We start from the raw sequence: 55,277 nt of genomic DNA on the forward strand, positions 1-55,277 counted from the left end.
CCGATTCGGGACTGGTGGGGCGGTTCGATGCCGATCTTTGACCTGACTGTGGCCGTTGCGCCGTTCAGTTCAGCGAAATGACGTCGGCCGCGTCGAGCGGCGCCATCAGGTCGAGGTACTCCGGGTTGGCCTCGACGAATCGCTGGACGTAGGTGCAGACGGGCCGGACCTTCCAGCCGTAGTCGCGGGCCCGGTCGAGCGCGCGACGCACCAAGACGGCGGCGAGACCGCGATGGCCGAAGTCCTCGACGACGACGGTGTGCATGAAGGAGACGACCGGCGTGGACTTCCCCGCGCCACGACGCCGGACCGGCGAGGTGTCGTAGTAGCCGACGATCCCCACCAGGTCCCCGTTGAGCCACAGCTCGAAGCGGTTCTGGTCGGCGTTGTCGGTCACGTCGGCACGGGGCGAATCGGCGAACACGACACCTCCTCGGGACGCTCTCATGACATCAATGTGATCCACGCCACTATTAGTACAGGCGCCCAGGCCACCTGTCAGGCATTTGACCGAATGCTCTGGATTCAATTTCCGCCGCGAGCGAACGCGGCGACGGGACGGTTCGCGGCAGCGCACCTTTCGCACCAGGAACTCGAACAACCGATCTTTCAAAAACCGGTCACCCGGTAGGAACATATGTGTAACGATCCGTACACACACACACAGCCAGAACGGACTTTCGGACCCCGGACGGGGAACCCCGGCAGCTTCGAGCCGACACGGTCGTGGCAGCCGACTCACCCCGACAATGCAGCGTCACCGCGCGTCGGAACCCGCCGCGCGATGCCCGCACCGCCACAGAACAGCTCGGGACGGCACAGCCACCTTCGCGCGAATCCACCTGAACGAGTTGACGATCCGTAGGGGAAAGTACATGCGCAAATCCATAACCCGCTCATCCGTCCTCGCCGCGACGGCAGCCCTCGCTCTTGTCTGCAGCGGTGTCGCCACCGCCGAAGGCAGCCTCGCCAGTAGCGGCAGCTCAGGCAGTTCGGGCAGCACCGGCTCGTCGACCGGTTCGTCGGCACCGGGACCGCAGGAGCCGTTCGCCTTCACCGGTTGGGACATTTGCCCGCTGGATGACCTGCTGAACAAGGATCCCGAGACCGGCGAGCCCGTTCCCACACCCGGCGGATGCCAGACCGTGATCGTCAAGACCGGCACCATGAAGCTGGGCAACCTCACCGTCGACCTGGACCCGGACAGCATGATGATCGCCGGCGGCAATCGCATCGACTTCGGACCCCCGATGAGCTGGGACTTCTTCCCCAAGAACGGCGGCGTCTACGCCAATCCGATCCAGGTGCCCGGCGGGGCACTGGGTGTCGGCTCGGCCGAGGACTTCGGACTCACCCGCATCGTCGCGTCCGTCGAACAGGTCGGTACACCGACGTTCGACCTCCCGAGCCCCGACAACATGTCAGTCAAGCTGCCCATCCGGATCAAGCTCGCCAATCCGATACTCGGCGACAACTGCTACATCGGCACCAGCCAGAATCCCGTCGCCCTCGACCTGAAGGTCGACCCGACTACGGGTGACGGGGCCGGCCCCATCCCGTCCGGCGAGGTCGGCACCCACTTCTCCAATTACACGGCCACGGCCACCGACTTCGCCGTCCCCGGCGCCACGGGCTGCGGCCCCCTCGGCTCCCTTGACTGGGCGGCCAACCTCCGCGCCGGACTCCCCGCAGCAACCGGCAATTCGCTGACGACGACGGTGGACATGTACACCGCCAGTCCCTGGTTGGTCTACCAGAGCCAGCAGAACCAGTAGATACGCTCGACACCCTCGAACCCCGGATCGACGTACCCCATGGCCCGATCCGAAACTTGGCCGCCCACAACTCGACTCACCCCGATGCTGTGCGGTCGAGCCCGATTCCATCCGGTGTGCGCGCCCGATATCGACTCCGACGGAAACCATCTCGCGAATGCCAGTCCGAGACCATTCGAAACAAGATGGCGGACAAGAGAATCAGTAGGGAGTATTCCATGCGAAAGAACACCACCCGCTCCACCGTCCTGGCCGCCGTCACTGCGCTGGTCCTGGTCGGCGGCGGCGTCGCGAACGCGGCCGGCTCCGCCGAAGGCAGCTCCGGCAGCAGTGGCAGCCTGTCCAGCTCCGAAGACAGCAGCGGCTCGTCCGGCAGCAGCGGCTCCTCGGCCGCACCCGGCACGCCGTTCGAGTTCCAGAACTGGGACACCTGTCAGCTCGATCTGGTCTACGACGACGCGATCGGCGGTACCTGTATGACGGTGATCATCCGGGACGGCAACATGAGCATCGGCAACCTCGACGTCGCAGTCCCCGACGGCAGCCTGATGATCGCCGGTGGCGTGACAGGCGAGCAAGTCTTCGTCCCCGCAGCCGACGACGGCAAGTTCGGTGTGTACGCCAACCCGATCACCGTTCCCGGCGGCGCATTCGGCGCCGCCTCGGCGGAGAACTTCGGCCCTACCGCCATCCAGGCGACCGTGGAGGCCGTCGCCCTGCCCGACGTCGATCCCTACAACCTCGCCGTGCAGCTTCCGGTGCGGCTCAAGCTCTCCAATCCACTCCTGGGCGACAACTGCTACATCGGCTCCGCCGCCACACCCATCAATCTGTCCCTCGCACTCGTGGACAGCGCCGGGCCGGCCGAATGGATCTCGACCAACGGACCCGATGTGCCCGGCGGCGTCTGGCCCCAGGCACCCCACACCGCAACCGACTTCGCCGTCCCCGGTGCCACCGGCTGCGGACCGCTCGGATCCCTGAACTGGGCCGTCAACCTGCGGGCGGGCCTGCCCTCCGCGGGCGCCGGTAATTCTCTGTCCACCACCAGCGCCGTCTACAACGTCGCGGGCTGGGAGCTGGCCGAGCTCTGATACACCCGCATCCCCTGATCCACCGTTGACCTCGTCCCGGTGCCGGTATCCCTCCGGTACCGGGACGAGTCGCGTTTCACGTGCCCCCGCACCCAAGTCCGGTACGCACGCCTCGCACCACCGTCCGGCGCACCCGGTCGCATGGGTAGGCTCGAGGCCGTGAACTACCTGCCCCTGACGCCGACCGGTCAGACCCCGATCCGCGCCCTCACCATCGCCGGCACCGACTCCGGCGGCGGCGCCGGCATCCAGGCCGATTCGCGCACCATGGCGATGTGTGGGGTACACGCGTGCGTCGCGGTCGCCGCAGTGACGGTGCAGAACTCGGTGGGCGTCAGCGGATTTCACGAGATCCCGCCCGAGACGGTGGCCGCGCAGGTGCGCTGCGTGGTCGAGGACATCGGCGTCTCCGCCGCCAAGACCGGCATGCTCGCGTCCACCGCGATCATCGAGGCCGTCGCGCAGGTGTGCACCGAGGTAGGCATCGGCCGCGACGGCTCCATCCCGCTGGTGGTGGACCCGGTGTGCGCGTCCATGCACGGCGATCCGCTGCTGCACGCCGAGGCGCTCGACGCTGTCCGCAACACGCTCATCCCCATCGCCTCGCTCGTGACACCGAACCTCGACGAGGTGCGCCTCATCACCGGCATCGAGGTGGTCGACGACGCCAGCGCCCGCCGCGCCGCCGAGGCCCTGCATGCACTGGGCGCGCAGTGGTCGTTGGTCAAGGGCGGGCACCTGCGCTCATCGACGTCGAGCACCGACCTGCTGTTCGACGGCGACACCTTCCACGAGTTCACCAGCCCGCGGATCGACACCGGCAACGATCACGGCGGCGGCGACACCCTGGCCGCGGCGGTCGCATGCGCGCTCGCCAACGGATACGCGATGCCCGACGCGGTTGCGTTCGGCAAGGAGTGGGTCACCAAGTGCCTCGAGGCGTCGTACGACCTCGGCGCCGGGCACGGCCCGGTTTCGCCGCTGTGGCGACTGGATCCGAAGAACGCCTGATCAGCGCGAATAGTCGCGCAGCGTCATGACGAAACCGACGGCCACCACCGGCACCGCGACGATGTAGACGGCGACGCGGAACCAGGTGGGCCCGTAGTAGCTCACCGCAGTCGCCGCCGCCAGCGCCGCGATGATCATCAGCACCCCGTAGAAGGGGGTGCGTTGTGGATGCTCGGACTGGGCCACGTCCTCAGTGTGCGCGCCGGACCGCAGGGCGGCAACCGCTTCCCGAACTCGCCGGAATGGTCCGCTGGGACGTCATCGGGGTGGCGGCGCCGGGCGCAGGAAGTAGATCCGCAAGTCCTCCGGGACCCCGCGCTGCGGGGCCGCCAGCAGTCCCCGCCGGTACCGTTTGGCGGCCAGCCCCAGCTCCGCGAGTCGTTCGACGCCGATCGCGTCGTGCGTGTTGCCGGACATCACGACGTGGCCGTTGCCACCGAGCTCCATCATCCGTGCGGCGACGTTGACGTCGACACCGAACCAGTCCGCCCCGACGGGCTGCGGCGCCCCGGTGTGCAGGCCGACGCGCATGCGGGGGCGGTAGCCGTCGTGGTCGAGGGTCGCGAGCGCCGTACGTGCCGCGAACACCGCCTCGACGGCCTTGTCGGGATGGTCGAACACCACCATCAACCCGTCGCCGAGCCGCTTGACCACCTGCCCGCCGCGTTCGATCATCGGCGGCTCGACCGTTGCCGCGACCTCCCGCAGCAATCCGAGGGTCGGGCCGTCGCCCACCTGCAGCGACCAGCTCGAGAAGCCCACCAGATCGGTGAAGACGATCGTGACCTCGCCGTTCGCGGGCGTCCCCCAGGCTTTCTCGAAGACTGCCTGCAATACCTGCAACGCCGCCATGCTCACCTCGCGGGAGGCACCCGAACCGGTGTCGATCATCCGCGCCGCGGCCCGCGCCCCGCCGGGGCCGGCGGTCGACAGCGGGTCACCGAACGCCGGGTCCCCCGGCAGCGCCCGGCGGATACGCCGGACCGCGTCCACGAGCTGCGGCTGCTGGTCCGCGTCACGCATCCACTTCGCGACCGATCCTGCGACCTTGGCGTGCCCACTGGCGGCGCCGGAATCCGCCGAAGGCAGTTCCGGTGTGGCGCCGTCGCCCCGCGGGTCGTCACTCACGTCGGCAAGAGTAATCGCGGGTGCGGCATCTCGCAGAAGTGCCGCGTGACGTCGCTGGCGACGTCTACTTGGGGGCGCCGGAGCGGGCCGTCGTCCGAGCCTCGCCTGCCGCCGGCACCCCGTTCGGTCCATCCGTCGATTGCGCGTAATGCCCGATGCCGTAGCCGATGGCCTCGGCGTTCAAGGCCAGCGCCGCGCGGTCCACATTCGCCAGCGTGTCCTGGGCGGTGTGGTAGTTCGGATCGAAAGCCGCACCTGCCTCCCCACCCCACCCAGCGGCCTGAACTGGTGTTTTGACGTCTTCGGCGCCGGTGAACAACCCGCCGGCCGGAATTCCCGCCGCAATGAAGGGGCCGTAGTCGGAACGCCCGTCGAAGTCCGTTCCGTCCGGAGTGAACCCCAGTTGCAACAGGATCGCATCGAATGTGCGCTCGATTCCCGCCGAGCCCTCCGGCCCGGGCCCCGCGCCGACGCGGTCCGAATCATCGCCGTCGTAGACGAAGTACCCCGCGTTGTGCGAGCCGACCATGTCGAAGTTCAGATACATCGCAATGTCGGCGCGGGCCGCATCGTCGAGGCCGTCCACGTACGCGCGCGAGCCGTCGAGCCCCACCTCCTCGGCACCCCAGAACGCGAACCGAACCGCGTTGGCGACGTTCGGCCGCACCCCGAGTTGCCGGGCCGTCTCGAGCAGCGTCCCGACGCCCGAGCCGTCGTCGTTGACGCCCGGCCCCGCCGGCACCGAGTCCAGGTGCGCGCCGACCATCACCACGTTGTCCGACGCTCCGGTCCGCGTCTGCGCAATCACGTTGCGGGACTTGGCTGATTCGACGGTCGTTGCGAGCACGAGCGTCACGTCACCGCCCCGCCGCAGCGCTGCTCCGTCGGCCTTGCCGACGAAGCCGGTGGGAATCCGGGCGTCGTCCTTGCTGCCCAACGTGCCGCCGGTCGGGTCCCCGTCCTGGTTGTTCGCGACGAGGAGGGCCGCGGCTCCGTGTTCGGCCGCCACCTGCTGCTTCTGCGTGAACGTGCAGGCACCACGATCGACCAGAACCACCGCTCCGGTCACGTCCAGACCGTCGTAGTCGGTGGCCTCGCAGCCTGGGGTGTCGTCCGGCGGCACCGGCACCAACTTCGCAGTCAGCCCACCCGCCGGGGTGGGCGGCGAGAACGTCAGGGCCGCCACCGGCACGTCGCGCCCCGACACCTGCAGCGTCTGCGTCGTCGCGTGGAAGAGGTCGACGTCGAATTCCGGTGTGTCGACGTCGAATCCGGCCTGCTCGAGCTGATCGACGACGTAGTCGACGCTGGCGTCGTAGCCGGGCGTGCCGACCGCACGGGTGCCGTCGTTGTCGTTCGCGATGCGCTCGAGCTGCTCGAGGTCGCCGATCACCGCGTCGGCATCGATCGCCGCAGCCAGGCCAGGGCCGTCCACCGGCGGGCCGAGGTCGTCGGGATCGCTGCATCCCGACAGCACCAGCGCTCCGGCCAACGCGGCGACGAACCCCACCGTCCTGCGCATGGCCGAAGCCTAACCGATCACGGACCCCCAGCCGCAGTACGAGAATCGCTGTCCGGACCGAACAGAGACGAAACGCCCGGCCGGAAATCCCGGCCGGGCGTTTCGTGTGCGTCGTCTACGGTCAGGCGTCGCGCTTGTTCACCGCGAACAGAGCAGCGCCGAACACGATCGCGACGAACGCCGCGAAGTAGAGCAGCGAACCCCACGGGCCCCAGCGGAAGTCGAAGGCTCCGCTGTTGCCGAGGAAGTGGTTCACGTTGTTGAACGGGCCGAACTCGCCGATGTATTTGCCCACCTTGGGGATCATCGTGGCGAGGCTCTCGATCACCAGCGGCCACAGCAGCAGCAGCGAGATCGCGCCCGCGGACTGGCGGATCAGCGTGCCCACACCGACAGCGAGCACCGCCAGCAGCGCGAAGTAGATCGGGATGCCGAACAGTTCACGCGCGTTGCTGCCGTCACCGATCGACAGCGACTCCCCCGAAATCCCCTGTGCCACGAAGAAGGACGCCAGTGCGATGACCAGACCGAGAACGGCCGCGATGCCGGCGAGCAACAGCGCCTTGCCACCGATCACCTGGGAACGATTCGGGATCGCCTGGAACGTGGTGCGGATGACGCCGAACCGGTACTCGGTGGTCACCGCCAGCGCCGACATGATCATCACCAGCATGGCGCCGAACTGGGCGGCGCCGGCCTGGGTGTAGGCGACCGTGAACTCGCCCATCGCGTTGTCGCCCGACGACACCAACGACTTGTATGCCGCGCCCATGATAGCGGCGAAACCGATGCTCACGACCACCGCGATGAGGCTGCACCACATCGGCGACTTGGTGGACGTCAGCTTGATGCGCTCTGCATTCAACACGCTCATCGGAGCGCACCTCCCATGTTCTGCCCGGCCTGCCCGCCGATCTGCGCGTGATACTGGACGTCGTCGCCCGTGAGCTTCATGAACGCGTCCTCGAGCGAACCACGCTGAGACGACAACTCGTGCAGCACGATTCCGTTCGCCCCCGCCAGCGCACCGACATCATCGGTCCTCACGCCCGACACCACCAACGCCTGCTGATGATCATCGCCCGCATCGTCACGAACCGCGAAACCCTGCCCGGTCAGGACCGTCCGCAACGCGTCGAGCTGGGGACTACGCACCCGCACCGACGAATCCGACGCCCGATCGACGAAGTCCTTCACACTCGTATCCGCGATCAACCGGCCACGACCGATCACGATGAGATGCTCCGCCGTCAACGACATCTCCGACAGCAGATGACTCGACACCAGAACCGTGCGCCCCTCCGCCGCCAGCGACTGCATGAACTTGCGGATCCACACGATGCCCTCGGGATCGAGACCGTTGACCGGCTCGTCGAACAACAGCACCTTCGGATCACCCAGCAACGCGCCCGCCAGACCCAGCCGCTGCGACATACCCAACGAGAAACCGCCGGCCTTCTTGCCCGCGACCTCGGTCAGCCCGACCAGACGCAGCACCTCGTCCACCCGCGACATCGGCAGCGAGTTGGCCGCCGCCATCCACTGCAGGTGCGCCTTGGCCGACCGGTTCGGGTGCACCCACTTGGCGTCGAGCAGCGCACCGACGGTCCGCAGCGGCTGCTTCAGCTGGTGATACGGCACACCCTCGATCAGTGCGGTACCCGACGTCGGCGCATCGAGGCCGAGGATCATCCGCATGGTCGTCGACTTGCCGGCACCATTCGGGCCGAGGAAGCCGGTGACGATACCCGGCTTCACGGAGAACGTGAGATCGTCCACCGCTCTCGTCGACCCGTAGGTCTTCGTCAGTCCCCTCACTTCAATCATGAGGACCACTCTGCCCGAAACGTCCCTACCTGCGCATCGGTCTCGGGTCTACAACCGAGTCATACCCAGGGATGACGTGCACCCCGAGACGGTGTCGGGGGTCACCCCGATCAGGCGCGGACGACGCCGTCCGGCATGGTCACGTCGGTCAGGTCGGCGCCGCTGACGTCGGTGGTGGAGAGCACCGCGCCCGTCAGGTCGGCGTGCGCGAGGTACGCGCCGGCCAACCGAGCCCCGGTCAGATCGGCATCCTCGAGGTGTGCGCCGGTCATGTAGGCGCCCGACAGGTCGGCCCCGGCGAGGTTCGCGTGCGCCAGATACGTCGACGTCAGGAACGACAGCGTGAGCACCGCGCCGGTCATCTTCGCGTTCGTCAGATATGCCTTGGTGAAGTCGGCGTCCGCCGCGACGGCCCCGGACAGATTGGCCCCGGTCATGTCGGCCCCACCGAATTCGGCCGCGGTGAGGTCCGCGCCCGAGAGGTCGGTCCCGACCAGATTGGCGCCGGTGAGGTTGGCCCCGGCGAGGTCCGCGCCCGACAGGTCCAGACCGTGAAGGTCTGGCGCATCAGGCAATTCGTCTCGTCGTGCGTTCCACGCCACGACGTCTGAGCGGAGGAGCCGGAGAAGATCTGCGTTCAACATCGTCGACATGGCATGTCCTATCGCAGCAGCGAAACCGACCTGGCCTCACCCAGCCTAGGGTGCAACGTCCGGACCACCGGGATTTTCGATCATTCCGTTATCGGCGTGGCGCGCTTCCGACCTCCCGTAACGGTCCGCGCCCCGGTCGCGACACAGGGGCAACCCCGCCGGCCCCAGTGAACCGGTGGCCGACGTAGGGATCCCGTATGAGAAGACTCGTCACCGCTGCGGCATTCGCGGTCGTGCTCGCCTCCGCCGCCGCGCCGGTCGCCGGCGCCGAGGAGGTTGGCCCGCAACCGGTCCCACCGAGCTCGATCGGCAGTGGATCCGGCTCGGTCACCGCCCCCGGACTGCGGGCCGCGTTCGACAGCGGCGCAACGATCGTCGAGGCGGTGCGCGACTACACCCACTACGACACCACTCGCGGTGTCGTGTACCGGGTGGTGCACGACCCGGCCCAACTGGCGTCGCCCACGCTGAAGTTCGTCGTCGTCGGAGCGCTGCCCGCCGACGAGTTCATCGGGGTCACCTATCCGCCGCAGTCGTTCGCACGGATCTACCGCGTGCCGACGTCCCACTACGAGGGCAACTCCCCGCTCGGCGGGCACTTCGTCACCACCCCGCCGATCCTCGACGTCGGCGTCGCGTTCGTCACGCCGTAGCGGTCGTCACATCGGCGACGACGCCTGCGCCCAGAACCGCTTGGGGATTCGTCCGGCGTGACGGGCCTCGTAGCCGGCCGTGACCGCACCGCGCATCGCCGACGCCATGAGCGCCGGATCCTTGGCGCGGGTGACAGCCGTCGCGAGCAACACCGCGTCGCAGCCCAATTCCATCGCAAGCGTCGCATCGCTCGCGGTGCCGATGCCGGCGTCGAGGATGACGGGCACGTTCGCAGCGTCGACGATCATCTCGATGTTGTGCGGGTTCGAGATGCCCAGACCGGTTCCGATCGGCGAGCCCAGCGGCATCACCGCGGCGCAGCCGACGTCCTCGAGACGCTTGGCGAGCACCGGGTCGTCGGTGGTGTACGGCAGCACGGTGAACCCGTCGTCCACCAACTGCTCTGCGGCGCTGACCAGTTCGATCGCGTCGGGCAGCAGCGTGCGCTCGTCCGCGATGACCTCGAGCTTGACCCAGTCGGTCTCGAGCGCCTCCCGCGCGAGCTGCGCCGTGAGGACGGCCTCCGCGGCACCGCGGCACCCGGCAGTGTTCGGCAGCGGCGCGATGTCCAGTCGACGCAGCAGGTCCAGCACACCGGTGCCACCCGCCGCGTCGACCCGGCGCATCGCGACGGTGGTCAGTTCGGTGCCGGACGCCACCAGCGCCTCCTCGAGCACGGCGAGGTTGGCGGCGCCACCGGTGCCCATGATCAGGCGCGAGCCGAAGGTACGGTCGGCGATCGTCAGCTTGCCCATCTCAGCCACCCTGCACCGCCGTGAGGATATCGATTTCCCAACCGCGACCGACGGATTCGGACCATCGCCCGCGCGGGAACACCGCACCGTCGACCGCGACGGCGATGCCGCGCTGCGGCAGATCCAGCCGCTCGAGCAGCTGCGTCACCGTCAGCGGCCCGTCGAACTCACGTTCCTCACCGTTGACGGTGATGCCGATCAACTCACTCATCCAAACCTCGCTCGTCATGCCTTTGCAGGTGAAAATCGTTCGGCGGTGGCACTTTCCGCCTCCGACAGTGGTGACCCATCGAGGATCGCGACCGTCGCGTCCGCCGTCACCGGGGTCATCAGGACGCCGTTGCGGCCGTGGCCCGTCGCGAGCACCACCCGGTCAGACACGCGTCCGATGATCGGCAGGTTGTCCGGACTCATCGGACGCAGACCGGCTTTCGCCTCGTACAGCTCGTATTCGCCGATCGCCGGCATCAGCGCCTCCGCGTCGGCGATCAGGTCCCGCACGCCGGCCACCGTCACCTGGGTGTCGTGGCCCGACTCGTACTGCGTCGCGCCCACCACGATGCCGTCGGCCCGCGGAACAAGATACGACGGGCGCCCGTGCACGCTGCCGCGGATGGTGCGTCGCGGTGCGGGCGTCACGCCGGGCCGGGCCCGCAGGCGCAGGATCTCGCCCTTGACGGGCCGCACCGGCAGGTCCGGCCACAACTGCGCCGAGTTCGATCCCGCGGCCAGCACCACCTGGTCGGTGGTGAGGTCGTCGAGGTCGGTCACTGCCTGCTCGATCAGCTCGACCCCGGCCGAGGCCGCCGCGGTCCGCAACGCGCGCACCAGCAGTCGGTTGTCGACGGCCAGCTCGGTAGGGGCCTGCAGCGCCAGCCGGATCCCGCGGCCGAGCGACGGCTCGAGCTCACGGATCTGCGCGCGGTTCAGGATTCGCAGCTCGTGGCCCTGCTCGGCCACCCAGTCGGCGATGGTGTGCAGGTCGGCGGCGTCGGCGGCGTCCAGTGCGACGGTCAACGAGTCGTCCGAAGTGAAGAGGGTCACCCCGGCGATGCGCTCGAGTTCGGCGCCGAAATCGGGCCACCGCTGCAGCGAGGCGGCCCCGAGCTCGAGGGCCTTCTCCTCACCGGGCCAGCCCTCCGACAGCGGCGCCAGCATGCCACCCGCAACCCACGACGCCCCCGAACCGGGCGCCGGGTCGTACAACCGAACCGCCCAGCCGCGCTGCGCCGCGCGCCACGCCACCGACAGGCCGATGACACCGCCTCCGACGACGGAAACCGATCGGGTCAACTTTCTCCACCTCGCTCCCTGCGCCGGCATGATCCGGGTCAGGTATGACGGTCGGGGCCGGCAGGCCCCCTCTCAGCCCCGCGTTCCTCGGGACTCCCGTGTTGATTCGTCCGCACTAGAGACTACCGTTCCAAGTGTGCACGCCTCCCAAACCGTCAAGCACCCCACTCCGCGTGAACGTCTCGCCGACGCGCGCCTCTATCTCTGCACCGACGCCCGCCGGGACAAGGGCGATCTGGCTCACTTCGTCGAGGCCGCACTGGCCGGCGGCGTCGACATCGTCCAGCTCCGCGACAAGGGCTCGGCCGGCGAGCGGGAGCTGGGGCCGATGGAGATCAAGGAGGAGCTGGCCGCACTCGCGGTGATCGGCGCCGCAGCGCGACGCCACGGCGCGCTGCTCGCCGTCAACGACCGGGCCGACGTCGCGCTCGCCGCCGGCGCCGACGTCCTGCACCTGGGCCAGAACGACCTGCCGGTGCACTACGCCCGCCGGATCGTCGGCCCCGACGTCGTGATCGGCCGCTCGACGAACAACCGCGCGCAGGCCAGCCTCGCGGGGATCGAGGAGGACGTCGACTACTTCTGCACCGGTCCGGTGTGGGCCACGCCCACCAAGCCGGGGCGGACCGCGTCCGGCATCGAGCTGGTCCGCAGCACCGCCGAGGCGGCTCCGACGCGCCCGTGGTTCGCGATCGGCGGCGTCGACCAGGAGCGGCTGCCGCAGATCCTCGAGGCCGGCGCCACCCGCATCGTCGTCGTGCGCGCGATCACCGACGCCGACGATCCGGAGGCCGCCGCGCGAGCACTGTCGGACGCGCTGCGCGGCTGACCTCGCAGATCAGCAGGTGCCGGCGACGCCCGCGTGGACGGACTTCTCGATCATGTCGCGGCTGTCCGCTGGCATGTCCTCCCACGTCGCGGTCGCGGGGTCCAACGCCGGCTGTCCCGACGCCTCGGCCTGCGCGTTGTAGGCGCCCACCCACGCGCCGGAGTTCGCCTCGAGCAGCCCCAGGAACTCCTCGCCCTTGGCGGCGCGGTCGAACGGCTGCCCGGCCGCCTGGGCGGCCTGCTCGGAGGAGTCGATGAAGGCCGCCACCTGGCTGCACATCTCCTTGACGGCGGCGTCGACGACGTCGGCCGCGACGGTGGTGGTCTCGTTCGAGGACGATGCGGCGGGTTCCGCATCGCTGTCGCTGCAGCCGGTGAGGACGAGCAGTGCGACGGGGACGGCGGCGATCAGGTGTCGAATTTTCATGCCGGAATGGTGACAGCCTGCCCGGTTCACGCGACCACTGGGTGCTGACCAGCGGATTTCCCGTTACGTCGGAATGCGACCACGCCGGCACCGACCAGGACGGCCGCATACAGCAGCAGGTAGATGTTCATCAGGACATCGGCGACGGGCCACTGCGGGGGGTACAGGAACAGACCGATCACGACGAAGTGCTCGTTCCACCAGTACGGCCACGCCCCGGCACCGAGGTAGATCACCGCGGCGGCGAGCCACCAGCGAGGGTCCGTCAACGCCCGGTGGACGATGTAGACGAGCAGCGGCACAAACCACACCCAGTGGTGGCTCCACGAGAACGGGGACACCGCGGCGGCACTCAGACCCGTCACCGTCACCGCGAGCAGATGCTCGCCGGCGCGGTGCAGTCGCGCCACGATCCACATGCTCACCGCCACGACGAGTGCCGCAAGCACGAACCACAGCGCGACCGGCGTCGCATGTCCCGTCAGGTGTGCGATCACGCCGCGGATCGACTGGTTCGACGGGTGCCGGTCCTCCGCGATTCGCGTGGACGCGAAGAAGGTCTCGGTCCAGTACTGCCGCGAATCACCCGGTAGCACCAGCCAACTCAACCCGATCGTGGCCGCAATGGTCCCGACCGCGACCGCCGCCGCGCGCCACTGGCGAAGGACCAGGTAGTAGAGCACGAAGTACGCGGGGGTGAGCTTGATGCCGGCCGCGATCCCCACACCGACACCCCTGATCCGGCTCCGCTCGTCGCGGGAGACGTCCCACAGCACCAGTGCCATCAGCACCAGATTGATCTGCCCGTAGAACAGCGTCGTGCGGACCGGTTCGAGGAACGTGCACGCGATCGCCAGCAGCGTCGAAACTCCCACGACGCGTGGCGAGATCCGGTAGCCGAGCATCCGCCAGCACAGCGCCACGATCCCGACCAGGAGGGCCAGGTTGACCGCCATCCAGATGTACTTGTCGTAGCCGAGGGGCAACAGTCCGAACGGGACGAACACCAGCGTGGAGAACGGCGTGTACGTGTAGAGCAGACCGTGGACGACCGGTTGGGTGTAGAGGGGCAGATCCTCCATGATGTGGCGCGCACCGTCGCGGTAGACGTCGAGGTCGGCGCCCCCGGCGAAGATACCGATCTCGGGCATCCAGGGACGCACCGTGGTGAGGACCAGAACAACGGAGGTCACGGCCCACAGTCCGAGCACGACGAGGTGTCCTGTCCGGCGGGGCATTTCGCGTCCACCTACCGCACTTCGCCAGAACACCTGCCAGCCCCCTCGTCGATCGTCCCCGGCCAGATCTACATACCTAGCCTAAGCAAGGAATGTGTCTTTTCATCGGCCACCCCGATACGGTCCCCGTCCACGAGTTCGCCTCCCGACCCTACGGCGTTACCCACCGCGCAACACGGCGACAGTCCGCTTACCGGGATTGCCTCGATCCGATCGCTACACTGCACCTCGAATCGACCAACCGGTTCGGTTCCATCAGCCGACGAGGCTCACCTGAAGGGCCGGAACATGATTCGCTTTCTCATTCGGTCCGCGATCTTCCTCGGATCGGCCGCACTGGGGATTCTCGCCGCCGTGTGGCTGATTCCGGACGTGTCCGTCAGCGCCTCAGGGTTCATCATCGCCGTCGTCCTGTTCGCCATTGCGCAGGTCGTGCTGTCCCCGTTCATCACCCGTCTCGCCGAGCGGAATGCACCCGCGTTCCTCGGCGGCATCGGACTGGTGTCCACCTTCGTCGCCCTCGCCATCGCATCCGCGTTCGGCGGGCTGTCGATCTCCGGTTGGCGCAGCTGGATCCTCGCTACCCTCGTGGTGTGGCTCGTCACCGCACTCGCCACCTTCCTGCTTCCGTTCGTCGTGCTCCGCAACCGCGCCGAGGAGCGGAAGGCCAACAAGAATTCCGGCGCCTGATCGTCGCGCAACCCGTTGCTGTGCAGTGGTTCTCACATGCAACGCAGCTCACATCCCGATCCCCTGGCACTCGGAAACGTGAAGGGGCAGAGTCGGAGGTGAACACTCGCCGACGATCGGAGGAGACATGCCGGACCGGACCACCCTCGTCACCGCGCTCACCGAGCAGGAGGCGCTGGACCTTCTGGCCACCGAACGGCTCGGCCGACTCATCCTCGTCACCGGCGACCAACCCGACGTCTACCCCGTCAACTATGTGGTGCACGACGGCAAGCTCTACTTCCGAAGCGCCGAGGGCGACAAGCTCACCGAGATGAAGCTCAAGCCGATGGTCACCTTCCAGGTCGACCGCGCCGACGCCACGTCCGCGTGGAGCATCCTGGTCCGCGGTATCGCACGCACCCTCGTCCGCTTCGACGAGATCAACGCGGCCGAGGAACTCGACCTGCGGTCGTGGGTGCCGACCGAGAAGTACAACTTCGTGGAGATCCGGCCCACCGAGACGACCGGTCGCCGCTTTCTCATCGAACGCGGCTGACCCAGCGGCTCAGTCCAGCCAGCCCAGCACCGTCGACGGCGACAGCGTCAGGACCGACCCCGGCAGCCGTCCCCGCAACCCGCGGTCGGCGGTCACGACCGCGGTGAGGGCACCGTCGCTCATGGCCAGCCGGGCCACCTCGTCGTCACCGCTGCCGGACGCGATGTGCACGGAGACCCGCGCGTCGACGTGGCCGGCGCCGCGGGCCACGCCCTCGAGTATCGCCTCGATGCGCGGCAACCAGCCGAAACCGCCGCCGGGCAGTTCGATGGTCCGCGGCAGCACCTGCGCGAGCCGGTCCAGCAACTCCGTCGTCGCGCCGGCACGATCGCGCCACCACCCATTGGGCCGTGAACCGACCACGTTGGCGGTGTCGAGCAGCACTCGCATCTCGGTGGTCCGCAGAGTCGGCCACGCGAGTGCGAACCCCGGATGCAGCGGCATGCGCTCCACCTCGAACTCCGGCACCCAGCGAAGTTCGGTGCTCTCCCCGTTCGGGACCAGGGCCAGCGGCTTCTCCGCGTCGGCGACGACCGTCGTGTAGGTCCAGCCACCGGCGACGCTGGCCGTGACCCGCTCGGTCCGCACGTGCACCGAGGCGCCGTCGATACCGGTCTCCTCCTGCGCCTCACGGACCGCTGCGTGAACCGTCGTCTCGTGGCTGTCCCGCGCGCCGCCGGGCAGCGCCCACGTGCCGCCCTGATGGCTCCACGCCGCCCGATGCTGCAGCAGGACCGCGGCCGAGCCGTCCGCCAGTGGGGCGCGCAGCAACAAACCCGCCGCACCGTGCCGGCCCCAATGCCGTACGCCTTCGGGGGTCGTCGCCCAACCGTCTCCGTCACCGCGCATGGAGTGTCTCTCACCTGCCCTGTCCGCCGAGCCGCTCGCCTGTCCCCACAGTATTCCCCGCGGCATCACGAATCGGAGGAACAACCTGCCGGTGCGGCTTATGCTCGCAGTACGGGGGCCTCGAACCACACGGACGGCGAACCGAGGACATGCCGTGGCAGTGCCGGAAACCAAGGCGTCGGAGAGCAAAAAGACGCCCACGCCGAAGCAGACCAGCTGGGGGTTCGTGACGATCTACGGCGCCGATCGCGCGCGCCAGATCGCCCCTCGTGACCTGCTTCGATCGACACCTGCTCGGCTGCTCGCGGTCGGCGTCGCGCTGCTCCTGGGCACGCTGGCCGCGGGGCTGATCACCTCGGTGGTCGCGGGAGACCGCAAGCACGAGATCGACGTGCTGCTGTCCACGACCGAACCGCTCGCGCGGTCGGCGCAGAACCTGTACTCGTCGCTGTCCGTCGCCGATGCGGCCGCCGCCACCGCGTTCCTGTCGGGTGGCGTCGAACCGAGCGCGGCCCGGGACCAGTACACGCAGGCGATCGGCACCGCAGCCGCCGAGCTCGTCGCGAACTCCGACGGATTGCCCGGTGACAAAGAGGCGCGAAGCCTCATCACCGAGATCGCGACGCAACTGCCGGTGTACACGGGACTGGTGGAGACGGCCCGCGCCAACAACCGCAGCGGCAACCCCGTCGGCACCGCCTACCTCGCCGAGGCGTCGTCGCTGATGCAGTCGGAGCTGTTGCCGCGAGCGCAGGCCCTGCACACCGAGCGGGCCGCGGCATCGCTGGCCCCGCAGTCGAAGTTCGCCCGGCCACCGTGGCTCGCCATCGGACTGCTCGTTGCGCTGCTTGTCGTGCTCGTCGCGACGCAGGTGGTGATGTCCAGGCGGACCCGTCGCGCATTCAACGCCGGCCTCCTGTTCACGACCGCCGCGATGACCGCGTTGCTCGTGTGGATGCTGGTGGCCGGCATCGTGTCCGCGGCGTCGGCACACAGCGCGGTTCGGCAGGGGTCGACGCCGCTGTCGACGTTCGCGTCGGCGCGAATCCTCGCGCAGCAGGCACGTACGCAGGAGATCATGCAGCTGGTCCGTCGTGACGAGAAGGAACGCCACGCGCAGATCTTCGCCGACGACACCGACCAACTACGCGCGTTGCTCGCCGACTACTCGGAGTCCGACGGCGCGGACGACATACACAAGGCTGCGGGGGCCCTGGACGCGTGGACAGCGTCGCACCAGCGGATGACCGACGCCCTCGAGGTGGGTGACTGGGCGACGGCCGCGACGACAGCTGTGGGCTCCGGTCCCGATTCGAGCGCAGCGGAGTTCGGCGTAGTCGACGGCGCGCTGTCCGACGGTGCCGACACTGCCCGCGCGGAGTTGCGCGACGACGTCGCCCGCTCGTCGCGGGTGCTGTCGGCGCTGGGGCCCGGCGCGGTGGTGATCACGATCGTGGCGGCCGTCGGCATCCCGCTTGGGCTGTGGCCCCGGCTTCGGGAGTATCAGTGATCGGACGCCGATGGCTCGCGACGGCCGCGGTGGCCGTCGGGGTCACCGGCACGGCCGCGGCGGGATGCTCGGCACCACCGGACCCGTACACGCTCCCGCCGAGCGAGACGTACAGCGTGGCACCGCTGCCCGCGGGCGCGTCGGTGGTGACGTCGGCCCCCGCTCCCACGACGGCGGACTGCGGTGATCCGACCGCCAGCCTGCGTCCCTTCCCGCCGGGCGAGGAACCGGCGGGTCCGTCGCTCGACACGATCCGTGCCCGCGGTCAACTGATCGTGGGGTTGGACACGGGCAGCAACCTCATGAGCTTCCGGAACCCGGCCACCGGCGGCATCGAGGGCTTCGACGTCGACATCGCCCGGGAGGTCGCACGCGATGTGCTGGGCAGTCCCGACAAGGTGGAGTTCCGGCTCCTCACCGCGGACGACCGCCAGCAGGCGCTCGAGGAGTCGAAGGTCGACATCGTCGCGCACACCATGAGCATCACGTGCGAACGGGGACAGCACGTGGACTTCTCCACCGAGTACTACGAGGCGCACCAGCGGATCCTGGTCATGGCCGGGTCCCCCGTCTCCGGCGTCGACGACCTCGCCGGGAAACGGGTGTGCCTGACGAAGGGGACACACTCCATCGACCGTATTCGTGCCCTCGCACCCGACGCCACGATGATCGCGGTGCCCACGTGGTCGGACTGCCTGGTGATGCTGCAGCAGCGTCAGGTCGACGCGGTCAGCACCGACGACACCCTGCTCGCCGGGATGACCACACAGGACCCCTACCTGCGGATGGTCGGTCCCAGTCTGGGACCCGAACCGTACGGAATCGGGATGACGAAGGGCAACGACGATCTGGTGCGGTTCGTGAACGGCACGCTCGAACGGATCCGCCGGGACGGTACGTGGGAGAGAATCTATGCCCGATGGCTCTCCGCCTTGGGCCCCTCCCCCGGACCGCCGCCTGCGACGTACCGGGACTGATCGGTGGGACGAACGGAGGATGCATGGCGAGAGAGGGAGCAGAAGAACACGACACGGGCGATTCCGGTGACCTCGCGCAGACCCGCGCCGCCACCGCGGAGGACGATCCGATGGCCACGGCGGCGGTGGAGGTCACCCCCACGACCGGTCGCCGCGCGCGCACCCAGCGCATCCGCACCCGCCGGGTGCTCGGCGGTGGACTGGTCGAGGTTCCGCCGGTTCCCGTGCGCGAACCGCAGTCGGTCATCCTCACCGATCCACACGTCCCGGAGCGCAAGCGGTTCTGCTGGAAGTGCGGCAGGCCGGTCGGCCGTTCCTCCGACGACGGCCCTGGGGCCACGTCCGGGTTCTGCCCCCACTGTGGGGCCCGGTTCCAGTTCGCGCCGTTGCTCTCCCCCGGCATGGTGATCGCGGGCCAGTACGAGGTGCAGGGGTGCATCGCGCACGGCGGCCTGGGTTGGATCTACCTGGCGATCGACCGCAACGTCGACAACCGCTGGGTCGTCCTCAAGGGCCTGCTCCAACTCGGCGACGCCGAGGCGCACGCGGTAGCGGCCGCCGAGCGTCAGTTCCTCGCCGAGGTGCGACACCCGAGCATCGTGGAGATCTACAACTTCGTCGAGTTCCAGAAGGAAGGCTCGCCATCGGCCGGCTACCTGGTGATGGAGTACGTGGGCGGAAACTCGCTGCGCGACATCCTCGCCACATACAAGCGTCCCGAGCGCCTGCCCGTGGAGCAGGCCATCGCCTACATCCTCGAGATCCTCCCCGCCCTGGAATACCTCCATTCGATCGGTCTGGCCTACAACGACCTCAAGCCCGAGAACGTGATGGTCACCGACGAGCAACTCAAGCTCATCGATCTGGGCGCGGTGGCACCGCTCGAGAGCTACGGCTACCTGTACGGCACTCCGGGCTTCCAGGCGCCGGAGATCACCGAGACCGGACCCACCGTTGCGTCCGACATCTACACCGTCGGAAGAACTCTCGCGGTCCTGACCCTCGACCTGCCGACCGAGCACGGACACTACGCCGACAGGCTGCCGTCCCCGACGCACGCACCGCTGCTCGCCCGCTACGACTCCTACCGGCGGCTGCTGCTGCGGGCCACCGCGTCCGACCCGAAGCGGCGGTTCCGGTCCGCCGAGGAAATGTCGGGTCAGCTCAGTGGTGTGCTGCGCGAGATCGTCTCACTCCAGACCGACGAGGAACACCCGATACTCTCGACCGTCTTCACCCGCCAGCGGGCGATGTTCGGGGCGGACGAGATCGTCGAGCAGACCGACGTCTTCGCCGACGGCATCGAACGCGACCGGACCCTGAACCCGCAGAAGGTGGCCCAGTCCCTCGCGGTGCCGCTGGTCGATCCCGACGATCCCGGCGCGCCCCTGGTGAACGCGGCCGCGCACAGCGATCCCCGACTGATGCTCGATCTGCTCGACCGCGCCCGCGAGAACCGCGACCGGGAAACCCCGGAATCGCTGGAACTGCTTCTCGCCGAGGTACGGGCGCATCTCGATCTCGGTGACGCGGACGGTGCGCGGCAACTGCTGCGCCCGTTGGCACTGACCCATCCGAACGACTGGCGCATCGACTGGTATCGGGGCATCGCCGCCCTCACTGTGAACGAATTGGCTTCCGCCTACATGTCGTTCGACAACGTCCACAGCGCGCTCCCGGGTGAGGTGTCCCCGCAACTGGCGATGGCCGCCACCGCCGAACTCCTCCTCGAGCACAGCACCGAGCCCGGAATCGACCGTTGGCGACTGCCGGCGCTCGAGTTCTACCGACGGGTGTGGCGGATGGACCGGAATATCGTGAGCGCCGCGTTCGGCCTGGCCCGACGGCTCGCCGCGGACGGCGACGTCCACGGCGCCGTCGCCGCCCTGGACCAGGTCCCGGTCGGTTCCCGCAGCCACGCCGTGGCACGGATGACAGGGGTCCTGACGTACCTGTCGGTGCGGCCGATCGGCGACATAAGCGAGGAGACGCTGCGCGAGTGCGCCCGGCGAGTGGAAACGCTGCCCCGTACCGAGATTCGCGGTCCGCAGATGCGGACTGTGGTTCTCGGCACTGCCCTGCAGTGGCTACTCGCCGGGCACACCCCGGAAACCGCACGCGAGCCGCTGCTCGGTGTCCCCTTCACCGAGCGCGGCCTGCGTGCGGGCACCGAGGCCGCCCTACGCGCGATGGCACGCGGTGCGCCTACCGCGACTCACCGCTACACACTCGTCGATCTCGCGAACGCGGTGCGCCCCCGGAGCCTGTTCTGAGCGTCGCGTCGAGACGACTTCCGCTGCCGGACTCCTGGATTCGCGCTCCCAGCCAGGCCAGGGCCGCGAGGATCGACACGACGGCAACCGGGATCGGCAGTACCAGCGGTGTCGCCAGCGTCAGAGCCACGGTGAGCAGGGGCACGAGCATCCGCCCCGGCTCGGGACGAAGGTCCGTCCTCGGGGAGCGCTCGATCCAGTCGCGGTACCGCGTGCCGTCGTCCATCGTCAGACCTTCGTTTCCTGCTTCAGCTCCACGACCTTGTCGTCGCGGTGTCCGAGGCCCACGTGCGCCTCTTCGCGCATCCGCTCGACCATGTGCGGGTAGTGCAGCTCGAATGCCGGTCGTTCCGAACGGATCCGGGGCAGCTCCGTGAAGTTGTGCCGCGGCGGCGGGCAGCTGGTGGCCCACTCGAGCGAGTTGCCGTAACCCCACGGGTCGTCGACCGTCACGATCTGTCCGTAGCGGTAGCTCTTGAAGACGTTCCACAGGAAGGGCAGCGTCGACGCACCGAGCAGGAACGAGCCGACCGTGGAGATCGTGTTCAGCGTGGTGAACCCGTCGGTGGGCAGGTAGTCGGCGTAACGACGGGGCATGCCCGACGCACCGAGCCAGTGCTGGACGAGGAACGTCATGTGGAAGCCGACCAACGTGGTCCAGAAGTGCCACCGTGCCAGGCGCTCGTCCATCATGCGGCCAGTCATCTTCGGGAACCAGAAGTAGATACCCGCGTAGGTGGCGAACACGATGGTGCCGAAGAGCACGTAGTGGAAGTGCGCCACCACGAAATACGTGTCGGTGACGTGGAAGTCGAGCGGCGGGCTGGCCAGCAGCACACCGGACAGGCCACCGAAGAGGAACGTCACCAGGAAGCCGACCGCGAACAGCATCGGTGATTCGAACGTCAGCTGACCGCGCCACATGGTGCCGATCCAGTTGAAGAACTTCACACCGGTCGGGACCGCGATGAGGAACGTCATGAACGAGAAGAACGGCAGAAGCACGGCGCCGGTGGCGTACATGTGGTGCGCCCACACGGCGATCGACAGCGCCGCGATGCCCATGGTGGCGTACACCAGGCCGCTGTAGCCGAAGATCGGCTTACGCGAGAAGACCGGGAAGATCTCCGACACGATGCCGAAGAAGGGCAGCGCGATGACGTACACCTCCGGGTGGCCGAAGAACCAGAACAGGTGCTGCCACAACATGACTCCGCCGGTCGCGGGATCGAACAGGTGGGCACCGAGATGCCGGTCCACCCACAGGCCGATCAGGGCGGCAGCGAGCAGCGGGAACACCAACAGGATCAGCAGAGACGTGATGAGGATGTTCCACGTGAAGATCGGCATCCGGAACATGGTCATGCCGGGCGCGCGCAGGCACACAATGGTGGTGATGAAGTTGACCGCACCGAGGATCGTGCCGACGCCGCCGAGTGCCAGGCCGATGATCCAGAGGTCGGCGCCCATGCCCGGAGCGTGCACGCTGTTCGACAACGGCACGTAGGCGGTCCACCCGAAGTCGGCGGCACCACCGGGGGTGATGAAGCCGGCCGTCGCGATGAGGCCGCCGAACAGGTACATCCAGTAGCTCAGCGAGTTCAGCCGCGGGAAGCTGACGTCCGGCGCGCCGATCTGTAGAGGTACCAGGAAGTTCGCGAAGCCGAACACGACCGGGGTCGCGTACAGCAGCAGCATGATCGTGCCGTGCATCGTGAACAGCTGGTTGAACTGCTCGTTCGACAGGAACTGCAGTCCCGGGATCGCCAACTCGGTCCGCATCAGCAGCGCCATGAGGCCACCGATGAGGAAGAACGCGAACGCGGTGACCAGGTACATCACCCCGAGCACCTTGGGGTCGGTGGTCGTGATCATCTTGTAGATGAACGACCCCTTGACGCCGCGGCGAGCCGGGGCCGGCCGCGACGGTGTCAGCATTCGTGGTGGAGCGAGATCGATCTCGGGGTTGGCAACCATACCCGGAATAGTCGGACTTCCGAGGGTTCCGCGACGAGGGCCTAAGGTCCCGATCCTCCGCGCCGAGTGACACCTCTTTGCGAATCAGACCAGCGCGATCGCTTTGCGTGCTATCGCGAGCTCCTCGTTGGTGGGCACCACCAGGACCTCCACCGTGGAGTCGTCCGCGCTGATCCGCCGCTCTCCGGTCTCCGCGGACGCATTCCGCTCGTCGTCGATCACGATACCCAGACGGCCCAATCCGGCAAGGACATCGCGGCGCAGGTCCGCATCGTGTTCGCCGACGCCGGCCGTGAAGGTGATGACGTCCACGCCCCCCAACTCCACGAGGTACGCGCCGACGTAGCGACGCACCCGGTGCACGTAGATGTCGTACGCGAGCTTGGCCGCCGCATCCCCGTCGGCGACCATCTGCTTGACTGCCCGGAAGTCGTTCTCGCCGCACAACCCCTTCAGGCCGGAGTGCCGGTTGAGAAGGTCGTCGAGGTCGTCGCCCTTCATGCCCGCGTTGCGGTTCAGGTGCAGGATCACGCCGGGATCCAGGTCTCCGCTGCGGGTGCCCATCACCAGCCCCTCGAGCGGTGTCATGCCCATCGACGTGTCGACGGCACGTCCACCGCGGATCGCCGCGGCCGACGCCCCGTTCCCCAGGTGGAGGACGATCTGGTCCAGCTCGCCGTAGTCGCGGCTCAGGAAGGCCGCTGCGCGTCCGCTGACGTACTCATGCGACGTGCCGTGGAAACCGTAGCGGCGCACCCCGTTCGTGCGAGCCACCTCGGCGTCGATCGCGTACGTCGCAGCGGCCTCCGACAGCGTGTGGAAGTACGCGGTGTCGAACACCGCGACGTGTGGAACGTCGGGCAGGAGGCGACGCGCCACCTCGATCCCGACGACGTTCGGTGGATTGTGCAGCGGGGCCAGCGGCGACAAGCGCTGCAACTCGGCGACCACCGCGTCGTCGACGACGGTCGGCTCCTGGAACACCGGCCCGCCGTGCACGACGCGGTGGCCCACCGCCGCCACTCCCCACTCGTCCAGAGAGCGTCCGGCCTCGGCGATGACGTCCTCCGCGGCGTGCAGTCCGGCGGTGTGGTCGGGGATGACGAGCTCACGTTCGACGACGCCACCCGGGTGGTGGTAGACGATGCGCCCGGACGACTCCCCGATCCGTTCGACGAGCCCCGACCCGACGGCGTCGCCCGCCGCCGGGTGGACGAGCTGGAACTTGATCGACGAGGATCCCGAGTTGATCACCAGCACAACCGGTTCGGTCACTTCAGCACCACCTTCGAGGGAACATCCTGGGCCTGGATCGCGGTGATGGCGACGGTGTTGACGATGTCCTGCACCAGCGCCCCGCGGGAGAGGTCGTTGACCGGTTTGTTCAGCCCCTGCAGCACCGGGCCGACCGCGATCGCACCGGCGCTGCGCTGCACGGCCTTGTACGTGTTGTTGCCGGTGTTGAGGTCCGGGAACACGAATACCGTTGCCCGCCCCGCCACCTGCGAGTGCGGAAGCTTGGTGTGCGCGACCGTCGGTTCGACCGCCGCGTCGTACTGGATCGGGCCCTCCACCAACAGGTCCGGGCGGCGCTCGTGCACCAGCGCGGTTGCGGTGCGCACCTTGTCCACGCCGATGCCCGAGCCGGAGTCGCCGGTCGAGTAGGAGAGCATCGCGATCCGCGGATCGATCCCGAACCGGGCGGCGGTCTCGGCCGACGAGATCGCGATGTCCGCGAGCTGCTCCGCGGTCGGGTCCGGGACAACGGCGCAGTCGCCGTACGCCAGCACCCGGTCCGCGAGGCACATCAGGAACACACTCGACACGGTCGACACCCCCGGCGTCGTCTTGATGATCTCGAGCGAGGGCCGGATCGTGTGCGCCGTGGTGTGCGCGGCACCGGACACCATGCCGTCCGCGATCCCCTTGTGCACCATCATCGTTCCGAAGTACGAGATGTCGCCCATGATCTCGCGGGCACGTTCGATCGTCATCCCGCGATGCGCCCGCAGTCGCGCGTACTCGGCCGCGAACTCCGAGAGATAGTCCGACCGTTTCGGGTCCAGGACCGTTGCCGACGACAGGTCCACACCGAGTTCCGCGGCGCGGGCGCGGACCTTCGACTCGTCGCCGAGGATCGTCAGGTCGACCACCCGGCGGCGCAGCAGGCGCCCGGCAGCCCGCAGGATCCGGTCGTCGTCGCCCTCCGGCAGCACGATCCGCTTACGCTCGGCCCGGGCCCGATCCAGCAACTGGTACTCGAACATCTGCGGCGTCACCACCGACGGCAGTTCCACCCGCAGGCGCGCGATCAACGTGGGCGCGTCGACCCGGCGTTCCATGAGCGCGAGCGCGGTGTCGATCTTGCGGAGCGAGCCGACCGCGACCCGTCCGCGGGTCTGTGCGGCGATGTTGGCGGTCTCGAAGGAATCGAAGTGCGTGGCGAGAAGCGGCAGCCGCGGGCTCAGTCCGGCGATCAACCGCGCCACCGATCGGTGCGGCTCGATCCCGCCGCTCATGACGATCCCCGACAACGACGGGAAGCCCTGCGCGTCATGCGCATTGACCAGCGCTAGAAGCGCGTCGGACCGGTCGCCCGGCACGATCACGAGCGATCCCTCGGAGATCCGCTCGAGGATGTGCTCGGCGGTCATGGCGCCGACGGTCACGTCCAGTGCCTCGCGCTGCAGCAACGCGGTGTCACCGCTGTACAGCACTCCGTCGAGCGCCGTCGACAGTTCGGCCATCGTGGGCGCGACGAGCAGCGGAATCTCCGGCAGACTCCACACCGGGACACCGGCCGATTCCGGTGCGGCGGCGTACTCCTCGAGCCGCTCAGGATCACAGCGGTTGACGACGATCGCGACCAGGTGTGCATGCTGCGCAGCGAGTTCCGCGGTGCACACGCTCGCGAGTTGGGCCACGTCCCGCGGGCTGCGGTGGGCGCCACGCAGCGTCAGCAGCACCGGCGCCTCGAGGTTGGCCGCGATCCTGGCGTTGTAGCCGAGTTCGCTGGGGCTGGCGACCTCGGTGTAGTCGCTCCCCACGATCACGACGGCGTCGCACTCGTCGGCCACCTGGTGGTACCGGGACACGATCTCGCTGAGCGCGCCGTCGGGGTCCGCGTGTACCTGGTCGTACGTCACGCCCATGCACTGGTCGTAACTCAGGTCGGCGGTGGTGTGGTCGATCAAGAGTTCCAGGATGTGGTCGGTCTCGTCATCCGACCGCGCGATCGGACGGAAGACGCCCACCCGAGCCGTCGATGCGCACAGCATCTGCAGCACGCCCAGGGCCACCGTCGACTTGCCGGTGTCCCCCTCGGGTGAGGCGATGTAGACGCTGGACACGCTGCCCGAATCAGCCATGAGCGACAGCCTAGTGAGGATCGCGCATAATCGGCGTCCATGAGTGAAACGGCATTCCCGGACGTCCGGTGGGGTTCGGAGAACAGCATTCTGCGCCGGCCCGGGATCGCGTTCGCGTCGACCAAGCTGGGTTCGTGGACCATCCGCAGACTGGCGGGTGTGGACCGTCGGCTGCTCGAGCGCAGCAGGGGCCGCATCACCGTCCTCGGACCGATCGGCGCCCCCACCGTCCTGCTCAACACCGTCGGCCGCAAGTCCGGGCAGCGTCGAACCAGTCCGCTGCTGTATATCCGCGACGGCGACCGGCTGGTGGTCGTCGGCAGCAACTTCGGGCAGGACCATCACCCGGCGTGGACGTCGAACCTGCTGGCGCAGCCCGAGGCCGGTGTGACGATGGCCGGACGCGACATCCCAGTGCTGGCCACCCAGGTCACCGGCGAGGAGAAGGAACGGCTGTACAAGCAGTTCGTCCAACTGGCCGGCGCCTACGCCGTCTACCAGGGCCGCACCGACCGCGACATCCGGATGTTCGTCCTCACCCGCCGCTGAGCGGTCTCAGCCCCCTCTGGCCGAATGTCACATACGTTCAGTTGGACTGAACGTATGTGACATTCGGCCACACCGACGGGGTCAGACGACCGAGGCGCGATCGATGTCGGAGACGTCGGCGCCCGCCGATTCGAGGCGCTTGAACAGTTCGTCGGTGCCGTACTTCGAAGCGAACTGCAGTTCGGAGTCGGTGATCGGCACCGCCTGCAGCCACGTCGTCACGTCCTCGTCCCGGTCGACGAGGATCTCGAGCGTGGACCAGATGAACGGGACGACCAGCAGCACGTGCCGCGTGGAACGGCCCGGATCGGCTGCATGAACCGCGTTGGGAACGATCGTGTTCGGGGTGACGTGCAGGGATCCGGACGCGATCTGGAACGCGCACTGGGCGAGGACGTCGGCCAGTGGCCGATAGTCGGCGCGGCCGACGGTGATCAGCTCGGTGCGGATCGGTCGGCCGTCGTCGGTCGTGACGTTCGTCGGGAACCGAACCATGTCCAGGGTCGCGTAGGACGCGTAGCCGGGGCCGGGGCAGCCGTCGCCGACCGCGATCGACACCTCTTCCGGATCCTCACCGTCACCGTCCGGATCGACGGGTGCCCGGAACCGCAACACCTGTGGCGACACACCGAAAACCTCGCCGATTCGGTGTGCCGCCGCCCGGACTTCTTCACTCGCTTCCATGGGAACGAGCCTAGAGCTCGGTTCCAGGTGAACCGGCGTCAGGCCAGCGCGCGCAGACGCGGTGCGAGGTCGCGCTCGAACAGATCCAGGAACCGCTTCTGGTCGTGGCCCGGCGCGTGGAACACCAGGTGGTTGAGGCCCGCGTCGAGGTACGGCTTGATCATCGCGACGGCCTCGTCGGGGTCGGACGACACGATCCAGCGCTTGGCGACCTGCTCGATGGGCAGCGCGTCTGCCGCGGCCTCCATCTCGATCGGATCCTCGATGCTGTGCTTCTGCTCCGGCGTCAGCGACAGCGGCGCCCAGAACCGGGTGTTCTCGAGCGCAGCCGCCGGATCCGTGTCGTACGAGATCTTGATCTCGATCATCCGGTCGATGTCCGCAAAGTTGCGGGCCGCCTTCTCGGCCCCCTCCTTCACCGCCGGGATCAGCTTCTCCGTGTACAGATCCATGCCCTTGCCGGACGTGCAGATGAAACCCTCACCCGCGCGGCCCGCGTAGCGGGCGACGACGGGGCCACCGGCCGCGATGTAGACGGGGATGCCGCCCTCGGGGACGTCGTAGATCGAGGCGCCCTTGGTGCTGTAGTACTCGCCCTCGAAGTCGACGCGGTCACCGGTCCACAGATCGCGCATCAACTGCACCGACTCGCGCAGCCGAGCGAAACGCTCCTTGAACTCGGGCCACTCGCCCTTGAAGCCGGTCGCGATCTCGTTGAGCGCCTCACCGGTGCCGACACCGAGCATCACGCGTCCCGGGTACAGGCAGCCCATCGTCGCGAACGCCTGCGCCACCACGGCCGGGTTGTAGCGGAACGTCGGGGTCATCACAGACGTGCCCAACTGCAGGCGCTGCGTGCGCTCACCGACCGCCGTCATCCACGCGATCGAGAACGGCGCGTGGCCGCCGTTGTGCCGCCACGGCTGGAAGTGGTCGCTGACGGTGACGCTGTCGAGGCCGTGTTCCTCGGCCATCACCCCCAGCTCGACGAGGTCGCGCGGGCCGAACTGCTCCGCGGAAGCCTTCAATCCCAACTTCAGTCCCTGTACCACCGGTTCTCCGATCGTCTACCCGATTCGATTGGCTTCGAGTATGCCCCGCGTCACTCTCGGGCTGTAGCCCCGTCTCATCGGTCGTGGTCGGTGGGGTGCGCGAGATCGTGTTCGACGAGATCCGGTGCGGGTGTCCAGTCGTAGACGACGGACGTACGCAGCAGGATGTCCTGGAGGGATCTGCGGCGGGCATCGACGGCGGCCCAGAACAGTCCGAATCCGAAGAGCACACACAGCACCGCACGGACCGCGCACCGCGGCAGCCGGACCAGTCGGCCGTTACGACTGACCAGGCGCAGTCCCATCGCGACCGCACCGACCGAGCGTCCGCTGGTTGCCCAGCACACCGTCAGGTAGAGCACCGAAAGCCCGAGAAAGGTGGTGATCGACAGCAGAAGCTGTGTGTGCGGGAAGCGAAACTCCTGCGGCGAGAACAACAACCGGGCGAAGACGAGCGCCGCATAGATCACGCCCATCAGAAACAGCACGACACCGATGTCGATGAGTGCCGCGAGACCGCGGGTGACGATGCCCGCAGGGCGGTGAGCCGGGCCCGACTGCCGGACATCGGTCATGAGTCACCGCCCTCGCGGCCGAACAAACGCCCGACGAAGCCCGCGACCGCATCGTCGGCTGCCATGCCCTGGGTCCGCGCGCCACGCACCGCCTCGGTCGACATCGAACTCGTCGATTCCCGGATGATCCGGGGCAGGTCGACGCCATCGATGACCTCGTTGGACAATCCGACCAGGTCGATCCGTTCGATCACCGCGTCCACGTCCACCTTCGCGGCGATCGCGTCGACGTCGACCCTGTCGACGATTCGCCCGATGTCGACCCGATCGATGATCCGCTCGACGTCCACCCGGCCGGCGACGTCGTTCACGTCCACGCGATCCAGGATCGGCGCAATGTCCACCCGTGCCGCAATCGCGTCGACATCGACGCGGTCGACGATGTGCTCGATGTCCACTCGGTCGACGATCCGCTCGACGTCGATGCCCTCGGCAATCGTGTCCAGGTCGACGTGATCGCGCACGACCGTCGTGATGTCGACCTCCGCCAGCGCGGCCGCCACCACCCGACGAACGACCATCCGCAGCAGCCGTTCGGTGACGGCGTCCGCCACCCTCAGCGTCTCGGCGCCGCGCGCATCCAGCGCTGCGAGGCCGGCCCCGACGACGGGCAACCGCGATGCCACGTCCAGCGTCGTGGTCGCCGCGAGCCGCGCGCCGTCGCCGAGCAGCGCGACGACTCCGGCCATCACGCGTACCGGATCCGGAATTCGATTGCCGTCCATACAGACATCCAAGACGCAACACGCAGGATTGTCGACACATGGGTCGGGCGCGTCGGCGATCCGCTCCCCCGCCTCCCGCCCCGCGGATATGCTGGGCTGAGCTTCACTCAGCCGGAAAGCAATTCAGGCCAATTCGGCCGGAGGTGCGCGATGAGAAGCTCCGGAACGGCGGTCGATGCAACAGCACGCCGGATCCTCCATTCACTCGTCCTCGTCGGGACGATGGTGGCCTCGATGGTCGGTACAGCGCTCACCGCGCACGCCGAGCCGTCGAGCGTCGCGGGCATCGTCCAGGTGAGCGACCGGGTGACGCGAATATCGGTGTACTCGCCGTCCATGGACCGGGTGGTCACCAGCGACGTCATCCATCCGGTCGGTGGCGGCCCCGCCCCCACGTTCTACCTGCTCACCGGGATCGGCGGCGGCGAGGACGGCATCTCGTGGTTCAACAACTCGACGGTTGCGCAGTTCTTCGCCGACAAACACGTCAACGTGGTGCTGCCGGTGGGCGGCAAGTACTCGATGTACACCGACTGGGTGGCCGACGACCCGGTCCTGGGCCGCAACAAGTGGCAGACGTTCCTCACCCGTGAGCTGCCGCCGGTGATCGACCGCCAGTTCGGGACGACCGGAGTCAACGCCGTCGGCGGCGTCTCGATGGCGGCGGGCCCGGTACTCGACCTCGCGATCCAGGCACCCGACGTCTACCGCGCCGTCGGCTCGTACAGCGGCTGCGCGCAGACCAGCACCCCGAACGGGCAGGCGATGGTGCGATCCATGGTCGAACTGCGCGGCGGGGCCAACGCGGCCAACATGTGGGGACCCATCGGTGGTCCGACATGGGTGCAACACGACCCCGTCGTGCAGGCGGAACGGTTGCGCGGCAAAGCTTTGTACCTGTCCGCTGCGTCGGGTGTGCCGGGTCCGATCGACGAGCTCAACCCACTGTTGGCCATCCCGCAGGCGATCGGCGGCGGCGTGGTGGAGGCGATCACGCAGGGCTGCACCGGGGTGATGGCCGCGCGACTGCAGTCGCTCGGGATCCCCGCGACGGTCGTCTTCCGCAACCAGGGCAGCCACTCGTGGGGTCTGTTCGAGGCCGAGATGCAGGACTCGTGGGCGGTGATCGGACCGGCGATCGGAGCGTGACGGATACTGGTGACGTGAGTACCGACGAGCGGAACCGCGGCTGGACCTATCTGATGGACATGGATGGTGTGCTGGTCCACGAGGAACACATCATCCCGGGCGCCGACGCCTTCCTGGCCGAACTCCAGGAGGCCGGAAACCCGTTCATCGTCCTGACCAACAACTCGATCCGTACCCCACGCGACCTGCGTGCCCGGTTGCGGCGCAGCGGCCTCGACATTCCCGAGGAGTCGATCTGGACGTCGGCGCTCGCCACCGCGACCTTCCTGAAGAACCAGCGTCCCGGCGGAAGCGCCTACGTGGTGGGCGAATCCGGCCTCACCACGGCGCTGCACGAGATCGGTTACGTCCTCACCGACAACGACCCCGACTACGTGGTGCTCGGCGAGACCCGGACCTACTCCTTCGAGGCGATCACCACCGCAATCCGCCTGGTCGAACGGGGCGCCCGGTTCATCGCGACCAACCCGGACGCCACGGGCCCGTCCCGCGAGGGATCACTGCCGGCAACGGGTTCGGTGGCAGCGCTCATCAGCCGTGCCACCGGTCGCGAACCGTACTACGTGGGCAAGCCGAATCCGCTGATGATGCGGTCGGCGCTGCGTGCGATCGGAGCGCACTCGGAGAACACGTTGATGATCGGCGACCGCATGGACACCGACGTCGTGTCGGGGCTCGAGGCGGGCCTGCAGACCATCCTGGTGCTCAGCGGCATCTCCACCCGGGAGACTGTCGAGACGTTCCCGTACCGGCCGACGCTCGTGCTCGAGTCGGTGGCCGATCTGGTGGGTCGCACGGCAAACCCGTTCTGACACGCCGCCGTTTCACCCGAGCGCGGTGTACGCCGCCTCGATCAGGCGGTAGGCGCGGCGGTCGCCGGCGAAGTAGTCACGCTTGAGATTCGGAACGAATGCGAACGCGAGTCCGTGCACGGGATCGCCCAACCCGACGGCCCCGCCCGCACCCGGATGCCCGAACGCAGTCGCGCGTGCTGCCTCCGGGAGCTCGAAACTCTGTGCGGGGAGCATGAATCCGAGGCCGTACGCGCTGTCGGTGAGCAGTACGCGGTCGTGTCCCCGACCGCGTTCACGGAGCGCGTTCCGCAGGGTCGCGGAGTCGAGCGTCACCCCGTGCACCAGGTCGCGGTAGAACCGGGCCAGTCCACGGGCCGTCGTGACCATGCCCGCTGCCGGCCAACCGCCGGAGAGCAACACCGGATCGTTGTACGACGCAGCCGGATTGGCCGTCGCCCGGAACAGCAGCGAGCCCGGCTCGGCGTACGCGGCGCCGATGCGGGACTGCGTCGCGATATCGGTCAGCGGCGACGTCGGCTCCCCGCGCCGCGGGACGCTGATCCGCGCCGCCCGCGCGATCGTTCCGGGCGGGGCGCCGATCCACAGGTCCGAGCCGAACTCCTGCCGCGCGAACTGGCCCACCGTCATCCCGGTGTGACGACGGACCACCTCGCCGACGAGCCACCCGAACGTGAGTGCGTGATAGCCGTGCGCCGTCCCCGGCTCCCATTCCGGGGCCTGACCTGCCAGACGCTCGGCCATCGCCGCCGGATCGGCCGCCTGCGCCACCGACACCGGACCGTCGAACGCCGGTAGCCCGGCCTGATGGGTCAGCAGGTGTTCGACGGTGATGTCGGCCTTGCCGTTCTGCGCGAACTCCGGCCACCACTGGGCGACGGGCTCGTCGAGCGTGACGTAGCCGCGTTCGGCCAGCAGCAGCGCCGACGCCGTCGTCACGGCCTTGGTGCACGAGAACACCACACACGGGGTGTCCCACGCCCATTCCCGGCCGGTCTTCCTGTCGGCGACGCCACCCCACAGGTCCACGACCGGCCGGCCGTCGGCGAAAACGGCCACCGCCGCACCCAGGTTCCGCCCGTCGGCGAAACTCTCCTCGAACACCTGACGGACACCGTCGAACGCCGAATCACATTGACCCTGTACAGATGTCATGAACACCTCGAATCGGGCGTGCCGCCGGAGTGGTCCCGACTGCAAGGCTAGGCCGCGTGGTCCGGGCGTGCGGGCAATCGGCCTCGGCTCCCATTCCTGACGGGTACGCGCGGATTTCCGACCGAACAGGGCAGAAGTGGGCGATCAGTACGAGCGCAGCGGCGTCGGCACCCCCGCGACCACCAGCACGACGGACTCGGACTCGGCCGCGACGGCCGCGTTCACCCGACCAAGCAGGTCACGAAAGCGTCGACCGGCCGGCGTCGGCGGCACCACCCCGCTGCCCACCTCGTTGCTCACCGCCACGATCGGCACCCGCGTCGCCCGCCACGCCGCGAGCAGGTCCGCGATGTCGGTGTCGACCGCCGACCAGTCGCCGCCGGTCCACACGCCGTGGTGGTCGAGGCGGCCGGTGAGCCACGTACCGAGGCAGTCCAGCAGCACCGGTTCGCGCGCGGCCGCCAGTGCCGCCGCGACGTCGGCGGTCTCGACAGTCGTCCACCCCGACGGACGTCGGTCGCGGTGCAGCGCAACACGTTCCGCCCACTCCCGATCGCCCTCCTGCACCCCGCCGGTCGCCAGGTAGGTGACGCGCGGTTCGGCGGCCAGCAGCGACTCGGCGTGCGTCGACTTCCCGGCGCGGGCGCCGCCGAGGACGAGGGTGCGCGACGACGTCCGCACCCGCGGCGCCGCTTCCCCGATCCGCACGACCGCACCGTCGTCGACGATCCGCGCTCCCCACGGCCGCAGGCGTGCCGCGAGTTCCGGCGTCGGAGGGTTGTAATGGCTCAAATGCACCGCGACGACGTCGGTGCCGCCGGTGATCGCGCCGACGTCACGGAGAGCGGCGAGAGTGCGCGGAAAGGTCGTCAGATCGTGGTGGCCGGCACCGAGATCGGTTCGGGTGCCAAACGTCTCCTCGAGGAACAACGCGTCGTATCGGGCGTCGCGGACGGCATCCAGAGTCGACGACGGCAGCGGCCCGGTGTCGGTGGCCCACAGCAGGCGGTCGCCGCCGGGCCCGGTGATGTCGTAGAGCACGCTGTCGCCGTCACGGATCGCGGTGTGCGCCGCCTCGAGCACGCGGACCGTGTACCCGCCCAACGTGATTCGGTCACCGGCGGCAACCGGGACGAACCGCACCGGATCGTCCGGGCCTACCCAGTCACGGCACAGGTCGAGCGCCTCGGGCGGTCCGACGACGTCGAGCAACTGATCGCGCTGCACCCAGGACCGGAACAGCAACGCGGCCGGGCCGACGTGGTCGGGGTGCGCGTGCGTGAGCAGGATGTACCGGACGCCGTCGAGGGGACGCCCGGCGCGGACCGCCGCCCGTGGGATCTCCGGGCCGCAGTCGACGAGGATCGAGTCGTCCACCAGCGCGGCCGTCTGGCCGCGGATCTCACCGCGCGCCGCGGCGGTGCGGCACGACGCGCACACGCAGAAGGGGTTGGGCCATCCGTCGGCGCTGCCGGTGCCCAGCAGTACGACCTCGATGACCCCACCCCTCCCGTACGCGTCAGCGCAGCGCCTGCGCCAGATCCTCGAGCAGGTCCTCCGGATCCTCCAGGCCCACCGACAGGCGCACGACGCCGTCGGACAGGCCGATCGCGGCGCGCCCTTCCGGCCCCATCGCACGGTGCGTCGTGGTGGCCGGGTGGGTGATGAGCGACTTGGAGTCACCCAGATTGTTGGAGATGTCGACGACCTGCAGCTTGTTGAGCAGCTCGAAGGCACGCTTCTTGCCCTCACCCGCGGCCGAGTCCAGCTCGAACGTGACAACCGTGCCGCCGCCGCTCATCTGCGACTTCGCCAGCTCGAACTGCGGGTGCGATTCGAGGTACGGGTACTTGACCCAGCGCACCGACGACTCGGCCTCGAGGAACTGCGAGATCCGCAGCGCGCTGTCCACCGAGTGGCGCACGCGCAGCGGCATCGTCTCGAGCCCCTTGAGCAGGGTGTGGGCGTTGAACGGGCTCAGCGCCGGACCGGTGTGGCGAATCAGCTGTTGCACCGGACCGTCGATGTAGTCCTTCGGCCCCAGGATCGCACCGCCGAGGACGCGGCCCTGGCCGTCGATGTGCTTGGTGCCCGAGTAGACGATCACGTCGGCGCCCAGGTCGAGGCTGCGCTGCAGCAGCGGGGTGGCGAAGACGTTGTCGAGCACCACCTTCGCGCCGGCGGCGTGCGCCATCTCCGACACCTTGCGGACGTCGACGAGGGTCTGCATCGGGTTCGACGGCGTCTCGAAGAATACGGCCGTGGTCGGCACCGACAGCGCCTGCTCCCACTGGTCGAGGTCTTCACCGTCGACGAACACGGTCTCCACGCCCCAGCGGGGCAGGATCTCGTTGCACACCACGAAGCACGAACCGAACAGGCTGCGGGCGGCCACCAGGCGGTCGCCCTTGCCGAGCAGCGCAGCGAGCGCGGTGAACACAGCGGACATGCCGGACGCCGTCGCGTAGCAGCCCTCGGCGCCGTCGAGCAGCCGCAGCCGCTCCTCGAACATCTTCACGGTCGGGTTGCCGTACCGGGAGTAGACGAAGTGGTCGACCTCGCCGGTGAACGCCTGCTCGGCGGCCTCGGCGGACTCGTACACGAAGCCCGAGTTGAGGTAGATCGCCTCGGACGTCTCCTCGAAACCGGAGCGCAGCGTGCCGCCGCGGACGCCCAGCGTGGCCGGACGCACGGAGTCGGGAAGCGACTTACGGAAGGCCCCGCCCTGCGGGATAGCACTCACGACTGAGTCCAGGGCAGTCCGACGGCGCGCCAGCCGCTGGTGCCGCGACGCCCGTCCGCGCCGAGCCCGCCCTCGAACCCGTCGAGCACGTTGTACGACGGGCCGATACCGGCGGCGGTGGCAGCTTCAGCAGCACCGATCGAGCGCTGGCCGGAGCGACACAGGAAGATCACCGGACGAGCCGCGGCTTCGTCGACGCCGCCGGCGATACCCGCCTCGACGAGCTGGTCGACGAAGGACTCGTTGCGCGCACCCGTGGGGTAGCTCACCCATTCGATGAGCACGGTCCGGCGGTCGATCGACGACGTGTCGGGCACACCGACGTATCGCCATTCCGCGTCGGTCCGCACATCCACGAGCACGGCGTCCGGATGCTCGCGCAGCAGCTCCCAGGCTTGCTGCGGCGTAATGTCTCCTGCGTAGCTCACCGCTCCAGCTTTCCACAGCGGCCGGACGGGCGTAGCACGTGGATGGGCCGAAACGCGAGAACCACGCAACCCGGGCGCGTCAGTTACATACCAGCCAGCGACCGTCGCCCTGGACGAACTGCCACGTCGACGAGGTCGCACCCTTGCCGTCGTTCGCGCTGATGCGCACCTCGGCAGTGGCGTCGTTGCCGTTGACCTGAGCGTTCGAGACGGCCTCGACCGTCACCTCGCCCTCGCGGCCTACGAGCGGCGACCGGTCGTCGGCGAACCCGTCGCACACCATCCGGTCGGTGGCCTCGGCGTCGTCGTTGTTGTCGGCGCGGACGAAGTCGGTGGCCGACGCGTTCAGCCGGTCGGCCTCGCTCCGGTTCTCGTCGGCCGGCGACACCAGCGAAGAGATGATAATTCCGATCATCACGATCGCGACTATTGACACGGCGAGAAGAAAGGGTTTCGCCGTCGTCCGCGAGGGATCTTCGGCCGGTTCGGGCTGGTCGGTCATACCTGCGATTTTCCCCCGTACGGGCGGGTCGCTCCCAGCCGGGTCCCGAACAGCCGAGGACACAAACAGTATTTGTGACCCCCCAAACCGGAGCGCAGTACCCGGAGACACTTCACACCGCGACCATGGGGTATCACCGCAGCCCTGGTTCTAGCATGAAGTCGGGGGACGGTTGCTTCCAGCGGAATCCGCCACCCACGACAGCCGGGCGACCACCGGGTGTTAGGTAGGGCTCAGTTCGACCCGTTGCCGCACGTACGCTGTCACACAAGCAAGCCCATGCACGTCCGTCCAATCGAAAAGGTAGTTCGCCTCAGATGACTGACCAGACTCGTCCACTGCGCGTGGCCATCGTCGGCGCCGGCCCGGCCGGTATCTACGCCGCCGATGCGCTCATGAAGTCCGACACCGAGGTGAGCATCGACCTGTTCGAGCGGATGCCGGCGCCGTTCGGCCTGATCCGGTACGGCGTCGCGCCGGACCACCCGCGGATCAAGGGCATCATCACGGCGCTGCACAAGGTCCTCGACAAGGATCCGGTCCGCCTGCTCGGCAACATCGACTACGGCACCGACATCACCCTCGAGGACCTGCGTCGCTTCTACGACGCGGTGATCTTCTCGACCGGCGCCAACGCCGACCGCGCGCTGAGCATCCCGGGTATCGACCTCGACGGCAGCTACGGCGCCGCGGACTTCGTCTCCTGGTACGACGGCCACCCGGATGTGCCGCGCACGTGGCCGCTCGAGGCCGAGAAGGTCGCCGTGCTGGGCGTCGGCAACGTCGCGCTCGACATCGCCCGCGTGCTCGCCAAGACCGGCGACGAACTGCTGCCCACCGAGATCCCCGCGAACGTCTACGAGGGTCTGAAGAACAACAAGGCCGTCGAGGTGCACGTGTTCGGCCGCCGCGGTCCCGCGCAGGCCAAGTTCACGCCGCTCGAGCTGCGCGAGCTGGACCACTCCCCCACCATCGAGGTCATCGTCGACCCCGAGGACATCGACTACGACGAGGGCTCCGAGGTCGCACGCCGCAGCTCCAAGCAGGTCGACATGGTCGCCAACACCCTGCAGGACTGGGCCATCCGCGACCAGGGCGACCGCCCGCACAAGCTGTTCCTGCACTTCTTCGAGTCCCCGCACGAGGTCCTCGGCGAGGACGGCAAGGTCGTGGGTCTGCGCACCGAGCGCACCGAGCTCGACGGCACCGGCAACGTCCGCGGCACCGGCAAGTTCAACGACTGGGACGTCCAGGCCGTCTACCGCGCCGTGGGCTACCTGTCGCAGAACATCCCGTCGATCCCGTTCGACGACCAGGCCGGCACCGTTCCGAACGAGGCCGGACGCGTCGTCGGCGACGACGGCAAGCACATCGACGCCACGTACGTCACCGGCTGGATCAAGCGCGGCCCGGTCGGCCTGATCGGCCACACCAAGGGCGACGCCAACGAGACCATCGCGTGCCTGCTCGAGGACGCCCCGAACTTCGCGGGCGCGGCCGAGCCGGGCGAGGACGCGGTCATCGAGTTCCTCGAGGGCAAGGGCGTCCCGTACACCACGTGGCAGGGCTGGTACCGCCTCGACGCGCACGAGCGCTCCCTCGGCGAGCCCGAGGGCCGCGAGCGCATCAAGGTCGTCGAGCGCGAGGACATGCTGCGCGCCAGCGAGCCGCACAAGGCCTGATCTGCCGGGCTTCCAGCTGAAGGGTCCCTTCATGCGCCGTCAGCGCGTGAAGGGACCCTTCAGCTTTCAACGGGGGCATGATGAGACACGTGTTTGACGCGCACGTGCACATCATCGACCCGCGGTTCCCTCTCGTGGAGAACAACGGCTACCTGCCCGATCCGTTCACGATCGCCGACTACCGCGCCCGCATGGCCGGGTTCGGGGTCGACGGCGGGGCCGTGGTGACCGCGTCGTACCAGGGCACGCTGGGTCGGCCGCAACTGCTGGCCGCGCTCCGCGAACTCGGCGAGGGCTGGGTGGGCGTCACGCATCTCGATCCCGACGCCACCGACGAGGACATCCTCGCGCTCGATCGGGCCGGGGTGCGTGGGGTGCGGTTCAACCTGCGGCGGAGCGCCACGGACGTGCGGATCCTGACGACCCAGGCGCTGCGCGCCCACGAACTGGTGGGCTGGCACGCCGAGTTCTACGTGGACGCGACGCTGCTGCTGTCGCTGGAACCGGTGTTCGCGAAGCTGCCGGCCGTCAGCATCGACCACCTCGGGATGTCGACGCGCGGGCTGCGTTACCTGCTGAACCTCGTCGACCGCGGCGCCAAGGTGAAGGCCACCGGTTTCGGGCGCACCTCCATCGACGACGTCGGCGACGCCATCCGACAGATCCACGCCGTGAACCCGAAGGCCCTCATGTTCGGCACCGACCTGCCCGGCACCCGCGCGCGCCGCGCCTTCGAGCCCGCCGACGTCGACATCATCGCCGACGCGGTCGGTGACGACCTCGAGGCGGTCCTGGGCGGCAACGCGCGCGAGTGGTACCGCTGCCCGGCGTGAGCGTCAGGGCGTGACGACCCGCACCCGCGAGGCGGCCTCGCGAGCCCGCTCGCGGGCGGTCTCGACGTCGGGCCCGGTGGACACCGCGACGCCCATGCGGCGACGGGTGAACGCCTGGGGCTTGCCGAACAGACGCAGGTCGGTCTCCGGCACCGACAGCGCCTCGGCGACGCCCTCGAACGCGATGCCGACGGCCTCGACGCCGCCGTAGATCACCGCGGACGCGCCGGGTGCGGCCAGCGTGGTGTCGACGGGCAGGCCGAGGATCGCGCGGGCGTGCAGTTCGAATTCCGAGACCCGCTGCGAGCGCAGCGTCACCAGTCCGGTGTCGTGCGGGCGCGGGCTGACCTCGGAGAAGTAGACGTCGTCGCCCTTGACGAACAGTTCGACGCCGAAGGTGCCGCGACCGCCGAGTGCGGTGGTGACCTTCTCCGCGACCTCGCGCGCCACAGCGAGCGCGGCGGCGCTCATCGCCTGCGGCTGCCACGACTCGATGTAGTCGCCCGCGTCCTGCAGGTGACCGATCGGCTCGCAGAAGTGGGTGCCGTCGACGGCCCGGACGGTGAGCTGGGTGATCTCGTAATCGAAGTCGACGAAGCCCTCGACGATCACCCGACCCTTGTTCACCCGGCCACCGGAAAGCGCGTAATCCCAAGACTTTTCGAGGTCGTCGACGCCGCGCGCCACGGACTGCCCCTTGCCGGACGAGGACATCACCGGCTTGATGACGCAGGGGAACCCGATCCGCTCGGCGGCGGCCCGGACCTCGTCGAGGGAGTCGGCGAACGCGTACGGCGACGTCGGCAGGCCCAGTTCCTCCGCGGCGAGGCGTCGGATGCCCTCGCGGTTCATCGTCAACTGTGTGGCGCGCGCGGTCGGGATGACCACGGCCAGGCCACGCTCCTCGACCTCGGCGAGCGCCTCGGTGGCGATGGCCTCGATCTCGGGCACCACGAAGTGCGGCCGCTCGTCCTCGATCAGCCGCAGCAACTGCTCGCGGTCGCCCATGTCGATGGTGTGCGCGCGGTGCGCCACCTGGTGGCCGGGGGCGTCGGCGTAGCGGTCGACGGCGATCACCTCGACGCCGAGGCGCTGCAGCGCGATGATCACCTCCTTGCCCAGTTCGCCGGAACCGAGCAGCATCACGCGGGTGGCGCTCGGGCTCAGCGGGGTGCCGATCCGGGTGGGGACGTCTGCAGGAGTCTCGTGGCGCATGGGTCGGACTATATGCGGTCGCCGATATGCATACTTGCGCGATGACCTTGGGGATCGACACTCGCCTGACCCTGCTCGCCGCCGGGCTGATCTTCCTGCTCGCCCTGATCCTGGGGGTCTGGAAGTACCAGAGCATGCGCACCTCGCCCGATCACCTCGCGCACCCGTACGTGGACATCGCGCATCGGTCGGCGCTGATGTACTCGTTTGCGACGCTTCTCGTTTCGGTGTTCGTCGAACTGAGCGACTGGCCGACCGCGGTGAACGCGACGTGCGCGGGGATCCTGGTGTTCTTCTTCGTCGCGGCCATCGGTAGCTACATCGTCCACGGCGCCCGCCGCGACACCACCAACCAGTTCGAGCGCCCGGACGCAGCCCTGCGTGTGTCGATGATCGCACTCGTGATCGGCGAGATCGGCGGGTTCGCCGTGCTGCTCGCCGGTTTCGTGGCCGGGCAGATCCTCTAGCGGTGGGTTTCCACGCGCGCCAGGAAGTCGAGCACGCACGCATTGAAGTCGGCGGGCCGCTCCTCCGCGCACGCGTGCCCGGCGCCGGGCAGAACTACGAGTTCCGCTCCGGGGATCGACCGGGCGATCAGTTCGGTGTGTGGGCGCGGGATCGGGTCGCGCTCGCCCACGATCACGAGCGTCGGGACGGTGATCGCGGACAGGCTGTCGGACGGAATGTGCGGGTGCACCACCATGAGGCCCAGCAGTTCCCGCTTGCGCGCGATCGTCGCTGACAGCGGTGCGGCGAGCCCCGCGAGCAGCCAGCCGAGCGTCGCGGGGACGCGGAACTTCCAGCCCAGGCCGTGCGGATCGAGGTTGGCGCCGTTGACGACCAGCGAGCGCACCCGGTCGGGGTGGCGAAGCGCCGACGTCAGCGCGATGTTTCCGCCGTCGCTGTAGCCGAGGACGTGCGCGTGCTCGATGCCGAGCGCGTCGAGCACCGCGCACACGTCGTCGGCGAAGCGGTCGAAGTCGAGCGGACCGTCGCCGCGCGTCGACTCGCCGTGCGCGCGGGTGTCGACCGCGATCACCTGGTAGCGATCCGCGAAGGCCGGAACCTGCGCGGCGAAGTAGCCGAGGTTCTCGCCGTTTCCGTGCAGCAGGACCAGCGGCTCGCCCTCGCCGGACGTCTCGTAGTGCAGGCGCGCCCCGCCTGCGTCGACGAATCCCATCGGCTCAGCTCGGCGGCTGGTGCAGCGACAGCACGTTGCCGTGCGGGTCGTGGAACCACGCGACGCGGGTACCGTCGGGCGCCGTCCACGCGCCGTGCTCGTCCTGATCCATCCCCTGGTAGCGCAGGAATTCGACTCCCTTCTCGCGCAGGTCGTCGACCATCGCCGACAGGTCCTTCGTGCGCCAGCCCAACACCGTGTAGCCGGTGTCGACCTTCGACTGGACGAGCGTGATCCGCAGTTCGGTACCACCCCCGCCGTCGACGACGAGCGCGAACGGCGTCCGCTCGGTGACCGCCAGGCCGAGGGTGTCGACGTAGAACATCGACGACACGTCCAGATCGGTGCTGGCCAGGAACGCGACGAGTTCTCCGGGGAAGGCCATGCAATCCACTGTGCCCCCCGATCGCGGTCCGAGACAAGTGGTCGGTACGCCGTGACCCCGACCACACCCCGACGTTCGCAGGCGTTACCGTCACAGGAACGGAGCTCGATCATCCAGGAGGAATACGTGACTGCTGCAGGTGCCGAACGGAAGGGCCCGCTGGCGGGGATCCGTGTCGTCGAATTCGCCGGTATCGGGCCGGGCCCGCACGCCGCGACGCTGCTCGCCGACCTGGGCGCGGACGTCGTCCGGGTCCAGCGCGCAGGGCAGATCCCGCCCGAGGGCACGGTGGGCGACCAGACCGCGCGCAACCGCCGGATCGTCGAGGCCGACCTCAAGAACCCCGAGGACGTCGAGAAGATCCTCGGCCTGCTCGGCCGCGCCGACATCCTGATCGAGGGCTTCCGCCCCGGCGTCATGGAGCGCATGGGCCTGGGCCCGGACGTGGCGCTCGAGCGCTGCCCGCGACTGGTGTACGGCCGCATGACCGGGTGGGGTCAGGACGGGCCGCTCGCGCACTCCGCCGGCCACGACATCAACTACATCTCCCTGACCGGCGTGCTGCACGCGGTCGGACGCAAGGGTGAACGCCCGGTGCCCCCGCTGAACATGGTGGGCGACTTCGGCGGCGGGTCGATGTTCCTGCTCTTCGGCATTCTCGCGGCGCTCGTCGAGCGGCAGTCGTCGGGCAAGGGCCAGGTGGTCGATGCCGCGATGGTCGACGGCACGCTCGCGCTGTCGCACATCATCTGGAACTTCCGTCGCAGCGGCATGTGGTCCGACGAGCGCGGTGTCAACATGCTCGACGGCGGCGCCCCCTACTACGACACCTACGAGACCGCCGACGGCAAGTACATGGCGGTCGGCGCGATCGAGCCCCAGTTCTACGCCGAGCTGCTGAAGGGACTCGAGCTCGACCCCGCCGCGCTTCCGGGCCAGCACGACGCGGCCCGCTGGTCCGAGCTGCGCCAGACCCTCACCGACCGCTTCCTCACCCGGACCCGGGACGAGTGGACCAAGGTCTTCGACGGCACCGATGCGTGCACCACGCCGGTGCTGACCTTCGCCGAGGCGCCGACCGACCCGCACATCGCGGCCCGCGGCGGCATCATCGAGCTCGAGGGGGTGCCGCAGCACGCCCCGGCGCCGCGCTTCTCCCGCACGCCCACCGCCACCCCGGAGGCACCCGCGCACACCGCGACGGACGTCGACACGCTCTGGCGCTGAGCGTCTTCCACGACGGGCCGGACACCGCTCGGTGTCCGGCCCGTCGTCGTGTCAGACGACCAGCGCCGGTTCGGCCGGTTCGACGGTGACGCCGAGCGCGTCGTAGGCGGCCGCGATGCCGGCCACCGCCCGCCGCAGTTCGTCGGCGGGCCGCGCGTACGGCAGCCGGACGTACCGCTCGAACGCCCCCTCGACGCCGAACCGGGGTCCGGCCGCGAGCACCACGCCGTGGCTGGGGGCGGTCGCTGCCAGCGCCGTCGACACCGGCGCCGGCATCTTCAGCCACAGCGACATGCCGCCGGTCCCGACGGTCGGCACCCAGTCCGGCAACCGCGCGGACAACTCGTCGAGCAGCACCGCCCGCTGGGTGCGCAACAGTTCTCGGCGATCCTCGACCGGTCCGTCGCCGACATTCAGCAGGTGCACGGCGGCCAACTGGTCCATCACGGGGGTACCGAGGTCGCTCGCGGAGCGGGAACCGACGAGGCGGACGATCAGCTCCGGGTCGGCCCGGATCCAGCCGATGCGCAGACCGCCCCAATGCGACTTCGACACCGACCCGATCGTGACGACCTCCCCGTCCGCGATGCCCCGCGCGTGGGTCGCGACCGGGGCCGGCGGCGGTGCGTCGAGCCACACGTCGACCATCGTCTCGTCGACCACGAGCGTCATCCGGGTGTCCCGCGCGATACGTGCGAGTTCGGCGCGCCCTGCGTCGTCCAGGCACAGCCCCGTCGGATTGTGGAAGTCGGGAATGAGGTACGCCATGCTGGCCGCGGTCTGCCTTGCCGCACTACGGATTCCACCCAGATCCCACGCGCGCGACGCACCCCCTTCGGGACGCACCGGCACGGGAACCGGCCGACCACCGACACGGCGGATCGCCGCGAGCGCGTTCGGGTACGTCGGGTGGTCGACGAGCACCCGCTCCCCCGGCGCCGCAAGGACTCCGAGGAGCAGCCGGAGCGCGTGCTGGGCACCGGAAGTGACCATGATCTGCGCCGCCGACGTCTCGAGTCCGCGGGCCCGGTACCGCTCGGCGATCGCCTCGCGCAGCACCGCGATCCCGTGCGGCTCCATACCGTGCGTGTCCAGAAACGGCGGAAGTGCCTGCAGCGCAGCACCGTAGGCTTCCTGCACCTCGGCCACCGGGGCGACCATCGCGGCGTAGCTCAGGTCGACGACGTCGCCGGCCGAGGACGCCCGCCGGGGAACCGGACCGGGCGCACGCGACGTCGCCGGCACCGTGACCGTGCTGCGCGACCCCTGCCGACTGGACAGGTAGCCCTCCTCCCGCAGCACCGAGTACGCGGTGGTGACGGTCGTCCGGCTGACACCCAACTCGGCCGCGAGCTCCCGCTCGCCGGGCAGCGCCGCCCCCAGCGGAATGCGTCCGTCGTGGACGAGCAGGCGGATTCCGTCGGCGAGCGCCCGATAAGCGGGGCGACGTCCGGCATCGTCGCGCCATCCCCCGAGGTCGCGTGCGACCGCCCGTGCGCCCACGGCATGCATCATCATGCGGTCCAGTATTCGACTTCTGGCCATTTATCTCAAGGCCACTTCCCCAGAAGACTGGGCGACATGAGCACCGTAGTCACCCTCGTCTGCATGTCCTCCCTGGCCGGATTCGTGTACTGGTACATGCCCCGCGACCGGCCACGGAAGTGGTTCCGACTCGAACAGTTCTGTCCGGCAGCACCTTTGGCGGGAATCTTCGACGCATCCGAGCGTCCGAGCAGTGCCGCCGACAATCCGACCGAAGACCGGCCGAGCGATCAGTCCAGTATCGAAGCACTGGACTGATTGATGGTCGGGTGGTCCCAACGGACAGGAAGCACCGGACCCCGAGCCCCGCGACGCCGGCGCGCAGTCGGGCCATTCACACTCGAATCCGATACGTGTTATCCCGAATCCCCCAGGCCCGACCGGGCCACAGAATCGGCATCGAGATATTAACCGTCCCGATATCCGCGAACCGAATGTGTTTTACCCATTCCCGACCAACACTTTGTTCCCCGTTGACCGTAGACGCGAAGTCGCCCCATCCTATTACCCATCCGAGGTTCAACTTTGGTCGACCACCAAAGCTAGCGCACCCGCAATCCTGGACGTATGTCCAGTACCTGGCAACTTGATCGATTCAGTTCACATTTCGCTGATACCGAAGCGTGATTGGTGTTTTGTGAAACACGTTTCACTCCGAAATTGAGAAGTTCCACGTTCCGAATCCAGCCGTATTCCGAATCGAGGAGTCCTTCCATGACAAACCGATCGAGTGTGAAAAACCGATGGCGCCGGACGGCGCTCACGACCACGGCCGCATCGGCCGGCATTCTGCTGCTCTTCGGCGGAACCGCGACCGCGGCACCGACTCCGGCCACCGCGAACGACACTCCCGTCTTCCACGCTGCCGACGATCCCCTACCGAGCGGATTCGCGACCCGGGTCACCCTGACCATGCCCACGCATATCGTCAAGGCCGGAATCACGATTCCACTCCAGGCCCAAGCCTTCGGTATCGACGCGAACAAGGCCGTCAACGGCGGCACGTTCCAATTCCTGGTCGACGGCGTCGCCGTCGGTGCCGAGCTCACGGCGAACACCGTCGGAGGGGTGACCTTCAACTACGCCTTCCCGACGGAAGGAACCTACACCGTCACGGCAAACTACCTGGGCGGCGGCACCATCACCGGTGTCGCCGACACGGCCGCGCCGAGCACGGCCAACGACACCATGACCGTCACGGTCGACGACGCACCCACGGTCGTCCAGCTTCTGCAGCCCACCACGGTGCCGAAGACCGGTGTCTCGGCGGCGATCTCGGCCAAGGTGACCACGCAGACCGGTGACAACCTCCCGAACCGCACGGGCGCCAAGATGAACTTCTACGACGGTGACACGCTGATCGGCTCCACGGCCGTCTTCAGTGCCGACGGTACCGCCAACGCGAACGTGACATTCCTGTACTCCGGCACCAGGATGGTGACCGCGAAGTTCCTCGGCACCACCGGGTACGCCCCGTCCACGTCCGTCGCCGTGCCGGTCGAGGTCGAGCACAAGGACTTGGTCACCAGTACGACCCCGATGGTCCCGAGCAGCGGCGCGGCCGGTGTACCCGTCACGATCAGCGCGGCGGTCTCCGGCGCAATACCGGTGGCGGGCCAGGTCCAGTTCCTCTCGGACGGCGCACCGATCGAGGATCCGGCTCCGCTCGTCAACGGCGTCGCGTCGATCTCGCACATCTTCCCCGAGGCGGGCTCCCACACCATTACCGCTGTGTTCACCGGCACCGGGTTCGCCACGTCGACGTCCGCTCCTGCGCCCCTGAGTATTTCGGAGGCACAGCCCGGTGACACCACCACCACGGTGTCCGCTCCGACTGCCACCGTCCCCGGCGCTCCGGTGACCCTCACGGCCACCGTCGCCCCGACTCCGTACGGCGGCACCGTCCAGTTCTTCGTGGGCGACACCCCGATCAGTGATCAGCTCCCTGTCGTGAACGGCTTCGTCGCGACCACCTACACCTTCGCGGAAGCGGGGACATTCCAGGTCACCGCTCGCTACAGCGGCCACATCGCCGCCAACCCGTCGACGTCGGCCGCAGCCGCGGTGAACGTCGTCGCTCCCGGCGGCGACAACAGCTCGCTGCAACTGCCGGTGTTCGGTTCACTCGGGCAGCTGCCCTTCGGATCCTGACCGGACCACCCCTCCCCACTTCGATCAGCAAAGGAAGGCAACATGACTGACAGGTCCGTCAGGCGCTACCTGACGCCCGTGTGCGCCACCGCCATCTCCGCCGGCATCGTGCTGTCCGGTTCTCCGGCTTCGGCCGCGACCACCACCACCGGGTTCAACGCATGGTGTCAGGCCGTATCCGTCCTCACGGTCAACCAGGCGGCGCAACACATCTTCACCGTCGACGCGCCCGCGCAGGTCAACCCGGGTGAGACGTTCAGGTACCGCATCCAGCCGGCACCGGCCGCCTACCCGAACAAGCAGTCCATCGCGACCACGACCAACGTCTCCCGCTTGAAGATGGACTACCAACTGCCGGACAACGCCACCTTCGTCGGCGCCGAGGTCGTTCCGGACACCGGTGTGAACCTGACGGGCACGCCCGCCAACGTGCTGCGGGTCAACGAGAACGGCGACCCCGATCCGGACGGCACCATTCTTCGTCTGTCCGGTGACAACGAGGTGATCGGCAACAGCCCCAAGGCCAACAAGGCGAGTGTCGGAGGCATCCTCGTTCCCAAGACGCAGAAGAACCTCGACGGAACACCCACCGCCGACCTGTCGACGTGGTTCCGCCTGCCGGCGATCGACGTCACACTCACCGCGGGGGCGTCCGGCGACATCACGCCGAAGCTGCGCACCGGCGGCACCGCCGCGAACATCGGTGACGAGGGCAACTACAACACGTTCCTCGCTCTCGCATTTGCGCTCAACGCCAACCAATGGGCACCGACACGGTGCATCCCCAAGGACACGCAGGACGACGCGGCACCGGTCAACCGCGGCGGCGGACCGCTCGCCACGATCGCGATCGGCGAACACACCGGCAACGTCACCAACACCGCTCTCACCGCCCCGACGAAGGCGAAAGCCGGTGATACGGTGACACTTTCGGCATCGATCACGCCGGCCACCTCGGGCGGAAACGTCGCATTCGTCGTCGACAGCATCCAGGTCGGCGAGGCGCCCGTCGTCGACGGCACCGCCACGTTCGACTACAAGTTCGCCCAGTGGGGCGACCACAAGGTCACCGCACGGTACATCGGCGACGGCGCGCACCGGCCGTCCCTGTCGGACGAGTCCACCGTCACCGTCGACGGCGGTACTTTCGGGTCGGTGGAACTTCCGCCGCTCGGCTCGCTCCAACTGCCGTCGGGGTCCTGACCCGGACTGACCTCGGGAAGGCGGGTGGGCCTGCATCGGCCCACCCGCCGACTCGTTGCCGGCGGAACATTCGGGTCGATTCACCGCCCATCTTCTGAAACAGGTTATCCCGGCCCTTCCACAGCCCTCGCCATGCGCGCAGCGGATTCCGCGCATCGTCACCACTTCGAGATGTCGGCCCGAGTTAGAAACGCACACAGTAGATTTCGGTCTAAAAAAGTCCGGACGGTCGTCCAACTTTGCTCTTGATCGATTAAGGGTCAATTTCGCTTATGCCTGGTTTCAAAGGAGTGTTAGGTAGAACGCGTTCCACTCCGAATTGGCGAAGATTCACATTCCGAAACCAGGAGTCTCATACATGACAAACCGATGGCGCCGGATAGCGCTCACCACCGCTGCCGCCACCACTGGGACCATGCTCTTCTTCACCGGTACCGCCACCGCAGAACCGGCTCCCAGCGTCCCGAACGGCTCGCCCACCCTTCTCGCCGACGAGCCCGCACCGTCCGGGTTCACCACCCGCATCGACCTGACGATGCCCACGCAGATCAAGACCGGCATCGAGATCACCCTCCAGGCCCAGGTCTTCGGAGTCGACGCGAACAAGGGCGTCAACGGCGGCATGGTTCAGTTCCTCGTCGACGGTGCCGCGGTCGGTGCTCAGATCAAGGCGGGCACTACAGGACTGGCCAGCATCAAGTACACGTTCACGACGGCCGGACCGCACACCGTCGGGGTGAACTATCTGGGCGGCGGCACCATCAGCGGAGTCACCGACCCGGCCGCCGCTAGCCAGACCCAGGGCGCCATCTCGGTCGTCGATCAGGATGTCGCCACGGTCACCGAGGTCCTCCCGGTCAGTGGCGTCGTCGAAACCGGCATCGAGACCACGCTCAAGGCCAAGGTGTCCCTGCAGGCCGGCGGCATCCTGCCGATCCGCACCAACGGCAAGGTGAGCTTCTACGACGGGACCGATCTCCTCGGCACCGCGACGTCGATCCTGACCGACGGCACCGCCAGCATCAAGGCAACCTTCCTGCATGCCGGCACCCGGACCATCACGGCCCAGTTCTCGGGGAACACCGGCTTCGCCCCGTCCACCTCCGCAGTCACGCCGCTCGAGGTCCAGCACAAGGACCTGGCCACCAGCATCACGCTGCTCGCTCCCAACAACGGCAAGGCAGGGCAGCCCGTCACGCTCAGCGCCACCGTCACGGCACAGCTGTCGGCCGTCGGCACGGTCCAGTTCCTCTCGGGCAATGCCCCGCTGGGCGAGCCGGCACCGGTCGTCGACGGCATCGCCTCGATCGCGCACATCTTCCCCGAGGCGGGCGATCACACCATCACTGCGGTGTTCACCGGGACCGGATTCGTCTCCTCGACGTCCGCACCCGCGCCGCTGAGCATTTCGGCCGCACAGCCGGGCGACACCACCACTGCGGTGGCCGCACCCGCAGCCACGATTCCCGGTGTGCCCGTCACGCTCACCGCGACCGTCGCCCCGTCGCCCTACGGCGGCACCGTCCAGTTCTACGTCGGAGACACCCCCGTCGGCGACCCCGTACCCGTGGTCAACGGCTTCGCCTCGATCAGCCACTCCTTCGCGAAGGCCGGGACGTTCCAGGTGACCGCCCGCTACAGCGGCCACATCGCCGCCAATCCGTCCACGTCGGCACCGGTCACGGTGAACGTCGTCGGCGCTGGTGACGACGGCGGCAACGGCTCGCTGCAACTGCCGTCGTTCGGCTCGCTGCAGCTGCCGTCGTTCGGATCGCTCGAACTTCCCTTCGGATCCTGACCGGACCGTCCCCACGAACTTCGAACACCAAGGAAGGCACCATGACTGACAGGTCCGTCAGGCGCTATCTGACGCCCGTGTGCGCCACCGCCATCGCGGCCGGCGTCGTGCTGTCGGGGGCTCCTGCCTCGGCAGCGACCACCACGACGCCATTCACCGCGCAGTGCCGAGCGGCGGCACTCCTCACCGTCGACAAGGCTGCTCAGCACGCGTTCACCGTCGACGCCCCCGCGCGGGTCGAGCCGGGTGAGACGTTCACCTACCGCATCCAGCCGGCCCCGTCGGCGTTCCCGGACAAGGAGAGCATCGCCACCACGACGAACGTCTCCCGAATGAAGATGGACTACCAGCTTCCGGACAATGCCACCTTCGTCGGCGCGCAGGTCGTGTCCGGCACCGGCATCAACCTCACCGGAACGGCCGCTAACGTCCTGCAGATCAACGAGAACGGCGACCCCGATCCGGCGGGTACCATTCTGCGACTGTCGGGCGACAACGAGGTGATCGGCAACAGCCCCAAGGCCGACAAGAAGAGTGCCGCCGGCATCACCGCCGAGAAGACCAAGACGTACCTCGACGGGTCGCCCACCGCCGACGGCTCGACCTGGTTCCAGCTGCCCGCGATCGACGTCACGCTGACCGCCGGTGCGGGCGGAGAGATCACCCCCAGGCTGCGGACCACCGGCGCCGCCTCGAACCTGGGCGACGAGGGCAACTACAACACCTTCCTCGCGCTCGCGGTGGCCCTGGGCGGTAACCAGTGGGCGCCTACCCGGTGCGTGCCGAAGGACACCAAGGAGGATTCGGCGCCGCTCAACCGTGGCGGCGGACCGCTCGCCACGATCGCGGTCGGCGAACAGACCGGCAACGTGACCGCGACCGAGGTCACCGCACCGGAGACCGCGAAGTCCGGTGAACAGGTGAGCCTTTCGGCGACGGTCGCCCCGGCACCGAACGGCGGCAACGTCGCATTCCTGGTCGACAACGTCGTGGTCGGCGAGGCACCCGTCGTCGACGGCACCGCGACCTTCACGTACAAGTTCGACCGCGGCGGCGAGCACAAGGTCGCCGCACGTTACATCGGCAACGGCACGTTCCGACCGTCGCTGTCGGCCGACGCGACGGTGACCGTCGAGGGCGGTGGATCCGGCAGCGCGATCGGCTCGGTGGAGCTGCCGTCGCTCGGGTCGCTGCAGCTGCCCTTCGGGTCCTGACCGACCCTGCCGGCGGTAACGGCGGGTGGGCCGATGGTGGCCCACCCGCCGTCTCGCCGTACCGATATCGTGAGCCTCATGAACGAGGCGGGACCCGAGGTATTACTGGACGGACTGCGCGACGTCCTGGTCGGGCGACTGTCCGACATCGGCCGCCGTTTCTCGGCGCTGCTCGCCGACTCCGTCCCGCACACGGCGCTGGTGATCTTCACGCGCGAATGCACCGGACGTCCCCGCAAGGTCGCGGGCGATCCGGAGATTGTCGACCGGGTGACGATCGCCGAACTCGATTCCCTCCGAGCCGATCTCGACCACGGTCAGATATTCCGGGGACGCGCCACGATCGCGGGGCGTGCGCGCGGCGTGTACGCGATCCTGGACCGCACCGACACGCTGCTCGTGATCGTCCCGGCAGGTGCGCTGTCGCGGGCGCTCCCGCTCGATCCCGTCCGCTCGATGTTCGGGATCGTCGCCACCGGCATCCAGTTGCAGGTCCAGGGGGCGAGCCCGGCCTACCTCGCCGAGTCCCGCGCCGCATCGGCCGAGCGGGCCCGCACCATCGCCGAACTCACCGAAGTCCACGCCACGACGCTCGAGACCCTGCTCGCGACGCTGCGGTCCGCTGACCTCGACGACACCCGCGCCCGATCCGCCGCCCGCGAGACCGCGTCGGCCGCGTTGATCGGACTACGCACCGCCGTCGACACGCACCGCGAGTTCGCCGAGGAATCCGTGGTGACCGCGTTCGCCCGGCTGCGCGGCGAGTTGCGTGGACTGCTGCGGCACCGCGACCTCGAGCTGGATCTCGTCGAACCCACGGTCGCCGGACGGGCGGTGCCCGGCGAGGTGGCCCACGCCGCCCGGGCCGTCGTCCGAGGCGCGGTCCTCTCACTGTCCGGCCAGTCCGACGTCACCCGCATCCGGGTCGCCTGGACCTGCCCCGAGGCGGAACTCGTCGTCGACGTCCGCGACGACGGCCGCGGCCTGGTCGACACCACCGACCTCGACCACCAGCTGCGCCCGCGTGTCGAATCACTTTCGGGCACAGTCGAAATCGAGTCGACAACCGGCTGGGGTTCGCGCGTGGTCGCGACCCTGCCGCTGCATGCCCCGACCGCGCCGACCACCCACCACGCCCTCACCGACCTCGGCCCACGCGAACTCGAGGTGCTGGGCCATCTGGTGGCCGGGCGCCGCAACCGCGCGATCGCCGAACGACTCGGCGTGAGCGAGAGCACCGTGAAGTTCCACGTCGCGGGCGTGCTGCGCAAGCTGGACGTCGCCACCCGCGCCGAAGCGGCGGCGCTCGGCGGCGAGGCCGGCATCCGGCCCACACCCTGACCGACTGTCCGTTCGGCCAGGTCCACCTCTCCGCTCGACCAGTCCCCGCGCCGCCCGCCGGTGACTAGCCTCGTAGTCGGATGCGCACCTCACCATGTGTGCGCCCGTGCGTTCACGTCGACCGAATGGAGTGGAGAAACCATGCCGCAGCAGGTACGGGGCGTCATCGCCCGCTCGAAGGATGCGCCCGTCGAACTCGTGAACATCACGATCCCCGATCCCGGACCGGGCGAGGCCGTCGTCGCGATCGCGGCGTGCGGCGTCTGCCACACCGACCTGACCTACCGTGACGGCGGCATCAACGACGAGTTCCCGTTCCTCCTCGGCCACGAGGCCGCGGGCATCGTGGAGGCCGTCGGCGAGGGCGTCGACACCGTCGAGGTCGGCGACTTCGTGGTCCTCAACTGGCGTGCGGTGTGCGGAAAGTGTCGCGCCTGCAAGCGCGGTCGCCCCCAGTACTGCTTCGACACCCACAACGCGAAGCAGAAGATGACCCTCGAGGACGGCACCGAACTGACCCCGGCCCTCGGCATCGGCGCGTTTGCCGACAAGACCCTGGTCGCGGCCGGCCAGTGCACCAAGGTCGACCCGACCGCCGACCCGGCCGTCGTCGGCCTGCTCGGCTGCGGCGTCATGGCCGGCATGGGCGCCGCCATGAACACCGGTGGCGTCACCCGCGGCGATTCGGTGGCCGTCATCGGCTGCGGCGGCGTCGGCGACGCCGCGATCATGGGTTCGCGCCTCGCTGGAGCCAACAAGATCATCGCGATCGACCGGGACCCGAAGAAGCTCGAGTGGGCCGTCGAACTGGGCGCCACCCACACGATCGACGCGTCGAAGGTCGAGGACGTCGTCGAGGCGATCCAGGAGCTCACCGACGGTTTCGGCACCGACGTCGTCGTCGATGCGGTGGGCCGCCCGGAGACGTGGAAGCAGGCGTTCTACGCCCGCGACCTGGCCGGCACCGTCGTCCTGGTCGGCGTCCCGACCCCGGACATGACGCTCGAGATGCCGCTGGTCGACTTCTTCTCGCGCGGTGGCTCGCTCAAGTCGTCGTGGTACGGCGACTGCCTGCCCGAGCGCGACTTCCCGATGCTCGTCGACCTGTACCAGCAGGGCCGACTACCCCTCGAGAAGTTCGTGACCGAGCGGATCAAGCTCGAGGAAGTGGAGCAGGCATTCGAGACCATGCACCGCGGCGAGGTGCTGCGCTCGGTGGTGGTCCTGTAATGGTGAGCGAACCGACGGGGAATCGACACAGTGGCGCGTTGCGAGTAGACCACGTCGTCACGTCGGGCACGTTCGAACTCGACGGCGGCACGTGGGACGTCGACAACAACATCTGGCTCGTCGGTGACGACGACGAGGTGGTGGTGATCGACGCCGCGCACACCGCGCAGCCGATCATCGACGCCGTCGGCGGCCGCAAGGTGGTCGCGATCGTGTGCACGCACGGCCACAACGACCACGTCACCGTCGCCCCGGAACTGTCCGAGAAGCTCGACGCGCCGATCCTGCTGAACCCGGCCGACGACGTCCTGTGGCAGATGACCCACCCGGGCGTCCGCCATCAGGTGCTCGAGGACGGCCAGCGGATCGCGGTGGCGGGCACCGACATCCAGGCCATCCACACCCCGGGCCACTCGCCGGGTTCGACGTGCCTGTACCTGCCCGAGGCCGGCGAGCTGTTCTCCGGCGATACCCTGTTCTCGGGCGGACCGGGCGCCACCGGGCGCTCGTTCTCGGACTTCCCCACCATCATCGGGTCGATCCGCGACAAGCTGTTCGCGCTGCCGCCGGAGACCCGGGTCCACACCGGCCACGGCGACGACACCGCCCTGGGCACCGAGGCGCCGCACCTCGAGGAGTGGATCGCGCGCGGTCACTGAGCCCGCCCGCTTAGGCCGAATGTCACACGCGTTCAGTTGGACTGAACGCGTGTGACATTCGGCCGTCTATCGCAGCGTCGCGAGAACGCCTCGACCACCGTCCCATTCGCCGAGCAGTACGGGTCCGCCCGGTTCGATCTCGACCGGTCGGTGATGCACGACGACGGTCACCCCGCCCGCCTCGATCACAGTGTCGGTGCCGTCCGGAACTGCGCGAACATCCGTGACGGTGGGCGGCTCGACGCCCGTCACCCCGCTACCGGTCGCGTGTGTGGTGTTGTCGATCGGCCGCGGTTCGGCACCGTCGACGTGCAGGAACTGGTCGGCCTCGCGGCCGCCGCCGTAAATGGTGGAAAGCAACTGCTGCACGTAGACGGGGTCGGTGGTCGCGTCGTACACGTAGCGGCGCCCGAGCACCGAGTGCTCCATCTCCCCCACCGACCGCGCCCCGTCGAGCGGCGCCGAACGGTACGTCAGCGGCACCTGATAGATCACGCCGTCGGCGTCGCGCATCAGGTGTGTTTCGATGCCGACCTCGCCGGCGGGGTCGTCGAAGCGGTACGCCCCGGACCTCTCCAGCGCCACCGGGGCGCCCGGACCGTAGGGGGCTACCGGCAGCCAGGCTGCGATCAACTCGGGCTTGCTGGGCGACAACTGCGCGGCATACAGGAGGGCCATGTGGCCGATCGTAACCGCGCCGAAGATCTCGCGAGCCGCCGCCGCAAGAACGCGGGATGGAGATGGGTTCCGCACATCCACCAGGGCCGACCGGTAGCGTCGGCCCATGGCCGTCGCACGGATGGGTTCGATAACGCTGGACTGCACCGATCCGAGAGTCCTCGCCGAGTTCTGG

The 55,277-nt window shown here is 68.6% G+C and carries 56 protein-coding genes and 1 riboswitch (1 of these 57 running past the window's edge); of the genes, 26 read left to right on the top strand and 30 right to left on the bottom strand.

The window, feature by feature from the left end; genetic code table 11:
* Positions 1–64: 64 nt before the first annotated feature.
* Positions 65–448, bottom strand: coding sequence for a GNAT family N-acetyltransferase (locus ACQ5DX_RS18925; RefSeq protein ID WP_430334025.1), 384 nt, complete (start codon positions 446–448; stop codon positions 65–67).
* A gap of 427 nt (positions 449–875) precedes the next feature.
* Between ACQ5DX_RS18925 and ACQ5DX_RS18930 the strand changes: the two genes are divergently transcribed.
* The 3 genes from ACQ5DX_RS18930 to thiD all read left to right on the top strand — a co-directional run bounded on the left by ACQ5DX_RS18930 (position 876) and on the right by thiD (position 3,880).
* Positions 876–1,775, top strand: coding sequence for a hypothetical protein (locus ACQ5DX_RS18930; protein ID WP_430334026.1), 900 nt, complete (start codon positions 876–878; stop codon positions 1,773–1,775).
* 218 nt (positions 1,776–1,993) lie between these two features.
* Entirely contained in the window at positions 1,994–2,869 is an 876-nt protein-coding gene (locus ACQ5DX_RS18935; protein ID WP_430334027.1) for a hypothetical protein, read from the top strand.
* Between the two features lie 159 nt (positions 2,870–3,028).
* Positions 3,029–3,880: a bifunctional hydroxymethylpyrimidine kinase/phosphomethylpyrimidine kinase gene (gene thiD / locus ACQ5DX_RS18940; protein WP_430334028.1), complete on the top strand. Its 852-nt coding sequence runs from the start codon at positions 3,029–3,031 to the stop codon at positions 3,878–3,880.
* Here thiD and ACQ5DX_RS18945 read toward each other — a convergent pair whose 3' ends face one another.
* The 6 genes from ACQ5DX_RS18945 to ACQ5DX_RS18970 form a co-directional block, all read right to left on the bottom strand.
* Positions 3,881–4,066, bottom strand: coding sequence for a hypothetical protein (locus tag ACQ5DX_RS18945; RefSeq protein ID WP_430334029.1), 186 nt, complete (start codon positions 4,064–4,066; stop codon positions 3,881–3,883).
* Between the two features lie 72 nt (positions 4,067–4,138).
* A complete protein-coding gene (locus ACQ5DX_RS18950; protein ID WP_430334030.1) occupies positions 4,139–5,008 on the bottom strand; it encodes an adenylate/guanylate cyclase domain-containing protein in 870 nt (289 codons plus the stop codon).
* Positions 5,009–5,072: 64 nt separating this feature from the next.
* A complete protein-coding gene (locus ACQ5DX_RS18955) occupies positions 5,073–6,530 on the bottom strand; it encodes a M20/M25/M40 family metallo-hydrolase (protein ID WP_430334031.1) in 1,458 nt (485 codons plus the stop codon).
* Positions 6,531–6,651: 121 nt separating this feature from the next.
* The gene (locus ACQ5DX_RS18960; RefSeq protein ID WP_430334032.1) at positions 6,652–7,404 is read right to left on the bottom strand and encodes an ABC transporter permease; all 753 of its coding nucleotides are present in this window, start codon (positions 7,402–7,404) and stop codon (positions 6,652–6,654) included.
* Positions 7,401–8,357 (bottom strand): ABC transporter ATP-binding protein, encoded by a 957-nt coding sequence (locus ACQ5DX_RS18965; RefSeq protein WP_430334033.1) that lies wholly within the window; start codon positions 8,355–8,357, stop codon positions 7,401–7,403. The genes ACQ5DX_RS18960 and ACQ5DX_RS18965 overlap by 4 nt, the downstream gene beginning before the upstream one ends.
* Positions 8,358–8,467: 110 nt before the next feature.
* Positions 8,468–8,932: a pentapeptide repeat-containing protein gene (locus ACQ5DX_RS18970; RefSeq protein ID WP_430334034.1), complete on the bottom strand. Its 465-nt coding sequence runs from the start codon at positions 8,930–8,932 to the stop codon at positions 8,468–8,470.
* 275 nt (positions 8,933–9,207) lie between these two features.
* Here ACQ5DX_RS18970 and ACQ5DX_RS18975 point away from each other — a divergent pair, with 275 nt between their 5' ends.
* Positions 9,208–9,663, top strand: a complete 456-nt coding sequence (locus ACQ5DX_RS18975) for a hypothetical protein (RefSeq protein WP_430334035.1) — start codon at positions 9,208–9,210, stop codon at positions 9,661–9,663.
* Positions 9,664–9,669: 6 nt separating this feature from the next.
* Here ACQ5DX_RS18975 and ACQ5DX_RS18980 read toward each other — a convergent pair whose 3' ends face one another.
* The 3 genes from ACQ5DX_RS18980 to thiO all read right to left on the bottom strand — a co-directional run bounded on the left by ACQ5DX_RS18980 (position 9,670) and on the right by thiO (position 11,742).
* Positions 9,670–10,419, bottom strand: a complete 750-nt coding sequence (locus ACQ5DX_RS18980; protein ID WP_013417095.1) for a thiazole synthase — start codon at positions 10,417–10,419, stop codon at positions 9,670–9,672.
* A gap of 1 nt (position 10,420) precedes the next feature.
* Positions 10,421–10,630: a sulfur carrier protein ThiS gene (thiS, locus tag ACQ5DX_RS18985; RefSeq protein ID WP_430334036.1), complete on the bottom strand. Its 210-nt coding sequence runs from the start codon at positions 10,628–10,630 to the stop codon at positions 10,421–10,423.
* 14 nt (positions 10,631–10,644) lie between these two features.
* Positions 10,645–11,742: a glycine oxidase ThiO gene (gene thiO / locus ACQ5DX_RS18990; protein ID WP_430334037.1), complete on the bottom strand. Its 1,098-nt coding sequence runs from the start codon at positions 11,740–11,742 to the stop codon at positions 10,645–10,647.
* Positions 11,711–11,822, bottom strand: a riboswitch (TPP riboswitch). Its footprint overlaps the gene before it by 32 nt.
* Positions 11,823–11,848: 26 nt before the next feature.
* Between thiO and thiE the strand changes: the two genes are divergently transcribed.
* Positions 11,849–12,541 carry a thiamine phosphate synthase gene (thiE, locus tag ACQ5DX_RS18995; protein WP_430334038.1) on the top strand — a complete coding sequence of 231 codons (693 nt, stop codon included), beginning with the start codon at positions 11,849–11,851 and terminating at the stop codon, positions 12,539–12,541.
* A 9-nt stretch (positions 12,542–12,550) separates the two neighbouring features.
* On the opposite strand, the gene ACQ5DX_RS19000 is transcribed toward thiE, so the two are convergent.
* Positions 12,551–12,967 carry a hypothetical protein gene (locus tag ACQ5DX_RS19000; RefSeq protein ID WP_430334039.1) on the bottom strand — a complete coding sequence of 139 codons (417 nt, stop codon included), beginning with the start codon at positions 12,965–12,967 and terminating at the stop codon, positions 12,551–12,553.
* A gap of 26 nt (positions 12,968–12,993) precedes the next feature.
* Complete coding sequence (locus ACQ5DX_RS19005; protein WP_430334040.1) at positions 12,994–14,205, bottom strand: glycosyltransferase 87 family protein; 1,212 nt, start codon at positions 14,203–14,205, stop codon at positions 12,994–12,996.
* Positions 14,206–14,493: 288 nt separating this feature from the next.
* Between ACQ5DX_RS19005 and ACQ5DX_RS19010 the strand changes: the two genes are divergently transcribed.
* The gene (locus tag ACQ5DX_RS19010) at positions 14,494–14,895 is read left to right on the top strand and encodes a hypothetical protein (protein ID WP_430334041.1); all 402 of its coding nucleotides are present in this window, start codon (positions 14,494–14,496) and stop codon (positions 14,893–14,895) included.
* Between the two features lie 127 nt (positions 14,896–15,022).
* A complete protein-coding gene (locus tag ACQ5DX_RS19015) occupies positions 15,023–15,433 on the top strand; it encodes a pyridoxamine 5'-phosphate oxidase family protein (RefSeq protein WP_430334042.1) in 411 nt (136 codons plus the stop codon).
* A 9-nt stretch (positions 15,434–15,442) separates the two neighbouring features.
* Here the strand turns inward: ACQ5DX_RS19015 and ACQ5DX_RS19020 are convergent, their stop codons facing one another.
* Positions 15,443–16,282, bottom strand: coding sequence for an NUDIX domain-containing protein (locus ACQ5DX_RS19020; protein WP_430334043.1), 840 nt, complete (start codon positions 16,280–16,282; stop codon positions 15,443–15,445).
* Between the two features lie 154 nt (positions 16,283–16,436).
* On the opposite strand from ACQ5DX_RS19020, the gene ACQ5DX_RS19025 reads away from it, so the two are divergent.
* From ACQ5DX_RS19025 to ACQ5DX_RS19035, 3 genes are read left to right on the top strand one after another with little or no spacing between them, the layout of a single operon-like run.
* The gene (locus ACQ5DX_RS19025; RefSeq protein WP_430334044.1) at positions 16,437–17,792 is read left to right on the top strand and encodes a hypothetical protein; all 1,356 of its coding nucleotides are present in this window, start codon (positions 16,437–16,439) and stop codon (positions 17,790–17,792) included.
* Positions 17,792–18,769, top strand: coding sequence for a glutamate ABC transporter substrate-binding protein (locus ACQ5DX_RS19030; RefSeq protein ID WP_430335741.1), 978 nt, complete (start codon positions 17,792–17,794; stop codon positions 18,767–18,769). Before ACQ5DX_RS19025 ends, ACQ5DX_RS19030 begins: the two co-directional genes overlap by 1 nt.
* A 23-nt stretch (positions 18,770–18,792) precedes the next feature.
* The gene (locus ACQ5DX_RS19035) at positions 18,793–21,042 is read left to right on the top strand and encodes a tetratricopeptide repeat protein (RefSeq protein ID WP_430334045.1); all 2,250 of its coding nucleotides are present in this window, start codon (positions 18,793–18,795) and stop codon (positions 21,040–21,042) included.
* A gap of 228 nt (positions 21,043–21,270) precedes the next feature.
* On the opposite strand, the gene ctaD is transcribed toward ACQ5DX_RS19035, so the two are convergent.
* The 3 genes from ctaD to pta all read right to left on the bottom strand — a co-directional run bounded on the left by ctaD (position 21,271) and on the right by pta (position 26,387).
* Positions 21,271–23,019: an aa3-type cytochrome oxidase subunit I gene (gene ctaD / locus ACQ5DX_RS19040; protein WP_430334046.1), complete on the bottom strand. Its 1,749-nt coding sequence runs from the start codon at positions 23,017–23,019 to the stop codon at positions 21,271–21,273.
* A gap of 84 nt (positions 23,020–23,103) precedes the next feature.
* Positions 23,104–24,294, bottom strand: coding sequence for an acetate/propionate family kinase (locus tag ACQ5DX_RS19045; RefSeq protein WP_430334047.1), 1,191 nt, complete (start codon positions 24,292–24,294; stop codon positions 23,104–23,106).
* Positions 24,291–26,387 carry a phosphate acetyltransferase gene (gene pta / locus ACQ5DX_RS19050; RefSeq protein WP_430334048.1) on the bottom strand — a complete coding sequence of 699 codons (2,097 nt, stop codon included), beginning with the start codon at positions 26,385–26,387 and terminating at the stop codon, positions 24,291–24,293. Before pta ends, ACQ5DX_RS19045 begins: the two co-directional genes overlap by 4 nt.
* 39 nt (positions 26,388–26,426) lie before the next feature.
* On the opposite strand from pta, the gene ACQ5DX_RS19055 reads away from it, so the two are divergent.
* Entirely contained in the window at positions 26,427–26,936 is a 510-nt protein-coding gene (locus tag ACQ5DX_RS19055) for a nitroreductase/quinone reductase family protein (RefSeq protein ID WP_430334049.1), read from the top strand.
* Between the two features lie 81 nt (positions 26,937–27,017).
* Here the strand turns inward: ACQ5DX_RS19055 and ACQ5DX_RS19060 are convergent, their stop codons facing one another.
* The 4 genes from ACQ5DX_RS19060 to ACQ5DX_RS19075 form a co-directional block, all read right to left on the bottom strand.
* Positions 27,018–27,620 (bottom strand): suppressor of fused domain protein, encoded by a 603-nt coding sequence (locus tag ACQ5DX_RS19060; RefSeq protein WP_430334050.1) that lies wholly within the window; start codon positions 27,618–27,620, stop codon positions 27,018–27,020.
* 38 nt (positions 27,621–27,658) lie between these two features.
* A complete protein-coding gene (fgd, locus tag ACQ5DX_RS19065; protein WP_430334051.1) occupies positions 27,659–28,672 on the bottom strand; it encodes a glucose-6-phosphate dehydrogenase (coenzyme-F420) in 1,014 nt (337 codons plus the stop codon).
* A gap of 74 nt (positions 28,673–28,746) precedes the next feature.
* On the bottom strand, positions 28,747–29,247 hold the full coding sequence (locus tag ACQ5DX_RS19070) for an RDD family protein (RefSeq protein WP_430334052.1): 501 nt from the start codon (positions 29,245–29,247) through the stop codon (positions 28,747–28,749).
* Entirely contained in the window at positions 29,244–29,972 is a 729-nt protein-coding gene (locus tag ACQ5DX_RS19075) for a hypothetical protein (RefSeq protein WP_430334053.1), read from the bottom strand. Before ACQ5DX_RS19075 ends, ACQ5DX_RS19070 begins: the two co-directional genes overlap by 4 nt.
* 150 nt (positions 29,973–30,122) lie before the next feature.
* Here ACQ5DX_RS19075 and ACQ5DX_RS19080 point away from each other — a divergent pair, with 150 nt between their 5' ends.
* Together ACQ5DX_RS19080 and ACQ5DX_RS19085 are read left to right on the top strand one after the other, a co-directional pair.
* Positions 30,123–31,121 (top strand): alpha/beta hydrolase, encoded by a 999-nt coding sequence (locus ACQ5DX_RS19080; protein WP_430334054.1) that lies wholly within the window; start codon positions 30,123–30,125, stop codon positions 31,119–31,121.
* A gap of 53 nt (positions 31,122–31,174) precedes the next feature.
* Complete coding sequence (locus ACQ5DX_RS19085) at positions 31,175–31,933, top strand: HAD-IIA family hydrolase (RefSeq protein WP_430335742.1); 759 nt, start codon at positions 31,175–31,177, stop codon at positions 31,931–31,933.
* A gap of 12 nt (positions 31,934–31,945) precedes the next feature.
* On the opposite strand, the gene ACQ5DX_RS19090 is transcribed toward ACQ5DX_RS19085, so the two are convergent.
* The 5 genes from ACQ5DX_RS19090 to ACQ5DX_RS19110 all read right to left on the bottom strand — a co-directional run bounded on the left by ACQ5DX_RS19090 (position 31,946) and on the right by ACQ5DX_RS19110 (position 36,674).
* A complete protein-coding gene (locus ACQ5DX_RS19090) occupies positions 31,946–33,088 on the bottom strand; it encodes a serine hydrolase domain-containing protein (protein WP_430334055.1) in 1,143 nt (380 codons plus the stop codon).
* Positions 33,089–33,232: 144 nt separating this feature from the next.
* The gene (locus ACQ5DX_RS19095; protein WP_430335743.1) at positions 33,233–34,585 is read right to left on the bottom strand and encodes a bifunctional adenosylcobinamide kinase/adenosylcobinamide-phosphate guanylyltransferase; all 1,353 of its coding nucleotides are present in this window, start codon (positions 34,583–34,585) and stop codon (positions 33,233–33,235) included.
* Between the two features lie 22 nt (positions 34,586–34,607).
* Positions 34,608–35,831 carry an O-succinylhomoserine sulfhydrylase gene (locus tag ACQ5DX_RS19100; RefSeq protein ID WP_430334056.1) on the bottom strand — a complete coding sequence of 408 codons (1,224 nt, stop codon included), beginning with the start codon at positions 35,829–35,831 and terminating at the stop codon, positions 34,608–34,610.
* On the bottom strand, positions 35,828–36,259 hold the full coding sequence (locus ACQ5DX_RS19105) for a rhodanese-like domain-containing protein (RefSeq protein WP_430334057.1): 432 nt from the start codon (positions 36,257–36,259) through the stop codon (positions 35,828–35,830). Before ACQ5DX_RS19105 ends, ACQ5DX_RS19100 begins: the two co-directional genes overlap by 4 nt.
* Positions 36,260–36,338: 79 nt before the next feature.
* A complete protein-coding gene (locus tag ACQ5DX_RS19110; protein WP_430335744.1) occupies positions 36,339–36,674 on the bottom strand; it encodes a hypothetical protein in 336 nt (111 codons plus the stop codon).
* Positions 36,675–37,078: 404 nt separating this feature from the next.
* Between ACQ5DX_RS19110 and ACQ5DX_RS19115 the strand changes: the two genes are divergently transcribed.
* A complete protein-coding gene (locus tag ACQ5DX_RS19115; RefSeq protein ID WP_430334058.1) occupies positions 37,079–38,443 on the top strand; it encodes an FAD-dependent oxidoreductase in 1,365 nt (454 codons plus the stop codon).
* 89 nt (positions 38,444–38,532) lie between these two features.
* Positions 38,533–39,276: an amidohydrolase family protein gene (locus ACQ5DX_RS19120; RefSeq protein ID WP_430334059.1), complete on the top strand. Its 744-nt coding sequence runs from the start codon at positions 38,533–38,535 to the stop codon at positions 39,274–39,276.
* A 3-nt stretch (positions 39,277–39,279) separates the two neighbouring features.
* On the opposite strand, the gene purT is transcribed toward ACQ5DX_RS19120, so the two are convergent.
* Positions 39,280–40,491, bottom strand: a complete 1,212-nt coding sequence (gene purT, locus ACQ5DX_RS19125) for a formate-dependent phosphoribosylglycinamide formyltransferase (RefSeq protein WP_430334060.1) — start codon at positions 40,489–40,491, stop codon at positions 39,280–39,282.
* Positions 40,492–40,532: 41 nt separating this feature from the next.
* Between purT and ACQ5DX_RS19130 the strand changes: the two genes are divergently transcribed.
* Complete coding sequence (locus ACQ5DX_RS19130) at positions 40,533–40,958, top strand: hypothetical protein (RefSeq protein ID WP_430334061.1); 426 nt, start codon at positions 40,533–40,535, stop codon at positions 40,956–40,958.
* On the opposite strand, the gene ACQ5DX_RS19135 is transcribed toward ACQ5DX_RS19130, so the two are convergent.
* A complete protein-coding gene (locus tag ACQ5DX_RS19135; RefSeq protein ID WP_430334062.1) occupies positions 40,955–41,671 on the bottom strand; it encodes an alpha/beta fold hydrolase in 717 nt (238 codons plus the stop codon). The two genes, ACQ5DX_RS19130 and ACQ5DX_RS19135, sit on opposite strands and share 4 nt — an antisense overlap.
* 4 nt (positions 41,672–41,675) lie before the next feature.
* On the bottom strand, positions 41,676–42,056 hold the full coding sequence (locus ACQ5DX_RS19140; RefSeq protein ID WP_430334063.1) for a VOC family protein: 381 nt from the start codon (positions 42,054–42,056) through the stop codon (positions 41,676–41,678).
* A 126-nt stretch (positions 42,057–42,182) separates the two neighbouring features.
* Here ACQ5DX_RS19140 and ACQ5DX_RS19145 point away from each other — a divergent pair, with 126 nt between their 5' ends.
* Positions 42,183–43,283 carry a CaiB/BaiF CoA transferase family protein gene (locus tag ACQ5DX_RS19145; RefSeq protein ID WP_430334064.1) on the top strand — a complete coding sequence of 367 codons (1,101 nt, stop codon included), beginning with the start codon at positions 42,183–42,185 and terminating at the stop codon, positions 43,281–43,283.
* A gap of 51 nt (positions 43,284–43,334) precedes the next feature.
* On the opposite strand, the gene ACQ5DX_RS19150 is transcribed toward ACQ5DX_RS19145, so the two are convergent.
* Positions 43,335–44,801, bottom strand: a complete 1,467-nt coding sequence (locus ACQ5DX_RS19150; RefSeq protein ID WP_430334065.1) for a PLP-dependent aminotransferase family protein — start codon at positions 44,799–44,801, stop codon at positions 43,335–43,337.
* 63 nt (positions 44,802–44,864) lie between these two features.
* Between ACQ5DX_RS19150 and ACQ5DX_RS19155 the strand changes: the two genes are divergently transcribed.
* The 8 genes from ACQ5DX_RS19155 to ACQ5DX_RS19190 all read left to right on the top strand — a co-directional run bounded on the left by ACQ5DX_RS19155 (position 44,865) and on the right by ACQ5DX_RS19190 (position 54,424).
* Entirely contained in the window at positions 44,865–45,086 is a 222-nt protein-coding gene (locus ACQ5DX_RS19155; protein WP_430334066.1) for a hypothetical protein, read from the top strand.
* A gap of 456 nt (positions 45,087–45,542) precedes the next feature.
* The gene (locus tag ACQ5DX_RS19160; RefSeq protein ID WP_430334067.1) at positions 45,543–46,979 is read left to right on the top strand and encodes an Ig-like domain-containing protein; all 1,437 of its coding nucleotides are present in this window, start codon (positions 45,543–45,545) and stop codon (positions 46,977–46,979) included.
* 42 nt (positions 46,980–47,021) lie between these two features.
* Complete coding sequence (locus ACQ5DX_RS19165; protein WP_430334068.1) at positions 47,022–48,182, top strand: Ig-like domain-containing protein; 1,161 nt, start codon at positions 47,022–47,024, stop codon at positions 48,180–48,182.
* Positions 48,183–48,540: 358 nt separating this feature from the next.
* Positions 48,541–49,980, top strand: coding sequence for an Ig-like domain-containing protein (locus tag ACQ5DX_RS19170; protein ID WP_430334069.1), 1,440 nt, complete (start codon positions 48,541–48,543; stop codon positions 49,978–49,980).
* Between the two features lie 41 nt (positions 49,981–50,021).
* Positions 50,022–51,194: an Ig-like domain-containing protein gene (locus tag ACQ5DX_RS19175; protein WP_430334070.1), complete on the top strand. Its 1,173-nt coding sequence runs from the start codon at positions 50,022–50,024 to the stop codon at positions 51,192–51,194.
* A gap of 78 nt (positions 51,195–51,272) precedes the next feature.
* Positions 51,273–52,535 carry a LuxR C-terminal-related transcriptional regulator gene (locus ACQ5DX_RS19180; protein WP_430334071.1) on the top strand — a complete coding sequence of 421 codons (1,263 nt, stop codon included), beginning with the start codon at positions 51,273–51,275 and terminating at the stop codon, positions 52,533–52,535.
* A 141-nt stretch (positions 52,536–52,676) separates the two neighbouring features.
* Complete coding sequence (locus ACQ5DX_RS19185) at positions 52,677–53,765, top strand: S-(hydroxymethyl)mycothiol dehydrogenase (protein ID WP_430334072.1); 1,089 nt, start codon at positions 52,677–52,679, stop codon at positions 53,763–53,765.
* Entirely contained in the window at positions 53,765–54,424 is a 660-nt protein-coding gene (locus ACQ5DX_RS19190) for an MBL fold metallo-hydrolase (RefSeq protein ID WP_430334073.1), read from the top strand. Before ACQ5DX_RS19185 ends, ACQ5DX_RS19190 begins: the two co-directional genes overlap by 1 nt.
* 66 nt (positions 54,425–54,490) lie before the next feature.
* Here ACQ5DX_RS19190 and ACQ5DX_RS19195 read toward each other — a convergent pair whose 3' ends face one another.
* Positions 54,491–55,102, bottom strand: coding sequence for a CG0192-related protein (locus tag ACQ5DX_RS19195; protein ID WP_430334074.1), 612 nt, complete (start codon positions 55,100–55,102; stop codon positions 54,491–54,493).
* 106 nt (positions 55,103–55,208) lie between these two features.
* Here ACQ5DX_RS19195 and ACQ5DX_RS19200 point away from each other — a divergent pair, with 106 nt between their 5' ends.
* A protein-coding gene (locus ACQ5DX_RS19200) for a VOC family protein (RefSeq protein WP_430334075.1) crosses the window boundary here: on the top strand, positions 55,209–55,277 show its beginning. 309 nt of this gene lie beyond the right edge of the window; only the first 69 of its 378 coding nucleotides appear in the window; the start codon lies at positions 55,209–55,211; its stop codon lies off the right edge, out of view.

It is taken from the genome of Rhodococcus sp. ACT016, from assembly GCF_050477185.1.
GTDB lineage: Bacteria > Actinomycetota > Actinomycetes > Mycobacteriales > Mycobacteriaceae > Prescottella.

Excerpts from the sequence above, each read along its gene's own strand:
- ACQ5DX_RS18925 (WP_430334025.1), bottom strand. The coding sequence starts at position 448 with ATGAGAGCGTCCCGAGGAGGTGTCGTGTTCGCCGATTCGCCCCGTGCC.
- ACQ5DX_RS18930 (WP_430334026.1), top strand. The coding sequence starts at position 876 with ATGCGCAAATCCATAACCCGCTCATCCGTCCTCGCCGCGACGGCAGCC.
- ACQ5DX_RS18935 (WP_430334027.1), top strand. The coding sequence starts at position 1,994 with ATGCGAAAGAACACCACCCGCTCCACCGTCCTGGCCGCCGTCACTGCG.
- ACQ5DX_RS18955 (WP_430334031.1), bottom strand. The coding sequence starts at position 6,530 with ATGCGCAGGACGGTGGGGTTCGTCGCCGCGTTGGCCGGAGCGCTGGTG.
- ACQ5DX_RS18960 (WP_430334032.1), bottom strand. The coding sequence starts at position 7,404 with ATGAGCGTGTTGAATGCAGAGCGCATCAAGCTGACGTCCACCAAGTCG.
- ACQ5DX_RS18965 (WP_430334033.1), bottom strand. The coding sequence starts at position 8,357 with ATGATTGAAGTGAGGGGACTGACGAAGACCTACGGGTCGACGAGAGCG.
- ACQ5DX_RS18975 (WP_430334035.1), top strand. The coding sequence starts at position 9,208 with ATGAGAAGACTCGTCACCGCTGCGGCATTCGCGGTCGTGCTCGCCTCC.
- ACQ5DX_RS18980 (WP_013417095.1), bottom strand. The coding sequence starts at position 10,419 with ATGGGCAAGCTGACGATCGCCGACCGTACCTTCGGCTCGCGCCTGATC.
- thiS (WP_430334036.1), bottom strand. The coding sequence starts at position 10,630 with ATGAGTGAGTTGATCGGCATCACCGTCAACGGTGAGGAACGTGAGTTC.
- thiO (WP_430334037.1), bottom strand. The coding sequence starts at position 11,742 with ATGCCGGCGCAGGGAGCGAGGTGGAGAAAGTTGACCCGATCGGTTTCC.
- ACQ5DX_RS19000 (WP_430334039.1), bottom strand. The coding sequence starts at position 12,967 with ATGAAAATTCGACACCTGATCGCCGCCGTCCCCGTCGCACTGCTCGTC.
- ACQ5DX_RS19005 (WP_430334040.1), bottom strand. The coding sequence starts at position 14,205 with ATGCCCCGCCGGACAGGACACCTCGTCGTGCTCGGACTGTGGGCCGTG.
- ACQ5DX_RS19010 (WP_430334041.1), top strand. The coding sequence starts at position 14,494 with ATGATTCGCTTTCTCATTCGGTCCGCGATCTTCCTCGGATCGGCCGCA.
- ACQ5DX_RS19015 (WP_430334042.1), top strand. The coding sequence starts at position 15,023 with ATGCCGGACCGGACCACCCTCGTCACCGCGCTCACCGAGCAGGAGGCG.
- ACQ5DX_RS19020 (WP_430334043.1), bottom strand. The coding sequence starts at position 16,282 with ATGCGCGGTGACGGAGACGGTTGGGCGACGACCCCCGAAGGCGTACGG.
- ACQ5DX_RS19035 (WP_430334045.1), top strand. The coding sequence starts at position 18,793 with ATGGCGAGAGAGGGAGCAGAAGAACACGACACGGGCGATTCCGGTGAC.
- ctaD (WP_430334046.1), bottom strand. The coding sequence starts at position 23,019 with ATGGTTGCCAACCCCGAGATCGATCTCGCTCCACCACGAATGCTGACA.
- pta (WP_430334048.1), bottom strand. The coding sequence starts at position 26,387 with ATGGCTGATTCGGGCAGCGTGTCCAGCGTCTACATCGCCTCACCCGAG.
- ACQ5DX_RS19055 (WP_430334049.1), top strand. The coding sequence starts at position 26,427 with ATGAGTGAAACGGCATTCCCGGACGTCCGGTGGGGTTCGGAGAACAGC.
- ACQ5DX_RS19060 (WP_430334050.1), bottom strand. The coding sequence starts at position 27,620 with ATGGAAGCGAGTGAAGAAGTCCGGGCGGCGGCACACCGAATCGGCGAG.
- ACQ5DX_RS19070 (WP_430334052.1), bottom strand. The coding sequence starts at position 29,247 with ATGACCGATGTCCGGCAGTCGGGCCCGGCTCACCGCCCTGCGGGCATC.
- ACQ5DX_RS19075 (WP_430334053.1), bottom strand. The coding sequence starts at position 29,972 with ATGGACGGCAATCGAATTCCGGATCCGGTACGCGTGATGGCCGGAGTC.
- ACQ5DX_RS19080 (WP_430334054.1), top strand. The coding sequence starts at position 30,123 with ATGAGAAGCTCCGGAACGGCGGTCGATGCAACAGCACGCCGGATCCTC.
- ACQ5DX_RS19085 (WP_430335742.1), top strand. The coding sequence starts at position 31,175 with ATGGACATGGATGGTGTGCTGGTCCACGAGGAACACATCATCCCGGGC.
- ACQ5DX_RS19090 (WP_430334055.1), bottom strand. The coding sequence starts at position 33,088 with ATGACATCTGTACAGGGTCAATGTGATTCGGCGTTCGACGGTGTCCGT.
- ACQ5DX_RS19110 (WP_430335744.1), bottom strand. The coding sequence starts at position 36,674 with ATGATCGGAATTATCATCTCTTCGCTGGTGTCGCCGGCCGACGAGAAC.
- ACQ5DX_RS19115 (WP_430334058.1), top strand. The coding sequence starts at position 37,079 with ATGACTGACCAGACTCGTCCACTGCGCGTGGCCATCGTCGGCGCCGGC.
- purT (WP_430334060.1), bottom strand. The coding sequence starts at position 40,491 with ATGCGCCACGAGACTCCTGCAGACGTCCCCACCCGGATCGGCACCCCG.
- ACQ5DX_RS19130 (WP_430334061.1), top strand. The coding sequence starts at position 40,533 with ATGACCTTGGGGATCGACACTCGCCTGACCCTGCTCGCCGCCGGGCTG.
- ACQ5DX_RS19135 (WP_430334062.1), bottom strand. The coding sequence starts at position 41,671 with ATGGGATTCGTCGACGCAGGCGGGGCGCGCCTGCACTACGAGACGTCC.
- ACQ5DX_RS19140 (WP_430334063.1), bottom strand. The coding sequence starts at position 42,056 with ATGGCCTTCCCCGGAGAACTCGTCGCGTTCCTGGCCAGCACCGATCTG.
- ACQ5DX_RS19150 (WP_430334065.1), bottom strand. The coding sequence starts at position 44,801 with ATGATGATGCATGCCGTGGGCGCACGGGCGGTCGCACGCGACCTCGGG.
- ACQ5DX_RS19155 (WP_430334066.1), top strand. The coding sequence starts at position 44,865 with ATGAGCACCGTAGTCACCCTCGTCTGCATGTCCTCCCTGGCCGGATTC.
- ACQ5DX_RS19160 (WP_430334067.1), top strand. The coding sequence starts at position 45,543 with ATGACAAACCGATCGAGTGTGAAAAACCGATGGCGCCGGACGGCGCTC.
- ACQ5DX_RS19165 (WP_430334068.1), top strand. The coding sequence starts at position 47,022 with ATGACTGACAGGTCCGTCAGGCGCTACCTGACGCCCGTGTGCGCCACC.
- ACQ5DX_RS19170 (WP_430334069.1), top strand. The coding sequence starts at position 48,541 with ATGACAAACCGATGGCGCCGGATAGCGCTCACCACCGCTGCCGCCACC.
- ACQ5DX_RS19175 (WP_430334070.1), top strand. The coding sequence starts at position 50,022 with ATGACTGACAGGTCCGTCAGGCGCTATCTGACGCCCGTGTGCGCCACC.
- ACQ5DX_RS19180 (WP_430334071.1), top strand. The coding sequence starts at position 51,273 with ATGAACGAGGCGGGACCCGAGGTATTACTGGACGGACTGCGCGACGTC.
- ACQ5DX_RS19185 (WP_430334072.1), top strand. The coding sequence starts at position 52,677 with ATGCCGCAGCAGGTACGGGGCGTCATCGCCCGCTCGAAGGATGCGCCC.
- ACQ5DX_RS19190 (WP_430334073.1), top strand. The coding sequence starts at position 53,765 with ATGGTGAGCGAACCGACGGGGAATCGACACAGTGGCGCGTTGCGAGTA.
- ACQ5DX_RS19195 (WP_430334074.1), bottom strand. The coding sequence starts at position 55,102 with ATGGCCCTCCTGTATGCCGCGCAGTTGTCGCCCAGCAAGCCCGAGTTG.